This is a genomic window from Glutamicibacter sp. 2E12 (assembly GCF_050030965.1).
GTDB lineage: Bacteria > Actinomycetota > Actinomycetes > Actinomycetales > Micrococcaceae > Glutamicibacter.
The window spans coordinates 3,636,056-3,692,617 of record NZ_CP188297.1 but is presented as its reverse complement, the minus strand read 5'-3'; the positions used below and the strand labels follow the sequence as shown (position 1 = coordinate 3,692,617).

Below are 56,562 nucleotides of genomic sequence, written 5' to 3'. Positions count from 1 at the left end.
TAATCGTGATGGTGATCGTGATCGCGGTTCTCGGCGTGATCATGTCCTTCTACTTCGGTCCGCTGCCGGCGTTGCTCTCCAACCTCTTCCCGGCTGCCATCCGTGGTTCGGGCCTGTCGGTGGCCTACAACGTGGGCGTGACCCTATTGGGCGGAATCGCCCCGCTGGTACTGACTTGGCTGCTGGACCTGACCGGGTCGCTGGATGCACCGAGCCTGTACTACATGGCAATTGCCGTGATTTCGCTGATCGGCCTCGTGGTCGTGCGAAAGCGCTACGGCCAGCGCTAGTCCAGCCCCGGATTCAGCCAAAGATCGCCGCAAGCTTCCTCGTGGAGCTTGCGGCGATCTCTTTTTCCAGCGGGTTCGCGCGCTTACAGGGCCACCAGAAGCACAGCCGTCCAGTGGCACAGGAAGGCCATGACGGTGCAGGCATGGAAGAGCTCGTGGAATCCGAAAACGCTCGGCAGCGGATTTGGCCGTTTGGTGGCGTAGAAAACCGCGCCGATCGTATAGGCCAAGCCGCCAGCGAGAATCAGGATCATCACCGCGGGGTTCGCGGCCCAGAACGCTGGCAACTGCATCAATGCGCCCCACCCGAGCAGGATGTAGAGGCTGACTCCAACCCAGCGGGGTGCCGCGGGCCAGAATGACTTGATGGCAATTCCGGCCAGTGCACCGGCCCAGATGACGGACAGCACGATGATCGCCTGCGGACCGGGCAAGGTCAAGGCTGCTACCGGAGTGTAGGTGCCGGCAATGAGCAGGAAGATGTTCGCATGGTCGGCCCGGCGGAAGAGCCCCATCACCTTGTCGGTCCAGTTGCCACGATGGTAAAGCGCCGAGGTGCCGAAGAGCAGGATCGAGCAGAGCGCGAAGACCGCGGTGGTCCATTCCGCCAAGCGTCCGTTGGCCAGTACGACCAGCACCAGGCTCATGATGATAATGCCCGGGGTGGACCAGGCGTGGATCAGCCCGCGCCAGCGAGTGCGCTCGGTGCCGATGTGCGCGAAGGTTCGCCCGGCTCGGCCTTTGCCTGCAGATGGTAGCGGTGCGGTAGCCATGGGTCTCCTTAACGTCGTGCGCGGGCACTGGGCCCATCATCGAACTATACGATAATCGGCTGTCAGCGTGCTGTGGGGTCATCGCGATTAATCCCGATTAGGATTCGAATATGGCAGATGACCAAGAAATCACCGACCACCTGAAGACTATTGCTCAACTCAATGAGCCCGGAGAAGTGCTGGCCAATGATTCACCGTTCATCTCCGTGCGCAACCCTGACTGGTTCGAAGAAGTGGCCCCGGGCTCGTGGAAGGCGATCGGGGAACGCGACCAGTTGCATCGGCGGCTGATCGACCAGGAACTGCGGGCATCGGGCAGCGCCAAAGCGCAGCGCCAAGCTGTTGTGCTTGCCGGAGCTCCGGGAGCCGGCAAGAGCAGCCTGCTGCGCGAACTGCTTGGCGGTCATGAAGATGACTATGTGGTGATCGATGCCGATGAATTCAAGGCGCATCTGATGCGCGAAGCGCAAGAAGACGGAACCTACGAAGGATTTTTCAAGCCTCGGGAAGTCAAAGAGCGCGAGCAGCGCGGTGAGCAGTTCTTCCCGATGGACATGGCGAGCCTGGTGCATGAGGAATCTTCCATGCTCAGCGAGAACCTGCGTGCCGCATGCTTCGAGCAAGGGCTGAATGTCGTCATTGACAAGGTCCTTGCGTCCGAGGATTCAGCGCAGAAGCTGGCAGCTCAACTGCAGGAGGCCGGATACGAGATTCAGATCGTGGAGGCGTATGCGCCGCAGGATGTCTCGGAAGAACGGATCGTTGAACGCTGGGAAAAGCAGCAGGAAGCTTCCCTGGATGGCGACGACAACCTTGGTGCACGCTGGGTTCCCGAGGGATTTACCGATATGGTCTTCGACGCCCCGGGCCAGCGGTCCCGGCCAGCCGCCGTGGCCCAGATGTTCGCACGCAACTGCCCCGCGGTACTCAGCTTCAAGGTGTTCCATACCGCGCTTGGGGAAGCCGCGGACACTGAGGGGAGCCTTCTGCTTTTCGAATTGCGCAGGGAATCCGTGGGCTCTGAGCTGCTGCGGGTGAAGTAGCCAAGAAAAAAGAAGAACCCGCCGAGCAGCAGTTGGTACTGCTGCTCGGCGGGAATTCAAGATCCGCAGGACAATGGTCCCTCGGGAGGTGCGTTATGCCCGTCGTTTGGTGATGAAGCCCCAAATGACCAGGACGATCAGGGCGCCACCGATGGCAAGAAGCCAACTTGAGATCGAGAAGAACTCATCCACGCCCTCACCGAAGATAGCACTTCCGATCCAGCCTCCGAGTAGGGCGCCTACGACGCCGAGAATCAGGGTAGCGATCCAGCCGCCACCTTGCTTGCCGGGCAGAATGGCCTTTGCGATCGCTCCGGCAATCAAGCCCAAAACTATCCATCCAATGAATCCCATGATTCGCTCCAATGGTCAGACTGTGCAGTGGTCGGGTTCGATCCACTTAAAAACCGAGAGTACATGGCATTGAGCTGGGGTTCTACAACGACCTCGAAGAAATTCAGCATTTTCAAAGGCTAGGTTCAAGCCATGCTTGAACCTCGGGCCAATTGATCCGGGAATTCCCCATCTGGCCACATGTTTTGCAGAATCTTCCTGGTGAACCAGGTGCAACCTGTTGACAGCGTCCGCTGACGCTCCTACTCTAGTTAAATCATACTTTATGACTTTGGCTACAACATAAGTCATATATTAGGTTCACGTACGACGGAGTAAATGGATGAGTGAACAGGTCCCGCCCCTCGTTGTAATGGGTGTCTCGGGCAGCGGCAAGACCACCATCGGAAAGATGCTGGCTGATCAGCTGCATCATGAATTCATTGATGGCGACAACCTGCACCCCAAGGCCAACAAGGAAAAAATGGCCGGCGGACAGTCTCTGGATGACGCTGACCGCGAGCCGTGGCTGCAGCTGATCGGCGCCAAACTGGCCGAAAGCAATCGGCACCAAGCGCCGCTGGTTATTGCCTGTTCTGCACTCAAGCGAAGCTACCGGGATCTCATCCTCAGCTTGGAGCCAGCGACGATCTTCGTCCACCTCACCGGTGTTCCGACCCTGATTCGCGATCGGATGAACGCGCGCTCGCACGAGTACATGCCCACCAGCCTGCTCGACAGCCAGCTGGCCACGCTGGAGGCCCCAGATGCGGACGAGCCAGTGCTCAGCGCGGATATTGCCGATAGCCCCGAGGACATCGTTCGACAGCTGATCGCTAAACTGTCCTAGCGCAGTGCGCTGGCAGCAATCCACAGACCACCCATGGCATGAAGCCCCCCCATTGATCAAGGAAGACAATGACAACTGAGCTTGAACTGAACTGGACGTTAAGTACGCCCGGGCTCCTGATGCTGGCGGTCGGTGCGGTAGCGCTGCTGCTGGTGCTGATTATCCGCTTCCGCGTCCACGCGTTCCTCGCACTGGTGCTCACCAGCTTGCTGACCGCGGTCGCCTCCGGCATCCCTGCTGAATCGGTCATTACCACGCTGACCAGCGGCTTCGGATCCACCTTGGCCAGTGTGGCCTTGCTGGTCGGCCTTGGCGCAATGCTCGGACGCATGCTGGAAACCAGTGGCGGCGCCGATGTGATGACCAGCTGGCTGATCTCCAAGTTCGGCGAGAAGCGCGCACCGCTGGCGTTGTCGGTTGCGTCGCTGCTCTTCGGCTTCCCGATCTTCTTCGATGCCGGGCTGGTAGTCATGCTGCCGATCATCTTCACCGTGGCCCGCCGCTTGGGCGGCTCGCTGCTGCTCTACGCCATCCCATCGGCCACCGCATTCTCGGTGATGCACGTCTTCGTTCCGCCGCACCCGGGCCCAGTGGCCGCCTCCGGCCTGCTGGAAGCCAATGTCGGGCTCGTGCTGGTGCTCGGCCTGGTCGTCGCGATTCCAACGTGGTTCGTTGCGGGCCATCTCTTTGGAAAGTTTGTCGGCAAGAAGTTCAACATCCCGGTACCGAATATCCTGGATGCCGCACTGGGCAACGGCGCATCGAAGGACGAGTTCAAGTCCTCTCCTTCCGTGGGCACGGTGTTCAGCCTGCTGCTGCTCCCGCTGCTGCTGATCTTCATGAACACGGGTCTGAACATGCTCGGCTCCGCCGGCGTCGTGGACCCGGAAACCTCCTGGGTGCGCTGGCTGCGCCTGCTGGGTGAAACTCCGGTGGCCCTGCTGATCACCGTGCTGCTGGGAATGTTCCTTCTGGGCTTCCGCAAGGGCAAGGACAAGACCCTGACCGAGACCATCGTGGACTCCGCGCTGGGCCCGGTCTGCTCGATCATCCTGATCACCGGTGCTGGTGGCATGTTCGGCGGAGTGCTGCGTGCCAGCGGCATCGGCAACGCCATTGCCACCTCGCTTGAATCGGTGGGCATGCCGCTGATTGTCGCCGGCTTCCTGATCGCGGCCATCGTCCGACTGGCCCAGGGCTCGGCAACAGTAGCGCTGACCACCGCGGCCGCCATCGTCCAGCCGGCGGTGCTGGCGGATGCCTCGCTGACCGCTTTCCAGGTCGCCGCCATGGTGCTGGCGCTGGCAGCAGGCTCGGTCTTCGCCGGCCACGTCAACGACTCCGGCTTCTGGCTGATCTCGCGCTTCCTGGACATCGATGTGCCAACCACCTTGAAGGTCTGGACCGTTGGCCAGGCGCTGGTATCGGTGGTCGGCTTCGCCTGCGTCATGGTGCTCTACGGCCTGGCGACCGCGCTGGCCTAAAAAGGGGCAGCGAGAAGGACAAAAAATCCGCCGGGGCAGCGATGCAGATCGCTGCCCCGGCGGATTCGCATTTAACAAGGGAACGCCGGGTTACTGGGAGCTCTTGGCCGGGTCCACGAACAAGCGCGGCGCGCCGTCCCAGAGGCTGCAGATCTCGTTGTGCGTCCGGCGCATGATGCTTTCCATGTTCTTCCGCGCGCTGGCGGAGTCCGAATTGGAGATGGCATCGGCGACCGACTGGTGCCAGAGCAACGCTTCCTCGTGCGGGCGTTCAGGCATCAGGCCCAATTCGGTACGACCGCGCAAAATCGCACCGATCGGGGTGGAGAGGTTCGCAAACATCTCATTGCCGGAGGCGGCCAGCACCACAGCGTGGAATCGGACATCCAGTTCCAGGAAACGTCGCAAATCGCCTTGGCGCCCGTAATGGTTCATCTGCGCCGAGAGCATCATCAGCTCCTTGCGCATCGCTTCGGGGGCGAACTCGGCCGCCAGTTCCGCGGCCATCGGCTCTACGGAAATGCGCAGCTCGGTCAGCGAGCGCAGCTGTGCGCCCTTCTGGTCGCTGGCCAGCCGCCAGCGGATGACATGATCGTCGTAGGGGTTCCAGCGCTCCGCTCCCAGCACGCGGATGCCCACGCGCTTGGTGCTGGTGACTAAGCCGCATTGGGCCAGAACGCGGATCGCTTCACGGATCACCGAACGCGAGACCTGGAGCTTCTGCTCGAGGTCGGCGGCGAGGATAATGGAGCCGCGCGGAATTTGCCCGCTGATAATGCGAGAGCCGAGGTGCTCAACCACATGAGCGTGCAGACTAGTTGCCATGGGGTCAGTTTAGCCAATGACTTGCGCCAAATCAGACTATGGCGAGTCGATCCGCGAAATAAATATGCTTTAATTTACGCGATCCTCTGTAAAACACGGGCGTCGCCCTTGTAGGATGAAAAGGTCACGTGGCCGTGAACAGGGATCGTGACTCATCCGGTCTCTGCTTGGCGGTTCAACTCCCCGTAATCGATGGAGACTTATTTTTATGCCTGCACAGATTGGTGTCACAGGTCTGGCCGTCATGGGCGCAAACCTTGCCCGTAACTTCGCTCGCAACGGATACACCGTCGCCCTGCACAACCGCTCGGTCGGCAAGACCGATGCGCTGCTTGAAGCACATGGCGATGAGGGCGATTTCATTCGCACCGAAAGCCTGGAAGAGCTGGTAGCAAACCTCGAAACCCCGCGCCGCGTGCTGATCATGGTCAAAGCCGGTGGTCCAGTGGACTCGGTCATCGACCAGCTGGTGCCGCTGCTCGAAGAGGGCGACGTGGTCATCGACGCCGGCAACTCGCACTACACCGACACCCGCCGCCGCGAAGCTGCCCTGGCTGAAAAGGGCCTGCACTTCGTGGGCATCGGCGTTTCCGGTGGCGAAGAGGGCGCACTGCTCGGCCCATCGATCATGCCCGGCGGTTCCGCTGAATCCTACAAGTCGCTGGGCCCGATGCTGGAGAAGATCTCCGCCAAGGCCGACGACGGCGCACCGTGCTGCGCTTGGATCTCCACCGACGGTGCAGGCCACTTCGTGAAGATGGTCCACAACGGCATCGAATACGCCGACATGCAGGTCATTGGCGAAGCCTACGATCTGATGCGCAGCGCCGCCGGCATCGAGCCAGCCAAGCAGTCGGAGATCTTCAACGAATGGAACCAGGGCGAACTGTCCAGCTTCCTGATCGAGATCACCGCTGAGGTGCTCGGCCACGTCGATGCTTCCACCGGCAAGCCGCTGGTCGACGTTATCCAGGACTCCGCAGGCCAGAAGGGCACCGGCCGCTGGACCGTGCAGTCCGGCCTGGATATGGGCTCGCCTGTTTCGGCCATCGCCGAATCGGTCTTCGCCCGCTCCCTTTCCTCGCAGCGCGATATCCGCGCCGTGGGCCAGATGGTGCTGACCGGCGAAACCGCCGAGGTCACCTTGCCGGAGAACTTCGTCGAGGACGTGCGCCAGGCGCTGTTCGCTTCGAAGCTCGTCTCCTACGCGCAGGGCCTTGACATGCTCACTTCGGCTGCCGGCGAATACAACTGGGACCTGAAGCTCGACGAGATCGCTGGCCTGTGGCGTGAAGGCTGCATTATCCGTGCAGCCCTGCTCAAGGACATCACCGCTGCCTACTCGGCAGGCGACAAGCCTTCGAACCTGCTGTTCGCTCCGGCATTCGCTGAAGCGATCAACAAGGCAGTTCCAGCATGGCGCCGCGTGGTTTCCGTTGCTGTCCAGCTGGGCATCCCTGCACCAGTGTTCTCCTCGTCGCTGGCTTACTACGATGGCCTGCGCCGCGACCGTCTGCCGGCAGCCCTGACCCAGGGCCTGCGCGACTACTTCGGTGCGCACACCTACCGTCGCACCGACAAGGAAGGCACCTTCCACACGCAGTGGAGCGGTGACCGCACCGAAATCGCTGCCGAGGACACCCACTAAACGGCGAGACTTGGCGCTAGCAGCTGCTGGCTGATCCGAAGCCCACCAGTTCAATTCGATTGAACTGGTGGGCTTCTGCCATTTGAGCCCTGATGCACGCTGGCTTGCTTCGCTGGATCTGGCAGCTGTGGGGCGCGATCAGCAGAATGCTGGGTGGGACAGGCGCAGGTTCCGGCCGGTGCCATGCGTTCAGGGGAGTACGGATCCTAGCGGTGCGGAAAATCGGTGCGGCAGCCAAAGGCGGTTGGATTTTCCGTGGCGAGCGCGACGATTAATGCCTGCTGCGTGCGAACTGATCTGCCAAGCATGCGCCGGTGATTGGCTGCGGCCGTCGAAGCGCAGGAGCCGGACTATTTAATCGGATGAAAAGCAGGCGTTCCCGTATCCAGCACGCGGCAGAAAACTCGCTGATTGCAGAACGACCTGCCGCTGGCAGCAGTCGGCGGAGCCCCTGCGCATCGAGCCGGCAGCCCTCCGCGATGCATTCAAAGAATGGATCCGTGGATCAGTGCCTGGCTAGAAGCAATCCGGACAACAGGTGCCCCCGGGGCTTTGCGCCTTAATCCCGGAAAGGAATAGGGGCAGAAGACCGGTCCTAGTCTTCCAGCAAATTCTCGGCGCATTGCAACAAGCGAACAGCTTCGCTGGGGGAGATGCGCACCAGAGCGAAGGCCGCTACCACCAGACCGGTGATGGTGTCGCTCAGCAGGGCGTGGCGCTCGACTGAAAGATCCGGACGAAGGGCATGCAAGCCACGGCCCATGGCTTCATCAAGTTCTTCCCGGTACGCGGAAATGATGGCGGCGATTTCATTCTCTGCTGCAATCGGTGCGCTGGCGGTGTTGATCAGCAGGCACCCATGGGCTGCCGGCAGGGACTCCGGCTTCGCGAAAACGGCAGCAAGCCCACGCAGATAGTCTCCCAATGCCTGTGAAGGTACTGGGTCCTGGAGCAGCGGACGCAACCGCGGGCGGACAATTTCATTAAGGTAGCTGTCTACTGCGGCATCGAACAGGCCGCGCTTGGAGCCGAAGGAGTTGTAGATGCTTGAACGGCTCAGGCCGGTGGCATTTTCAAGTTCGGGAATGGACGTGGCCTCGAAGCCCTTGGACCAGAACACCGAACGGGCGTTCTGGATAGCCGCTTCCTTGTCGAATGCAGATGTACGCGCCATCACACCCACCTCCTCTTTTCGTAACGACCATTCCAGTATATATTGAAATGGTCGTTACAGAATAGTTGCCTTCCCAACACCAAGGACTAGCCATGATCATCGCCGCGCAGATCTTCGCAACCGCCGCTGCCCTGCTCCACATCTACATCTTCTCGATGGAGTCCATCACCTGGACCACTGGAAAAACCCGCGCCTTGTTCAAGACCAGCGAGGCTGAAGCAGAAGCAACGCGCGAAATGGCCTTCAACCAGGGGTTCTACAACCTCTTCTTGGCGGTTGCCGCACTTGCCGGGGTGATTGCCCTGGGCATGGGCCACTTGGCTGTGGGTTCCACGCTGGTCTTCGCCGGAGCCGGCTCCATGCTGGCCGCCGCATTGGTGCTGGCACTGGGGAGCCCGGGCAAAGCCAAGCTGGCCGTCAAGCAGGGGATTTTCCCGCTGCTGTCAGTTGCGCTGCTGGCCCTTGGCCTGGCGCTGGGCAACTAGAACGACACCGAGAGTTTCCAATATCACCGAGAATTGAAAGAACTGGTAACCATGACTGAAGCAACCAGCACGCAGATCCTGCTCGCCTCCCGTCCGTCCGGTTGGCCAACGCAGGAGAACTTCACCGTCCAGACCGTTGAGTTGCCGGAGCTGAAGACCGGTGAAATCCGGGTGCGCAACGAGTTCATTTCCGTGGACCCGTACATGCGCGGACGCATGAATGACACCCGTTCCTACATCCCGCCATTCAAGATTGGCGAGCAGATCCTCGGCGGCGCAATTGGCCGTGTCATCGAGACAGCGGACCAAGCGTTCCCGGCAGGCACCTTGGTCCAGCATCAGCTGGGCTGGTCTGACACCGTGCAGGATGACTCTGCGAACTTCAAGCCGGCACCTGATCTGCCCGGCGTTTCCTCGTCGCTGCGCCTGCACATCTTGGGCATGACCGGCTTGACCGCCTATGTAGGCCTGAGCGCAGTCGCCAATCTTGCCGAGGGCGAGACCGTCTTCGTCTCCGGCGCTGCAGGTGCCGTGGGCACGGCTGCCGGGCAGATCGCCAAGCTCATGGGTGCCAAGCGCGTCATCGGCTCGGCTGGCAGCGCAGAGAAGGTTGAACTGCTGACCAGCAAGTACGGCTACGATGCCGCCTTCAACTACAAGGATGGAGATGTCCGCGGGCAACTGGCCGCCGCAGCCCCGGAAGGCATCGATGTCTTCTTCGACAACGTGGGCGGGGACCACCTCGAAGCCGCCCTGGCAGCGTTCAACGATTCCGGTCGTGCTGCCCTGTGCGGCGCTATCGCCAGCTACAACACCACCGAGTCGACTCCGGGCCCGAAGAACATGGCCAACTTGATCACCCGCGGCCTGAAACTGCAGGGATTCACCCTCTCCAGCTACCTTGACCTCGCCCCGGAGTTCGGCGAGCGCATGGGCAAGTGGTTCTCCGAAGGCAAGATCGCCTACGACGAGACGATCGTTGACGGCATTGAGAATACCGTGGACGCCTTCCTTGGCATGATGCGTGGTGCGAACACCGGCAAGATGCTGGTGCGCATCTAATTCCGCCGACCCGAAGACTGCTCCGGCCCGACCCCCGATTCAGGGGCTAGGACCGGAGCAGGACCGGTTAAGGTGGTGGCTGGGGCGCGGGGCGGGGAATCCTGCTCTCGCTCGATGCTGGATACCCGCCAGGCAATGGTCGCTGTGCGTGTAGTACCCCATTGCCCGGCGGATGTCCCTTGGCATCACCGAGCAGAACGTCGGTACCTCGATGCTCGACTGGCTGCAAGGCCTCGGCGAGCTGCCCGAAGCCCGGGACAAATTGCGCCAACTCAGCTCCACGGGAATCCGTGCGACCCCCGATCCTGGCCCCGAATACGGCACGCTGATTCGCCAGGCGCAGCTGGTGCTGCAGATCGACGCGAAACTGGGTCGTGGGAGCGACCCGAAGATCGTCGGGATCTCTCCGCTTGCTAGCTACCGGATCATTCGTGCGTCGGTAATTTTCGGAGCAGCCGGGTCGTCCTCGCTCACGCCGTCGAAGGCGAATCCGTTGCGTTCGTAGAATCGGATGGCACGCGGATTCTGGGCCGCCACCCAGAGCACGGCCGGCTCATTGCCAAGGACTGCATCCAGCAGCGCCTGCCCTGTTCCGTCGCCATGGAAGTCTTCCAGCACATACAGGTTGTACAGCTGGCGAGAGACGTGCTCCGGTATCCCGTCGGTATTGCCGGTGGGAGGTGCGCTGAGGGCGAACCCGACAAGCTTCCCGTCCTCACTTTCCGCCACCGAAATCCTGAAGAGCGGATTCGGGTCATCCAGGACCCGAGTCCACATGCCCAGCCGCTGCTCACTGTGGGCAGGGTCGAAGAATCCATCCGGCAGCAGCTGCGTGTAGGTTTCTTTCCAGCATTCGACATGCAGCCTGGCAAGCTCCTGCGCGTCGGCAGGCAGCGGATTCCTGAGGTTCTGGGCCATGGCTATCCCTCGATGTAGTCGGACAGATGAACTCCGGTCAGGGTGCCGGAGGCGGCAAGGTCAGCCGGGGTCCCTTCGAAGACAATGCTTCCTCCTTCGTGCCCTGCCCCGGGACCCAAGTCAATGACCCAGTCGCAGTGGGCAACCACCGCCAGATGATGCTCGATGACCACGACGGTATTGCCTTCATCGACCATCTCGTCGAGCAGGCGCAGCAAGTTCTGCACATCAGCCATGTGCAATCCTGTGGTTGGCTCGTCAAGGATGTAGGTACCGGCGCCCTGGCCCAAATGGATAGCCAGCTTGATTCGCTGCCGTTCGCCGCCAGAAAGCGTGTTCAGCCGCTGTCCCAGTTTCAGGTATCCCAGCCCCACCTGATTCAGGCGTTCGAGCACGGCCTTCGCCTTGGGCACTTTGAGCTGCTCCAGCGCTTCTTCCATGCTCAAGTCCAGGACTTCGGCAATGTTCAACCCATCCAGGGTGTATTCCAGCACATCAGCGGTGAATCGCTTGCCGCCGCACTGCTCGCACGGCAAGGCCACCCCGGCCATTGAAGCCAAATCCGTATAGGTGTATCCGACACCGTTGCACCCCGGGCACGCTCCGGCCGAATTGGCGCTGAACAGGGCAGGCTTCACGCCGTTGGCTTTCGCAAATGCCGCACGGATCGGATCCATGATCCCGGTATAGGTGGCCGGGTTCGAACGCCGGGAGCCCCGGATGGCGGTTTGGTCCACCACCGCCACGTCATCACGTTTGGCGATTGTCGAATGGATCAGCGTGGATTTGCCGGAACCGGCGACACCGGTGATTGCGCACATCACGCCGGTAGGGATATCCACGGAAACATTCTTCAGGTTGTGCAAGGAAGCACCGCGCACTTGCATGGACCCCTGTGCCTCGCGCGGGTTCGCATTGAGCGCAGCACGCGTGGTGAAGTGCTTTCCGGTCAGCGTATCGCTGGACAGCAGGCCGTCCACTGGACCGCTGTAGCAAATGGTGCCGCCATGGGTACCAGCGCCCGGGCCCAAGTCGATCACGTGGTCCGCGATGCCGATGACCTCGGGCTTGTGCTCCACCACCAGCACGGTATTGCCCTTGTCCCGAAGGCCAGCCAACAACCCGTTCATCCGCTGGATGTCATGGGGATGCAATCCAACGGTGGGCTCGTCGAAGACATACGTGACATCACTGAGCGCTGATCCAAGATGCCGGATCATCTTCACGCGCTGGGCTTCGCCGCCCGAAAGGGTCCCCGCCGGACGGTCAAGGGACAGGTAGCCCAACCCCAAATCCACCATGGATTTGAGCACTGCCTTCAAATTGGCTATCAGCGGCGCGGCATCCGGAATCTGGATCTTCTCCAGGGTTTCGAGCAGCTCGGAAACCTGCAGGGCAGTCATGTCCGCGATTCCCAAGGAATTGATCTTCGAAGCGCGAGCGGCCTGGCCGAGTCGTGATCCGGTGCAGGCAGAGCACGGTGCGGTCGTGGAGATGCGTTCGATCCAGGCACGAATATGGGCTTGCTTGATCTCCCTGCCCGAATGGATGTAATTGGACTTGATGCGCGTGACCAAACCGGAGTAGCTCATGTTGGCCCCATTGAGCTTGACCTTGCCTGCTTCCTCGTGGAGCAAGCGGTCCAGCATGGCACTGGGCATGTCACTGAGCTTCATGTCCAGATCTGCTTGCGTGCCGGCAGTCAGTGTCTGCCACAGCCAGGAATCCGGGGCAAAGTTCGGTGCCTTGATGGCTCCCTCGTTCAGCGTCTTGTCCCAATCCAGCAGCTCATCAAGGTCGATGCTCGCCTCGGTGCCGAAACCCTCGCACACCGGGCACGCGCCCTGGCCGAGATTAAACGAGTACGCGCCAGCACCGCCGGCGCTCGGAGTGGAATAACGCGAATACAGAACGCGCAAGAGCGAGTAGGCGTCGGTCGCCGTGCCCACGGTAGAACGCGAATTCGCACCCATGCGTTCCTGGTCGACCACGATGGCCGTGGAGAGATTCTCCAGCACTTCTACATCAGGCCGGGGCATCGAGGGCATGAAGCTCTGGATGAAGGTCGTATACGTTTCATTGATCAGGCGCTGGGACTCTGCGGCAATCGTGCCGAACACCAGGGAGGACTTGCCCGAACCGGAAACACCGGTAAACGCGGTAATGCGTCGTTTTGGAATATCGACGTCAACACCTCGCAAGTTGTTTTCCCGGGCTTGGCGTACTCGAATGGTGTCATGGCTATCGGCAGGGTGCTGGCTCATGCCCCAAGCCTACTGAGAAATGCCCCAACCGACACCTGCCACAGGACAGCGGACTTGCAATCGCTGCCGATTCGCGTGGAGTATCGAACCCATAAGGAATCAGCGACCCCTTGCGAGAACGGAGAAAGCCATGCCGGATAGAACTACGAAACTACTCAAGTTCAGCTCGGTGGCGGCACTGGCCGGCTGCCTTGCGCTCGCCGGTTGCGGCAGCACTGCAGGTGGCACCGCAAGCCAGGAGCCGTCAACTCCTGAAGCCAGCCCGACGCAGTCCGCGTCGCCAACGGCATCCTCTCCCGGGGATGCCGGGGAGTCGGAGCAATCCGAAACTATCGGGGGCCAAGAGCTGGGCAAGCTCCCCTCGAGCGCCACCGGGTATGCAGATGCCCTGGTCGTTGCTTGGGGCAACGGAAATGAAGCCCAGATGCAGCAGCTGGCCACCGTTCAGGTGGTCGACTTGCTCACTGGGCATTCGGCGGCGGGCGGACCGAACTGGTCGCAAACTGGCAGCGATGCCGGAGCCGGGTCAGTCTTCGTGAGCTATGAAAATGCCGATGACGGATCCGTGCTCAACCTCCGCGTGCAAAGCCAGGTAGTGGGCCAGGGCCAGGAACAAGGCGTGGTCGAAGCGAACTTCGAATAATCAATGAATCCAAGCCAAGGCGGGACTGCTTAATGGGGCAGATCCGCCTTGCCGCCGTTAAATCGACGAATATTCAACTCCCGAACTCCCGTTGCACCAGGGATCGAACCTGATTGAGCGTGTTGCGATTTACGGTAGAGAATATTCGGCAGAAGGGCGTATTCTCGTAACACTCAATCCATTCACAGGATTTCGGTGTAACAAAAATTACGTCTATCATGATTGAGGCGTGCGCCACGACACACTTGTGGCCCGTCCAACAGTGCGCTCCGATCCCTAACCGTTTAAAGGACATTCATGAAGCTGCTGAAATCTATCCCACTGCTTGGCTGGGTGCTCGTTGCCATCCTGCTGGGTATTCTGCTTGGCCCGGTTGTGCCGGTGTGGCTAGGAAGCGTATTCCTGACCTACAACTCGATCTTCTCCGGATTCCTTGGGTTCATCGTGCCGTTGATCATCTTCGGCTTGGTGGCACCGGCTATTGCCGAACTCGGCAAGGGCGCAGGAAAGTGGTTGGGCATCACCGCGGTCATCGCCTACACCTCCACCCTGTGCGCGGGACTGCTCGCGTACTTCGTGAGCCGTTGGCTATTCACCAAGTCGCTTTCCGGCGGTGGCGTCGAGGAAGTTGGCGCAGGCGAAGGATCAGGTTTCGAACCGTATATTTCCCTGGTCGGCAGTGCGGGCGAATCGGCAACCGAAATCGTGCTGGAACCGCTGATGGGCGTCATGACTGCACTGGTTCTGGCATTCATGCTGGGCCTGGGCCTGACGGCCTTCCGATCCACCGTGATCTTCCGTGGGACAGTGGAGTTCCGCAGCATTATCGAGATGGTGATCCGCCGTGTGATTGTTCCAGCGTTGCCGCTGTTCATCTTCGGAATCTTCCTGGATCTGTCCGCCGCCGGGGACGCCGTCACCGTGGTGCAGAAGTTCCTCTTCGTCGCCGTGGTCTCCTTCGCGCTGACCCTGGTCGTCCTGCTGGTGCAGTACTCCATCGCTGGGGCGATGAACAAGCGCAACCCGCTGGCTGCACTGTGGGGCATGCGCAATGCCTACTTCACCGCCTTGGGTACCTCATCCTCGGCTGCAACCATTCCGGTGACGCTGGAATCAGCCAAGAAGAATGGTGTGTCCGACACGGTAGCCGGCTTCGTCGTCCCGCTGTGCGCCACCATCCACCTCTCAGGCTCGATGGTCAAGATCACCTGCTTCTCCATCGCAGTGCTCCTGCTGACCGGTGGCGACGTTTCCTTCGGCACCTACTTCCCATTCATCCTGATGCTCGGCGTCATGATGATTGCGGCACCAGGCGTGCCAGGTGGCGCTATCGCCGCCGCTGCCGGACTGCTCGCACAGATGCTGGGCTTCGGCGAGGTCGAAGTCGGCCTGATGTTCGCAGCCTACATTGCCCTGGATAGCTTCGGCACCGCAACCAATGTGACCGGTGACGGCGCGCTGGCCATGATCATGCACAAGCTGACCCGTGGCAAGCTCGGCGCCCAGCCCCAGGATCCTGAGGACGAGGTCGTAGAGCTGGCCGATGGCACCGAAGCTGCGGACCACAAGCTGGCCTAAGCGGCTTCCATCACTCGCAGAGGCATCGATGCCCGGTACCAGACTCGCAATGGTACCGGGCATCGATGTTTTGCTTTGCCGGCAAGGGTCGGGGCCAAAGCGAAAACCCGCCCAGCAGGCGGACCGTGGCCGGTCCGTGTGCTGGGCGGGTTTGTTCCGCGGCAGTGGCAGGAGGAATAGAACTAGATCCACATGGCCGGGTCGATGTACTCGGCCGGGTCTACAGCAGGCTTGCGCTCTTCGGGCCTGCGCGGACGGTTCTGTGCGGGGATTCCGGTGACAATCGAGCCTTCCGGAGCATCCTTGACGACCACGGCGTTCGCGCCGATGGCGGAATCGGCACCGATCACGATCGGGCCGAGCACCTTGGCTCCGGCACCGATGACCACGCGGTCACCGATGGTCGGGTGGCGCTTGACCTTGGCCAGTGAACGGCCGCCGAGGGTCACCCCGTGGTACAGCATGACGTCATCGCCGATTTCGGCAGTCTCGCCAATGACGATGCCCATGCCGTGGTCGATGAAGAAGCGGCGCCCAATGGTGGCGCCGGGATGGATCTCGATCCCGGTCAGGGCGCGGTTCGCCTGGGATAGCAAACGCGCTGGCCACTTCAGCGAGGGGTTCTGCCACATCTTGTGGGCCAACCGGTGCAGCCAGATCGCGTGCAGTCCGGAATACACGAAGAAGTTTTCCGGATCGCTTCGCGCTGCCGGATCGTGCTGGCGTGCGTTGGCCAAATCCTCACGCAGGCGGGAGAAAAAACTCATGAATACTACCTTAGGGGTTGCGGTTCGCTCGGGGACAATCCGCAGATGTCACACAGCAAATCGGCGCGAGCTGCACCGATACAGGTCTCTCTATAGACCCAACAGTGGCTCGCGCCGATTTATTCTGTTTCTGCAAATTTACTTAGCCGCGGATGTCGTCGAAGAGCAGGGTGGAGATGTAGCGTTCACCGAAGTCCGGGATGATCGCAACGATCTGCTTGCCGGCGTTCTCTTCACGCGCGGCGATCTGTACCGCACCCCAAACGGCTGCGCCAGCGGAGATGCCGCCGAGGATGCCTTCCTTGACGCCCAGCGCGCGAGCGGTCGATACCGAATCCTCGATGCTGGCATCAAGGACTTCGTCGTACAGCTCGGTGTCGAGCACCTCGGGGATGAAGTTCGCTCCCAGTCCCTGGATCTTGTGCGGGCCGGGCTTTCCGCCATTGAGGATCGGGGAATCCTTGGGCTCAACGGCCACGATCTTCAGGTTTGGATTCTTTTCCTTCAGGTAGCGGCCTGCACCGGTGATAGTGCCACCGGTACCGATGCCGGCAACCAGGATATCGATCTTGCCTTCGGTATCAGACCAGATCTCCGGACCGGTGGTCTCTGCGTGGACCTGCGGGTTGGCGGTGTTGGCGAACTGCTGCGCCCAGATAGCGTTCTCGGAAGTCGCAACAATTTCCTTGGCCTTCTCCACAGCACCGCGCATGCCGTCGGCGCCCGGGGTCAGTACGATCTCGGCGCCGAAAGCGCGCAGCATCACACGGCGCTCGGTGGACATGGTTTCAGGCATGGTCAAGATGACCTTGTAGCCGCGGGCTGCACCGACCATCGCCAGCGCGATGCCGGTGTTGCCCGAAGTGCCCTCAACGATGGTGCCGCCTGGCTTCAACGCACCAGAGGCCTCGGCTGCATCAACGATGGCCACGCCGATGCGGTCCTTGACGGAGTTCGCCGGGTTGTAGAATTCCAGCTTCACAGCGATGTTCCCTGGCAGGCCCTCGCCGACGCGGTTCAGCTTCACCAGCGGGGTGTTGCCGACGACTTCGGTGACGTTGTTGTAGATCTTGCCCATCTTGTATGCAATCCTTACGTGACTCTATGCGGCCGCAGTTTAGTTGCGGCGAAATAATTGCCGGAATCTGGCGTAACCGCCGGAGACCTATGAGGTTCACAACTAACCCTAGTAGGCCAAAAGCGCGACTAGGCTTCGTTTAGCCATTGAGCGTAATATTTCCTGACTTTCGCGATCTTTGGATCGATAATCACGCGGCAATAGCCGACTTCCTGGTTTTCGGAGTAATAATCCTGATGGATTTGCTCGGCAGGATAGAAATCTTTGGACTCTTCCAGCGTAGTGACGATCGGATTGGGGTATACGCGCGAGAACTTCTCGATGGCGTCCTGGAAGAGGCCGCGCTGCTGGTCATCGAGCGGGAACATCGCCGAGCGGTACTGCGTGCCCACATCGTAGCCTTGGCGGTTCAGCGTGGTGGGGTCGTGCACGGTAAAGAACATGTCCAAGATGACTTCGGCCGGAACCACTTGCGGGTCAAAGATCACGGCGACACCTTCGGCATGGCCAGTGGTGCCGCTGCAGACTTCGCGGTAGGCCGGATCCTTGGTGTGGCCGCCGATGTATCCGGAAATCACGGCGTGGACGCCACGGGTTCGCTGGTACACGGCATCCAAGCACCAGAAGCAGCCGCCGGCTAGTATGAAGGTGCTCAGCTTGGTGTCCTGGACTTCCAGGAACGGGCTGAATTGATGAGGGGACTGAAGGCTGGGAATACTCACACAGTTCACAACGTTGCGGCGTTGCATTCTGTTCCATCCCCATACTCACCGCGTAGGGTGGTGGGTATGCAGAGCAAGGCAGATAACTCGCAAGACCTGGGGAAGAGCAGTGATTCCCTGGACGCCTCGACGCTCAAGCCCGTTACCGGAGAAACACCAGAGCAACCGGTGGAAGACACCTCGGTTCCGCAGACCACCTTGGGTAACGTCCTTGAAGCAGCTGAGGAACTTTGGCCAAAATCATTGGCCGAAGATTGGGATGCCGTTGGCATGGTGACCGGACGTACCAGCCAGCAGATTTCCAAGATCGTGATGGCTGTTGATCCAACGCTGGAGGTGATCGAGGATGCAATCGAGCGTGGGGCCGATCTGCTGATCACTCACCACCCGTTGCTCCTGCGCGGAGTCACCCAGGTTGCCGGCACCAATTTCAAGGGCGAAGCCATTCACCGCCTGATCGAATCCGGAACCGCATTGCTTACGGCGCACACCAATGCCGACAGCGCCATCGGGGGAGTCAACGATGCTCTCGCCGATGCCTTCGGGCTGAAGGACTGCGTGCCGTTGATCGAGTCCAAGGACGGACTGCCAGAAGAAGGCTTGGGACGAGTTGGCTTCTTGGAGAAGCCGATGAAGCTCGAGGATTTCGCTGAACGCGTTTACACCGTGCTCCCAGCGGTGGCTGGCGGTGTACGTGTCGCCGGAGACCGAACGGGCATCATCCGGAAGGTCGCCCTCTGCGGCGGTGCCGGCGATTCCCTGTTTGACGCGGTGCGCTCGCACCAGGCCGATGTCTACGTGACTGCTGATCTGCGCCACCACCCGGCAAGCGAAGCACGCGAAGCTGCCAACGGCGGGTTCCCTTACCTGATCGATGTTTCCCACTTCGCTTCGGAATGGGTCTGGCTGTCGGCTGGTGCCCGCGCCTTGGGCAACGTGCTCAACGATCTTGGGCACACCGTGGAGATCGAGGTTTCCCAAGTGAATTCCGATCCATGGGACTTCGTGCTGACTCCTTAGTCAGTGAATTCCATGCTGCATCATCTGGAAATATGGGTTGAGGATTTGGCAGCCAGCACAGCTTCCCTGGGCTGGCTGCTCACTCGCCTTGGCTATGTGGTGGATTCCCAATGGGCTGACGGCATCAGCTATGCCCGCGACGGATTCTATATAGTCCTGGAATCCGGACCGGATGCCAAAAAGCAACGGCATGACCGCCTGGGTCCCGGGCTGAATCATTTGGCTTTCCATGCTGGCACCAGGCAGGCGGTGGAAACGTTGGCTTCCCAGGCGCTGGATCACGGATTCACCCTGATGTTCCCGGAGCTGCACCCGTACGCCGGGGGACCAAAGCACTACGCGGCGTATTTGGAAGATGCTGCCGGATTCGAGATTGAACTAGTCGCAGCGCTTTGACGAAGCCGCATTAGCCATGCCAGCACCCTTCATCGGCAGAGCACCAGCCGCCTTGGCGACTTGCCCAAGGACGTTAATTCACGGTGGTGAACTGGTGGTCTTCCGGCAACAGGATGTTCAGCGCCAAGCCCTTCTTGTCTTCGACGAGGGACGCTTCCCACTTGGTCTGGACCAGTTCGAGCAATTCTCCAGGGTTTTTCGGTGCGACCGGTTGCTGGACCAGGAAACCGGCGACCTCGCCACGGGTATGCTTGGCAAAGTGCGAGACCACCTTCGGGACCCCATTGCGCATCTGGAAGACGTTGACCGCAACGGTGTTGCCATTGGCCGGCTTGTAGGCGGCCGCATAGGTGCTCGATCGCGCGTCCACGATCAGCTGGTCGCCGGAGACCGCATCCAGCACCGGAGCCAGACGCTTCTTCCACCAGGTGGCCAGCTTGCCCAGCGGCTCGAGCTTGACCGACATCGACAAGCGGTAGGGCGGAATGCGATCGCCAAAACGCACGGCACCCCACAGGGCGGAGACCACGATGATGGATTCATCGGCGCGACGCTGCGCTGCTTCATCCAGGCTTGCGTAGTCCAGGGCCTCGAAGAGCACCCCCGAGTAGATATCGTGCGCCTTGGCTGCGGGCTCGGTGTGCAGATTGATATTCCGCGCTACTTCCTTGGCCAGCGAGGCTCCGACTCCCAGCAGGTCCATGGCATCTTCGCGGGCTGAGACTTCAGCAAGGGCGTCAAGCACCAGCCGGCGTTCCCCGGAAAGCTCCGGAAAAGACAGATCCTCGATTTCGAACGGAGAACCTTCGGCGTGGGCGGTTTTGCCTTCGGAAGGCGGCAACAAAATAAGCACGCGTTCCAGCTTATCGGAGTTCACCTGATCTTCTGCCCAGGGCATGTACCCGCAGCGCAGATCTGGCTAGGCTGAACCCACGACCCAGCAGCGCTTCACGCAGAGCAAGGACAGAGCATGCCCCAGCAGAACTCAAGAGCTAGCCAAACTGCCTCCGGGCAGCACTGCGACTTCGACGTGATCGTGATCGGCGCCGGGCCGGCCGGGGAGAACGCCGCCGACTATGCCACCCGGCAGGGCCTGAAAGCGGCCATCGTCGAATCCGAGCTGGTGGGCGGGGAATGCTCGTACTGGGCATGCATGCCTTCCAAGGCCCTGTTGCGCAGCGGCGATGCGCTGCGCGCGGCACGCCGGGTTCCCGGGGCCCGCGAAGCGGTGACTGGTGCGCTGGATCCCGAGGCGGTGCTCGCGCGGAGGGACGCCTTCACCAGCAACTGGGATGATGCCGGGCAGGAACGGTGGCTGCGTTCGGCCGGCATCGAGTTGATCCGCGGCCGGGCGCAGCTTTCCGGGCGCGGCCTGGTGCAGGTGGCGGATCGCGAGTACTCGGCCCGGGCCGTAGTCCTGGCCACCGGATCCACTCCGGTTCTGCCGGGGATCGAGGGATTGGCTGAAGCCAAGCCGTGGGGCACCCGGGAGGCCACTGCGGCCAAGGCGATCCCGCCAAGGCTGGCCATCATCGGTGGCGGAGTTGCCGGGGTGGAGCTGGCCTTCGCCTTCGCCACCCTCGGGTCCAAGGTCACCATCCTTGCCCGCGGGTCGCTGCTGGGCCGCGAAGAGCCGTTCGCCGGCGAGCTGGTGGCCCAGTCGCTGGCCGAGGCCGGGGTAGTAGTGCACCAGGACACCACGCCGTTGCAGGTCCACCGCGATGAGCACGGGATAGCCGGCCTCCAGCTGCCCGGAGGATCCCTCGTGGAAGCCGAGGAAGTGCTCGTCTCCACCGGGCGGCGGCCGGAGATCGGGAACATGGGACTCGAAGCACTCGGGGTGGACCCGTCCCGGCGGCTGCAGGTCGATGACACGATGCTCGTGGCGGGTACCGACTGGCTCTACGCCGTGGGAGATGCCAGCGGGCGCAGCCCGCTGACCCACCAGGGCAAGTACCAGGCCCGGGCCGCGGGCGAGGCCATTGCCGCGAGGATCAATGGAACCGGGGTTCTCGATGCGCCCTGGGGCAGGCATGCGGCCACGGCGGACCACCATGCGGTGCCGCGCGTGGTCTTCAGCGATCCGCAGATCGCCGCGGTCGGACTCACCGAACGCCAGGCCCGCGACGCCGGTCTGCAGATTTCGGTTATCGAGCACGAGCTGGGTGCGGTGGCCGGGGCGAGCCTGCACGCCGACGGGTATTCCGGGCGGGCCAAGCTGGTGATAGACCAGGCGCGTTCGGTGATCGTCGGCGCCACTTTCGCCGGCCAGGATGCCGCGGAACTGCTGCATGCGGCCACCATTGCGATCGTCGGCGAGGTCAGCCTGGACCGGTTGTGGCATGCGGTCCCCGCCTATCCGACGATCAGCGAAATCTGGTTGCGGCTGTTGGAAGCCGAGCGCTTCGGGTAGCGCCAGTGTGGCCAGTGGCTCACGGTGGTGGTCAGCGTCGGGAAACTCGCGGGGCTAGAATGGTTAATGAATGGGATGGCCAGACGGTCGCGTGGCAAGCAATTGCCCCGAGGAACGTCCGGGCTCCGCAGAACAGGGTGGTGGGTAACGCCCACTCGGGGTAACCCGCAGGCTAGTGCCACAGAAAATAGACCGCCAGGATTTCCTGGTAAGGGTGAAACGGTGGTGTAAGAGACCACCAGCACCCCAAGTGATTGGGGTGGCTAGGTAAACCCCACTCGGAGCAAGGTCAGACAGACTGCGTTATGAGGGCTGTTCGCCCCATGCAGTCGGGTGGACCGCTAGAGGCTGCCGGCAACGGCAGTCGTAGATAGATGACCGTCCCGCTTCGGCGCGACAAAACCCGGCGTATCGACCATCCCATTCACACTCTTCCTTCCTGCGATTGCGCCGGCATCAGCCCTTAGTGCGCTGGTGAGATGATTCACAGTCCCCGATCCTCAGTTTTTCTGCGCACGGTCTAGAATGGATCATGTACTTACGAGGATGATCCTGTTACCTCGTGCCACCGCAAAAGCAATGGTGCTTCCCACGGTGCCAACCGACTTTATGGATCTGCGAGTCGGCTGAATTGGAAGGATTTTCTGTGACCCAGCAGTCTGTCGTTGCCCAGCAAGAATGGAGCGGGCGCGAAGAGCTCGCCGAGGCCATGATCCCACTGATCGGACGTCTGTACCGCAAGAACAATGTGGTGACCTCCGTCTACGGCCGCAAGCTGATCAACCAGTCCGCCATCGACATCATCAAGGCCCACCGCGTAGTGCGCCGCATCGATGGCGAAGAGCTCGACCTGAACGACACCAAGGCCATCCTGGATGCCATCGAGGCCCTGAACGTCGGTTCGGTAGCAGTTGACCTCGGCCGCGTGAACAAGAAGTTCAAGGAATCCGGTTCCGCTGATCTGAACGCTTTCCTGGCCGATGAATTGGGCGAGAAGGTTGGCCAGGCCGGCGCAACCGACGCTGAACCCCAGGACGTTGTCCTCTACGGCTTCGGCCGCATCGGACGCCTGCTGGCCCGCATCCTGATCGAGCGTGGCGGCTACGGCCTGCGCCTGCGCGCCATCGTGGTCCGCAAGGGCTCGGATGACGACATCGTCAAGCGCGCTTCGCTGCTGCGCCGCGACTCGGTGCACGGCCGCTTCGAAGGCTCGATCACGGTCGACGAGGAAAACAGCACGATCCTCGCCAACGGCACCCTGATCAAGGTCATCTACTCGAATGACCCGACCACCGTCGACTACACCGAGCACGGCATCGACAACGCCATCGTGGTGGACAACACCGGCCGCTGGCGCGATGAGGCCGGACTGTCCCAGCACCTGGCCGCCAAGGGCGTTTCCCGCGTGCTGCTGACCGCACCGGGCAAGGGCGATCTGAAGAACATCGTCCACGGCATCAACGATTCGTGGATCACCGCAGAAGACAAGATCGTCACCGCTGCCTCGTGCACCACCAACGCCATCACCCCAGTGCTCAAGGCCCTGAACGACAAGTTCGGTGTCACCCACGGGCACGTCGAGACCGTTCACTCGTTCACCAACGACCAGAACCTGATCGACAACTTCCACAAGGGCGAGCGCCGCGGCCGTTCGGCAGCGCTGAACATGGTGATCACCGAAACCGGTGCCGCCAAGGCAGTGGCCAAGGCCCTGCCGGAGTTCGAAGGCAAGCTGACCGGCAACGCGATCCGCGTACCGACCCCGGATGTCTCCATGGCGATCTTGAACCTGAACCTGGAGAACGGGACCACCAAGGAAGAGCTCAACGCCTACCTGCGTGAAACCTCGCTGACCTCCAGCCTGCACAAGCAGATCGACTACATCGATTCGCCTGAGGTTGTCTCCACCGACTTCGTCGGCTCGCGCCGCGCCGGCATCGTTGACGGCCTGGCCACCATCGTGTCCGGCAAGAACGCTGTCGTCTACGTTTGGTACGACAACGAGTTCGGCTACTCCTGCCAGGTTGTCCGCGTCATCGAATCGATGGCCGGCACCCACCCGGCAGCAGTACCAGCGCTGAAGGCTGAAGCCGTCACCGCCTAGGACCTCGCTGCTTGCAGCTGAAGGGACCATCCCAACGCATTGCGCGCTGGGATGGTCCCTTTTGCTATTCCATCCGGGCGGCACGAAGCCCTCCAAAGGACCTTCCGGGTCCAGGGGGCCAACGAGAACCAGCACCTGGCCAGCACCTCTCCAGCAAAGTCCAGGCAGGTCTCGACCTTTGCGCGCATCCGGGCTTGGAGGTCCGCTTGAGCCTGCGACGCCCCTGCATCAATGGCGGCTGCAGGTGCGCCGCTTCGCGGGCATCTCTGTACCTCCGCACTGCTAGGCTTTAGGCCATCAAGCATTGGATCGAGGTTGGTTAGTGGACAGTACCCGGACGCTGGCGGCGCGCATGGCGAGCCAGCTGCTACTGGAGCCGGCAGAATCCGTACTGCAGGCCGCAGAACGAATGCTCGCGTTCCAGTCCCAGGACTTCGCTGCAGGACGCTACGCGCTGGCTCAGCGCTCCGCAGCGCAAGAATCCCGACAGCAAGTCGATGCGCTCTTCAGCGAAGGACGGCTCGTGCGGTCATGGACCATGCGGGGCACGCTGCATATCTGCTTGGCCGAAGATGCGCGCTGGATGACTCGCGCAACGCGTGAACGCACCTTGCGCTCATCGGCCACACGGATGCGGGGACTGCAGATCGGCACCCAGGACATTGACCAGGCAGCTGGCATCATCAGCGCGCATCTGCAGGAGCACGGGCAAGCCAGCCGCACCGCGCTCTTCAAGGCACTGAACCAGAATGGAATGGAGACCGGCCAGCAGCGAGGACTGGTTATCCTGCAGGTCCTCGTCCTGGACGGGTTGATCTGCCAGGGGCCCATTCCACAAGACGCGAAACTCATCGCGCAGGACTTCGTGCTCGTGGATGAATGGATTGCACGTCACCGGGAACCAGAAGATCCGTTGGCGGAACTCTTGCGCCGCTACCTGCACTCGCATGGGCCAGCTACCCTTCGCGACGCAGCCTGGTACACGGGGCAGACGCTGACCACCACGAGAACCGCCGCGGAAGCACTCGGCGGCTTGCTGTCCAGCGCAGGAAGCGATGAGCGCGGGGAGTGCTACTGGGTCATCGCCGGCAGCCGCGCCCACCGGGAGCTTGAAGCGATGGAGCCCGCCGGGCTGCCACTGCGCCTGCTCGGTCCCTTTGACGAGTACTACCTGGGCTACGCGAATCGCACGCTGGTAGCCGACGAGCAGATGGCTGCGCAGATCCTGCCCGGCAAGAACGGCATGTTCCTGCCCTTCTGGCTAGAACAAGGCAGGGCTTCGAAGGTCTGGAACGCAGAAACAGCGCCCACCGGCAAAATCGGTGCGGCGCTGCATCAGCGGTATCTGGACTTCAAGACTGCCCGGTAGGCGGCAGGAGGCCTAGTGGCCGAATGGATCCTCATCGGTACCCGGCAACCAGGTGTTGCCAGGCACGCCCCAACCCAGAGCCTTCTTGGCCTTCTTCCACTTCTTCTCCCAGCGTGGCTGCAACTTGTCCACGTAGAGGTAGCCATCAAGGTGGTCGTACTCGTGCTGCATGATGCGCGCGAACCAGCCGTGCGCTTCGAAAGAGATCGGATTGCCGAACTCGTCGAAACCCTCCACCTTCGCATAGTCGGCACGCTGCAGCGGGTAGTTCAACCCGGGCACGGACAAGCAGCCCTCGGAGTCGTCATCAGCATCCGCAGGAGCCTGCGACACCTTTGAAAGCGTCAGCTTGGGGTTGATCACTACGCCCCGCTCGGGAGCATCGTCCTGGTCCGCGAAGACGTAGGTGAACATGCGCAGGCCCAAACCGATCTGCGGAGCCGCCAGGCCCACGCCATGCGCTTCATCCATGGTGAGGTGCATATCGGCAACGAGCTCGCGCAAGGCGCCATCAAACTCGGTGACCTCCACCGCACGCTTGTGAAGTACAGGTTCTCCGTAAACAGTGATCTGCCGAATAGGCACGTGATCGGTTCCTTTCAAAAGTGCTTAGAGTGCTCGTCCAATAGTTTCACGCATGATCTCGCTTGTGCCACCGAAGATGGTCAGCAAGCGGGAGGCAGTGAAGAACTGGGCAATCGGGTACTCCATGATGTAGCCATAGCCGCCATGCAGCTGCAATGCCTGATCGGAAAGCTTTTTAGCGCTCTCACTAGCCCAAAGCTTGACCTCGGCAGCCTCGGAAGGATCCAGCTCGCCGTCGTTGAATGCCAGGACGGCCCGGTCCACGAAGCTTTGGGTGACATGCGCCTCAGTCTTCAGGTTAGCCAGTTCGAAACGGGTGTTCTGGTACTCGGTCAGCGCCTGGCCAAAGGTCGAGCGGTTCTTCGCATGTTCCAGCGCCTGCTCGAAGGACGCGGTGCAGATCGCCGAGGCAGCCACGGCAATAGCCAGACGGGCCTGGGGAAGCTGCGCCTTGACATGGGCCAGGCCCTGTCCAGCCTCGCCAACAAGATCTGCAGCTGAGACGCGGACATCGTCGAAGAACAGCTCAGCGGTATCAGAAGCCCGCAGCCCAATCTTGTCGAAGGGGCTGCCGTTGGTGTACCCCTCGGAACGCTCGACCATGAACAGCGAGAATGACTGCTCGCCCGCCCGTCCGCTTTCGCCATCGGTGCGCGCAAGCACCAGAGCGGCATCGCCAAACGCAGCATTGCCGATGAAAGTCTTCTGGCCGCTAATCAGCCAGTCATCGCCATCGCGGACCGCCTTGGTGCGCACCGCGCGCAGGTCAGACCCAGCGCCAGGCTCGGTAAACGCGCAGGAGGTAATGGTGGAGCCATCGACCATGCGTGGAAGCCACTTGGCCTTGAGCTCGGCAGAGCCGTAGGAGAGCAGGTACGGCAGCACCAGGTCGTCGTGCAGGTGGAAGGCCAAGGCTACGGACAGATGCCCCGAACGCACGAGCTGCTCATCAAGCACTACACGGAAGCGGTAATCATCGATGCCCATGCCACCGAACTGCTCAGGCACTGCAAGACCCAGCAGGCCGTTTTCACCGGCAGACTGCCACACCTCGCGGGGGATCTGATGATCCTTTTCCCACTGAGCGTATTTACCGGAAATCTCCCGGGCGTTGAATTCCGTAGCCAGTTCACGGAACTGCTCGTGGTCCTCTTCAAAGAGCGCGCGTTTCACAGGGGGAGTACCTTTCGGTGGATGGAACGAAGGCATAAAGCTCACTGGCTTGCCGAAGTACATCATCCATTATGGTCGCTCAGGCCAATGCGTGCCTATTCGCCAGGGCAAACAACGATTCAAGTCACTAGATAACGCAAAAAGTCTCGAAAAACACGGGGGTAGACCCCAAAACACAACGCATTCGAACATAGTTTCGAATCCGTGTTCCTAGCCACCGAAATATGACTTAACGCCGCATCCGGGCAGCACTGCGCTCGCCGGTAGGTTCGAACTGCCTGTTCAATCGGTCCTGTCGGCGACGAGTCTGCAGCTCGCATCCGCGCGTAATGGCGTTGGCTTCACCGGAGCCAACGATAATTCAGATCGGGCCCCGGGTAGACGAGTGGCTCGTTGTGCAGGGCGGGCAGTGCCAATAGTGCAGCCCTGGACTGTCCCGCGGGTTGCGGATCACTCCACGCGAAATCGACCCGGTTGTCGCTTGATGGAATCTGTTTGTTTCGAGACTGCTGGCAGGGTTGCGTGCGATCGCGTCGAGGCGCCCGACCTGTGCCATGGAAGCGATCTTTTCGGCGTCGGCAGGGTGCCTGGGCATCTGGTGGTTCCATGCGGTGGCCATTGCCGGCGGTGAAGGCGGGTTGGCGGCTAGCGGCGCGATGCTGAACGCCGTGTCGGATTCGCTGGCGGGGACTGGTGGCGAGTGCCTCTGGATTCCAGATGTTCGGTCTGGAATCAACGAGGCCCGGTGCCTTGCTGATTGCGCTTCAAGGCGTCGGAAACGAGAAAAGACCTGGTTCGGAATTTCCATTCCGAACCAGGTCTTTCGATCTGGGGTGAGTAACGGGGTTTGAACCCGCGACCTTCTGGACCACAACCAGACGCTCTACCGACTGAGCTATACCCACCATGTCTACTTCGTTACTAGTCAGAAGCTGTAGTGCTCATGATCTCGTACCGGGCAACGAGAAATACTATACACGTATCCAGGCCGGAAATACCAATTCGCATGGAGCCATTTCCGGGATTGTGACGGGATGCTCATTATTCATGGCCGTGGGGCTGTTGCTCGCCGCTGAACTGCCTCATGAGATGGATCCCCGTGCCGTGATCACGCCTTTGCCAGCAGTACTTGCGGGAAATGCTTTGCTGCAGGTGCAGGGCCCGACGATGCTAGGCATCGACGGTGGAAGCCGATATAGTTCGAGCCACCGTGAAGAATTGATGATGGGGGAATTCTTGGGCATCGACGATCTTCTGGAAGCCTTGAATGCTGGCCAGAGAATTACCGCCGGTTCGCCGCTGCATGCGCTCATGCATAGCACAAGCCAGGACGCGCTGCGCATTTGCGCGGAGCTGAACGACGGCTACCGCAGCCCAGGGCAAGTGCGGGATTTGCTGCGGCAGCTGACCGGAACGAACGTTGACGACTCGGTGGTGCTATTCCCGCCGTTCAACTCGGAGTTTGGCCGCAATATCGATCTGGGGAAAAACGTCTTCATCAATGCTGGCTGCAAATTCCAGGACCAGGGCGGGATCAGGATCGGGGATGAGTGCTTGATCGGGCACAACGTCGTTGTGGCGACACTCAATCACGATCTTGATCCTGCTCGGCGGGCGGATATGATTCCGGCTCCAGTGATCATTGGGCGCAACGTTTGGATTGGCGCGAACGCGACCATACTTTCCGGTGTCACGATCGGCGAGAACGCAGTTGTCGCTGCCGCCGCGGTCGTAACGAAAGACGTCCCTGCCGGCGCTGTTGTGGTTGGCTCGCCAGCCAGGGTGGTGCGCACGGTCTAATTCTGCGGCTCGTCAGCTGAGCGGCGGCGTTGCCAGGCGTGCGGGTAAAGCAAAAGACTCGATCCGGAACGTTCGTTCTGGATCGAGTCTTTGTCTCTGGGGTGAGTAACGGGGTTTGAACCCGCGACCTTCTGGACCACAACCAGACGCTCTACCGACTGAGCTATACCCACCATGTTTGCTTCGTTACTAGTCAGAACGCTTTTGCGAACCAATTCCGTATCTGGCAACGAGAAATACTATACACACAATTCCGCGCTTGATGCCAATCGGAAGGCCCCTGGGGCACTGTGCAGTGCATCACCAATGCGCCGGGGCCTTCGTTTAGCGGTTAGCCGGCGCTTTCGGTGATCCCGGCGGCGATCTTCCTGGCCTCATCGGAGGTTGGTCCCGGCGCCGGCACCATGATGGCGTCGCGGTAGTAGCGAAGCTCGTTGATCGAATCCTGGATGTCGCCCAGTGCGCGATGGTTGCCGGTCTTGGCTGGAGCGCCGTAGTGCGCCTTCGGGAACCAGCGGCGGCTCAGCTCCTTCAAGGTCGACACGTCGATAATGCGGTAGTGCAGGTGCTCAATGACCTCGGGCATATCGCGTGCCAAGAAGTTCTTGTCGGTGCCCACCGAGTTGCCGCCCAGCAACGCCTTGTTCGGCTCCGGAACGTGCTTCTTGATGTAGTCGACCACCAGGCGCTGGGCTTCCTCCATGGAAATGCCGTTCTCCAGCTCGGGCAGCAGGCCGCTAACCACATGCATATTGCGAACGAAATCATCCATCTGCGCCAGAGCTGCCGGCTCGGGCTTGATGACTACCTGGATGCCCTCGTCGACGATCTCCAGATCGGAGTCGGTAATGAGCACTGCTACTTCGATCAATGCGTCGTTAACCAGATCCAAGCCGGTCATTTCGCAATCGATCCATACAATTTTTTCTGAGTTACTAGCCACGTAACCAATCTACACTTCAAGCAGCGCTGTGGGGGAGCGCACCCTCGTCGCACGGCGGAAGGACAGTGTTTCAACCGGCCTGGACGCGTGCTCGATGCTAAAATCGTCTGAGATTTCCGGCTGTTGAATTGCCTGCTTGCAAGGGCGCGGCACATGCGACGCTGGCTTAATTACTCTCGAACTCATGTCCGTTACAGCCCGAGGTGTCAGTGTGTCAGCCAGCAAGCCAGCAGCAGTGAGCTCCCCGCCCTACGCTGGAGTGAATAGGACCCTTCTCAGCGGCGTCATCGGTTCCTCCCTGATCCTTTTCGGATCCTTCGGTACCGGGTGGCTGGCCAGCGTATCCCCGCTGAACCGCGACCCGTTCTTCATCATGCTGCGCACCGAACCCGCTGGCGTGATCGCCTGCGTGATCCTGCTGGCCCTGGGTTGCTGGGTCCTCTTCCGTTCCTGGTGGCGCCTGGGCCAGAAGCTCAAGGGCTGGGGCGAGGGTTCGCTGAAGGTGGTCCGCCGTGCGGTCTGGCTGTGGAGCATCCCGATGTTCGTCACGTTGCCGATCATGAGCCGGGACGTGTTCGCCTACATCGGCCAAGGCCGGCTGGTGGATGCCGGGCAGGATCCTTATGTTGACGGAATATCCTCGCTGAATAACTGGTTCCAGCTCGGTGCCGACACCATGTGGGCGCAGGACGGCACCCCCTACGGCCCGCTCTACCTGAGCATCGAATTCCTCGTGGTCAAGCTGACTGGCCCTTCGACCGACGCGGCGGTCCTGGCCTTCCGCGCCATTGCATTCATCGGCGTGCTGCTCTGCCTGCGCTACGTGCCCAAGCTTGCCGAACTGCACGGTGTCTCCGGGGCCAAAGCCGCCTGGATGACCGTGGCGAACCCGCTGTTCCTGGTGAACTTCGTGGCCAGTGCGCACAACGATGCCCTGATGACCGGCCTGTCGGTCTGGGCTGTCTACCTGGCATGCAAGCGCTACGGCTTCTGGGCCATCGTGGTGCTGGCGGCCTCGGTGGGGGTCAAACCGATTACCCTGGTACTGCTGCCGTTTATCGGCCTGCTCTGGGCAGGGCCTAATGCTGCCTGGCCGCGCCGCATCCTCTACTGGTTCTACACCGGCATGATCTTCCTGGCCCTGATGACCGTGGTTGGGTGGCTCAATGGCTACTGGTTCGGTTGGCTGAAGGTCATGCTCTTCACCGGTACCGGATACTCCATCTTCTCCCCGGTAGGCATTGCGGTCATCGCGCTGAGCGGGCTGGTCTCCGCCATCGGGCTGTCCACCGAGTGGATCCTGCCCGCGGCCAAGCTCTTCGGCCGCCTGGTCGGCGTAGCCATCGCCTTTGTCTTGATCTTCCGCGGAAAGCACTCGCACCTGGTGCAGCGCATGGCCATCGCCTTCGCGGCGATTGTCGTGCTCTCCCCGGTGATCCAGCCGTGGTACCTCCTGTGGCTGCTGCCGTTCTTCGCCGCGACCGGCCTGCGCGATGACTGGCAGATGCTCTGGCTGCACCTGACCACCATCTTCTTCCTGGCCTACCAGGCCGCTGACCAGATCTTCGTCTGGCAGTTCCTGCAGGACTCCCTGGTGCCACGCGTCCAATTGATTTCCTGGGGCATCTCCATCGCCTGCGCCTTGTACCTTGTCTTCTTCGATCCGAAGACCAAGAACATCTGCGCTGATCTGCTCAGCTCGACCAACTGGCTGAAGAAGAGCAAGAAAGCCTAGTGGCAGTGGAGCAGCCGAAGCTGGCACCGCAGCGCGCAAGCCTGCGGTCACTATCATGGCAAGGGTTCACCGCCTCGGCCATGATCACCGTCGCCTCCTGGGGGATCGGCTGGTTCCCGCGCAACCAGCTGTCCCCGCTGGCACGCAGCGGCTTCTTCATAGAATTCCGAACCGAAGTGCCAGGTGTCATCAGCTGCATCGTGCTGATGGCCGTGGGAATTGTCTGGTTGACCCGAACCTGGATCCTGGCCCGGCCATGGGTCCAGGCTGCCGGTGAGATCACCGGGCGGGGACTGGCCCGCGTGCTGGCCATGTGGTCTGCTCCGCTGATGCTCAGCTTCCCGATCCTCAGCCGCGACGTCTACTCCTACCTGGCCCAGGGCCGCATGCTGCACGCCGGCAAATCCCCGTATGCCGAAGGCGTGTCCGCGCTTCCGGGCTGGTTCGATGGCGGATCCGACAGCCTGTGGGCGCAATCGCCCTCGCCCTATGGCCCGTTCTTCCTCGTGCTCGCCCGCATCATCTACTTCGCCTCCAACGGCATTCCCGAAATCGGCGTGGGCCTGCTGCGCATCATTGCCGTGCTCGGTGTTTGGGGCTGCTATCACTTCACTGCGAAGCTGGCGCAGAAAATGGGGCAGAGCGCCAACTGGGCCAACTGGGCCATCGTGGGCAATCCGCTGTTCCTGCTGACCATGATCGGCGGCGTCCACAACGACGCGTTGATGATCGCCGGTGTCTTCAGCGCCTTCGCCTATGCCTACGACCGCCGTCCCATGGCCGCCACGATGGCGCTGGCCATAGCCGTGTCGGTCAAGCCGATCGTGCTGCTGGCGCTGCCTTTTATCGGCTTGGTCCTGCTGGGCAGGAGCCCGTCGATGCGCGAGAGGTGGAAAATCTGGGCCAAGGTCGCGGCCCTCTCCCTGACCTGGCTGCTTTTGATCGGTGCGGTCACCAACCTCTGGTTCGGCTGGCTGCTTGCCATGTTCACCGCGGGCGATGCGGCGTTCCCGTACGCTCCCGTGGGACTGATCGGCTGGTCCCTGAGCAATCTCGCTGGCATATTCGGCGCCGATATCTCCTTGGTGAATGCGATCGTGGTGGGCGTCTTCCAGGTCATCGCGCTGGCCATTGTGGCGCGCCTGGCGCTGGCCAAGGAGATCTCCAGCCCGGTGCGCCTAGCGGCGTGGGCGCTCTCGGCGGTGGTGCTGCTGGCTCCGATTATCCAGCCGTGGTACATCCTGTGGCTGATGGCGCTGTTCGCCATTTCGCACAAGGTGTCCTGGGGATCTGAAAAGCTGATGATCTATGCATCCAGCCTGATCCTGGTGGCGGTTTTCGTCGACCAGCTCTCCATCGAGCAGTGGCACTCGGCCTGGGTGATGAAGACCCTGGCTGGCGTGCTCGTAGCGGGCTTGTTCATCGGCCTCTTCACTGCCGATGCCAGAACCAGGCAAGTGCTGCGCGGGCCGAAAGCATAGCCAAGGTCACATTCTGCAGCCCAGCTTTCTCCCGGAAAATTCCGCTTAGATAGAAATATGCAAACAATGTTCTGGCCAGCGGCAATCGCCATTCTCGGCGGCGCCCTCTTCTTGGCGTCCGCCGGCGTTTTCCTGCTGGCCGTGCAATACCGCCGGCATGGACGGTTGTCCTGGCGCCGCACCATCACCACCACAACCGCAGCCGTCTACGGATTCGGCCTGTTCAGCTACACCATGCTTCCGCTGCCGTCCACGCGCGACGAATTCTGCCGTCCCGGGGTGGCCATCCCGCAACTGGTGCCCGGCCGTTTCGTCGATGACTTCAGGCTGGCCATCGTGGAACGCGGACTGAGCGGATTCGCCACCAGCTTCACCCTGTGGCAGGTGCTGTTCAACATCATCTTGTTCATGCCCCTGGGCATCTTGGCCGTGCGCTGGCTGCGCGGCAACATTTTCACCGGTGTCCTGCTCGGCTTCGCGGCCTCGCTGGCCATCGAGCTGACCCAGTACACCGCTATTTGGGGGTTGTACACCTGCGCCTACCGCGTGGCCGACGTCGATGACCTGATCACTAACACTGCCGGCGCGCTGCTGGGCGCGATGATCGCCTACCTGCCGATGTTCCGCTTCCTGTCCGGCCCGGTGGAAGCGGACGCGGCCAATGCGCCGGCGCGGCCGGTGACCCGCGCCCGCCGTGCACTGGCCAACATCTTCGATGCAGGCTTCACCGCCGGCGCGCTCCTTGTCATCGGTGCTGCCCTTGAACTGCTGGAGCGCTTGGGTGCCCCGGAGTTCGGCCAACAGTGGATGAACTTCTGGCTTCCGCTGATCGTGGTCTTCTGCGTCTTCTGGCTGCCGAGCCTGGCGCCGGGACGGGCTACCCTCGGCCAGCGCTGTGCCTGGCTGATGCTCACCGACGGGCAGGGGCAACCGGCTCCGGCCGGCCGGGCCTTGCTGCGCAGCCTGCTCGGATTCGGCGGGATTAACTTCCTCTTCCAGATTTCCACCAGCATGGTCGACTTCACGCCCTACCCGCTGCTGAACATGCTCGTTGTGATCTATATCGCGATCAGCGCCTTCTACTTCATCTTCGAGGCGAATCACCGGGGACTGGCCGGAAAAATCAGCGGTACCGGTTTCATCGACCGTCGCGCCCTTTGAGCCAAGGCACCCCAGCACCGCAAGGCGCACGCTAAAATGGAACGCGGTGGTCTGCGCCTCGGGTGCGGTCCAGCAAACTCGCGTTTGAAGACATACCGATAATTCCCAAAAAGTTAGGTCTGCTCAGCAGCATGGAAGATAACAAACCAGAGGTCCCGGCCGAACCGCACCGCGCCGTCCTAGGCACGGCCGTAGGCGCGACGGTCCTCATTGCCATCGGCGCATTCGTGCTCTCGTTCGCTGCATTGACCGACCTGGCCGAACGCTCGGGCATCAGCCCGCGGCTGGCCTGGATCTGGCCAATCATCATCGACGGCATGATCGTGGCCGCCACCGTGGCCATCGTGGCCCTGAACGGCTTCCATCGCAAGGCCATGATCTACCCGTGGTCGCTGCTGTTCTTCGGTGCGATCGTTTCCACCGCGGCGAACTCCACCCACGCAATCTTGACCGTGGACTCGATCGAAAACGGAGTGCCGCCGCTGGTTTCCGCGCTGGTTGCCGCCATGCCGCCAATCGTCTTGCTGGCCATCACCCACCTGACCGTGCACATGTACCAGAAGAAGTCCGAAGCCGCGAAGCTGCGCGCTGAGCTGGAATACAACGAAGAGCAGGAAAACGCCGAGAAGTACGGCGTCGCTTATGATGATGGCTACAACGCTGCGCTGACCGACACCAAGACCGCCGAGGAAGAACGCCTATCGGTCCTGGAACAGGATCACCAGGACGCGCTGGCCCGAGCCCGCGCCGAAGGCATCGCGGCAGGCCGATCGGACTCGAAGGTCACCCCGATCAAGCAGAACGCGCAGCCAGCCAAGGAAACCAAGCCTGCAGCGCAGAAGAAGACCGAGGACAAGGCGCCATTGTTCGACGACATGGCTAAGCGCCTTTCCCGCCCATAAGGGCCGTCGCCGCACCCGGCTGGCGCCAGGGCATGAGCATGAGGACAGCATTTTCAGGAACGCTTTAGCATCCAGGAGGCATCAATGATGGATCCGGCGCAGGGCCAGGCGAACGACGAGTTCTCCGAACAGATTGCGGCCGCCGTTGAGCAGTACAAGTCTGTGACCGGCGAACTCAATACCGTCATGTCGGCCATGAAGGCGAAGATCCGCCGGTTGTTCGCGAATTCCGAGGTGCAACCGCTGTTCATTACCGGCCGGGTGAAATCGCCGCAGTCCTTCGCGGCCAAGGCCTCGCGCCGGCTGCAGGAAAGTTCCGAGACCGCCCCGGTGCTGGAATTCCCCAACCCGCTGCGCGAAATCCACGACATGGTGGGCATCCGCATCATCGTGATGCTGCCCCATGAAATCCAGCAGGTGGCCAGCCTGATCAAGTCGCACCGCGACTCCTTCGACTGCCGCAGCGACCGGGAGAAGGACATCGGCTCGGTGGAGTCCGGCACCTACGGCTACTCCTCGCGCCACCTGCTGCTCAAGACCCGCAGCGAGCCGATCGTGCGCAAATTCCAGGAGGCCTTGGGCAAGCCGGTGGTAGCCAGCGGCAACTTCGTCTTCGAAGTGCAGATCCGCACCGTGCTGCAGCATGCCTGGTCCGAAATGGAGCACGACATCCGCTTCAAGCATCCCGGCGAGGCCGCCTGGAATCCGCAGATCGACCGCCACTTCACCGCCACCGCGGCGATGCTGGAAACCGTGGAGGACTACTTCACGGACATCGACGAGCTGTACCACCGCCTGAACGGCTACCACGACCAGCAGGGCGCCGGATCCGAGCCGTTGACCGGCGAGAAGATCGGCGAAATATGGCAGACGCTGTTGCCGCACGTGGACCGCAAGCGCGATGACGATTGGTCCTGGGCCGCCGAGCTGCTCGGCTCCCACGGCATCGACCAGACCTGGCAGCTGGCGCAGCTGCTGGATGCGAATGTGGTCACCGATGTGCGTGCGGCGCTGGACCACCGGTACTCGCCGGGCCCGGACCGCTTGCTGGACGACGTGCTGCTCTGGCGCTTCGGCAAGGACCACATCGACAAGACCAGCGGCGGGGACCTGCGCCGCGAAGCCTCCTTGCGCCGCCGCCTGATCCAGATGATGGATTACCGATCGCAACCCAGCGACAAGGAATAATTTCGATTCGAAGCCCGGATTTCCACTGCGGTGGAAGTGCGGGCTTCGATTCTTTAGCCAGCTCAACCCCAAACTGTTAGTTTGTGCACGTTCCGCAGGCCACGGCGTGGTTGGCCGGTAGAATAGTCAAGTTGCCCAATTTGTGGGCCGCACAATTCTTGTACCCGCATGAAAGGGCCACACCATATGATTTCCGTAGCCAACCTTGAGCTACGCGTCGGCGCCCGCTTGCTGATGGACGAAGTGAACTTCCGCATCGACAAGGGCGACAAGATCGGACTGGTGGGACGCAACGGTGCCGGCAAGACGACGATGACCAAGGTCCTCGCCGGCGAGACCCAGCCAGCCTCGGGTGAGGTCACCTTCAAGGGCTCCATCGGCTACCTGCCGCAGGACCCCAAGACCCCTGACATGGAGCAGCTGGCGCGCAATCGCATCCTTGGCGCCCGCGGCCTGGACGTGGTGGTCACCAAGCTGGCCCAGAACCGCGAGGACATGGCCAGCGAGGACGCTGCCGTCTCCGCCAAGGCCATGCGCCAGTACGACCGGTTGGAAGCAGAATTCATCGCTGCCGGTGGCTACGCTGCCGAATCCGAAGCGGCCGCCATCTGCGCCAACCTGGATTTGCCGGACCGCATCCTGGACCAGCCGCTGCGCACCCTGTCCGGTGGACAGCGCCGCCGCGTCGAGCTGGCACGCATCCTCTACTCGGACGCCGAGACCTTGCTGCTCGATGAGCCGACCAACCACCTGGACGTCGACTCGATCATGTGGCTGCGCGACTTCATCAAGAACTACCCCGGCGGCGTGCTGATGATCAGCCACGATACCGGCCTGATGGAATCCACCGTGAACAAGGTGCTGAACCTTGACGCGAACCGCGGCGTGGTGGATGTCTACAACATGAACTGGAAGCGCTACAAGATCCAGCGCGAAACCGATGAGCGTGCCCGCAAGCGCGAGCGCGCCAACATCGAGAAGAAGGCTTCGGTCCTGCTGACCCAGGCGAACAAGATGAAGGCCCGCGCCTCCGGCGCCTCGGCGGCGCAGTCCATGCTCAAGCGCGTGGATCGCATGCTTTCCGGGCTGCAGGAAGAGCGTGCCTCCGACAAGGTTGCAGCCCTGCGCTTCCCGGATCCGGCTCCCTGCGGCAAGACCCCGCTCATGGCCGAAGGCCTGTCCAAGGCCTATGGCTCGCTGGAGATCTTCAACGATGTCTCGCTGGCCATCGACCGCGGCTCGAAGGTTGTCATCCTGGGCCTGAACGGTGCCGGCAAGACCACCTTGCTGCGCATGCTCGCCGGTGTCTCCGAACCCGATACCGGAAAGATCATTCCGGGCCACGGCCTGAAGATCGGCTACTTCGCCCAGGAGCATGACACCTTGGATCCGGAAGCCAGCGTGCTGGAGAACATGCGCCGCAACGCGCCTGACCACCTGAACGATGCCGACGTCCGCTCGATCCTCGGCTCGTTCCTGTTCGTCGGCGACGACGTGACCAAGCCGGCCGGCGTGCTCTCCGGCGGCGAGAAGACCCGTCTGGCCCTGGCCACCATCGTGGCTTCCAGCGCCAATGTGCTGCTGCTTGATGAGCCGACCAACAACCTCGACCCTGCCTCGCGCGCCGAGGTGCTGGGCGCGCTGTCCACCTTCCCGGGTGCCGTGGTCATGGTGTCCCACGATGAGGGCGCAGTGATGTCGTTGCAGCCTGAGCGCGTGGTCATTCTGCCTGATGGCGATGAGGACCTCTTCAACGAGGATTACCTGGAATTGGTTTCGCTGACTTAAATCCTGACAACGCGCAATAGCTCTCGTAGGCTTGGCAGATCACCATCTTCAAAGGGAGCTGCCAAGCCATGAGTGTTTTTGGACGCAAATTACCGCGGATCGCAGGCGCTGGGCTGCTGCTTGCCAGCGCGCTGGCCGGCTGCGCCGCACAGGTTTCCGATGAGATCAACGCCCAGTGGACGCTGCTGGACCCTGCCGGGGTGAATGCGTCGAGCACCAGCCTCGACCTCGGGGTCATGCGGCTTGCCTGTTCCTCCGGGGTGACCGGCGAGGTGACCTCCACCCAGGTGGAGCTGTCCAATGACCAGATTGCCATCGGGATCGTGGTTGAACCGCTGGAAGGCGAAGCGCATGCCTGCCAGGGCAACGAGACCGCGCCCTACACGCTGGAACTGCAGGAGCCGGTGGGGGACCGCACCCTCATCGATGCCTCCTGCCTCGAAGGCGAGTGGCACAAGACTCCTGGGTGCAGCGACAGCGGGATCCGCTGGACGCCGCCGGCCAACGGCAGCTGAAAGAAAACTGCATTAAGCAGAGAACCGCGCGGCAACTGGAATATTCCAGCTGCCGCGCGGTTCCCTTGTTTCCCGCAGCTACTTCGGGAGGCCCCCTGGCGTGTGGTCGGCCTGGTCGAGCAACGCATCCTCGATGGCTTCATCGGTCGGCGTGCCGTCACGGCGGAACTTCTTATCCGGCTTGGCGCGAATCTTGCGCACCTTGTGCAGCGGCTCGTCCAGGCCCAGCGCCTCGGCTTCGGCTTGCTCGGCGGCATCCTCGGCGTTCAGCTTCTTCTGCTGGCGAGCGGCATACCAGAAGCCGATGAAGGCCAGCACGCCAAAGATGTACCACTGGATCTCGTAGGAAAGATGCGGACCTTCATCCATATCCGGAGCGTCCAGCTGCAGTGGCGCAGTGGCCGGGGCCGGATCCTCTTCATACATCAGGCCGTAGGCGCCCTGGGCGATCTCGTAGTCCAGGAGCTTGGCGTAGTCTTCGAGCTGGATCGAAGCCAATTGGCCCTCCGGGGCGCCGCGGTCCAAGCGGATTTCCGATGGTTTCAAGCGCACATCCACGGTGACTTCTCCGGCAGGCGGCGCTGGAACCGCGTCCGGGTGGCCGTCTTCCTGGTTGCCGATCGGCAGGTAGCCGCGGTTCACGACGACAGTTCCGCCCTCGTTGGTCCTGAACGGCACCAGCACCTCGTAGCCGGGGCTGCCGGCCTTGATGCGGTTGCGCACGATTATGGTATCCGCGGGCAGATATTGGCCGGTGAGCTGCGCGGTCATCCAGGTCTTGTCCTCGTCCAGGTCCTGGAAATTCTCCAGGGCCTGCGTGCCGGTGACCGGCTCTGCGAAGTAGTTGCGGTTGACCCGTTCGATGCCCTCGAGGACTTCGGCACGGCGGTCGGCTTGCCAATTGCCCAAGCCAATGCAGGCGGCGGCGAAGATCGCCACCAGAATGAGCCAGCCGACCCACCGGGTACTGGCCAGAAAACGATACATCTACTTGCTTTCTCCTTCATTGCCCGGCATCGGCAGCGTTTCCTTGTAGAGCAGGCGTTCCTTCAGATACGTTTCGAGCCAGTCGCGGTGCTCTTCGCAGGCCAGCCAGATTTTGCGCCGGTCCGGGGTGTGGATCTTCGGATTATTCCACAGCAGCTGGTGGCTGGCGGCGTTGCGGCAGCCCTTTCGCGAGCACTGGATTTCGGCGGCGGCAGGGGAGCCGCCGAGCGAACCTAGCAGATCCACTAGTCCTCCTTGGGAGCAGTTGTTGGCTGTTGCACCGGTTCAGCTTCTTCGGCGAAGCTTCCGTCGATCACTTCTGGTTCCGGTGCCTGCTGCGCGGCCGGCGCGGTTTCGTCCGGTGCGGCGATAGCCTCGGCGCCGGGAGCCTTGTAGAACTCGGCGGGCGGTTCGCGTTTGGTCAGATCCGCACCGCCGTTGGCGATCACCACTGCGATATAGGGAAGGATAATTGCGCCCGCGAGCAAGACCCAGCGCAGCCAGCCATCGAAGAAGAAAGCGAGAACGAAGCAGATCAGGCGCACGGTCATGGAAATCGTGTATTTGCGCACACGTGAATCGCGCTCGGTGGTATGGGACTCGCGCGCTTCGGTAATGCGGTGAACTTCCGGTTGGCTGGAACCGTGATTCGTGGGCTGTGGGGACATGTAAAAGACTTCGCTTCGCAGTACGGGATCTGCTCCCATTGTCTCACCTGCGGCACGAAGAGTGTAATTTCTACGCGCTGTCGAAGCGGTAAAACTGGGTAGTAACTAATAGGATTGTTCACGGAGTAGCTACTTAACTAGGCAAAGTGCGCTTTTCGGCTGGCCCTTGGAGAGATTTACCATGCCAGGACAGCGAGCGCATGAACGGAGAAATACATTGACTACGGAACCAACCACTGGCCGCAGTGTCCTCGTGACCGGCGGCAACCGCGGCATCGGACTTGCTATTGCGCGCGCATTCGAAGCCAACGGCGACAAAGTGGCCATTACCTACCGCAGCGGCGAGGTTCCCGCCGGACTGCTCGGCGTCAAGGCCGATGTCACCGACGGCGAATCGATCGACGCGGCCTTCAAGGAAGTTGAAGCGGCCCACGGTCCGGTAGAAGTCCTCGTCGCCAATGCGGGGGTCACCAAGGACACCCTGCTGCTGCGCATGAGCGAAGACGACTTCACCTCGGTGATCGACACCAACCTCACCGGCGCCTTCCGCGTGATCAAGCGCGCGTCCAAGGGCATGATCCGGCTCAAGCGCGGCCGTGTCGTGCTGATTTCCTCGGTCGTCGGCCTTTACGGCTCGCCAGGGCAGATCAACTACGCGGCGTCCAAGGCCGGCCTGGTGGGCATCGCCCGCTCGCTGACCCGTGAACTGGGCTCACGCGGCATCACCGCCAACGTTGTGGCTCCGGGCTTCATCAACACCGAGATGACCGCTGTTCTGCCAGAGGACACCCAGAAGGAATACCTCTCCAGCATCCCGGCCAACCGCTTTGCTGAGCCTGAAGAGGTTGCCAACGTGGTCCGCTGGATCGCCAGCGACGAAGCAGGCTACATCTCCGGTGCCGTGATCCCGGTTGATGGCGGCCTGGGCATGGGCCACTAGAAGATTTAAGCAAGAAATCCAAAGGAGTACCACCATGAGTGAATTCAAAGGTGCCGTTGTAACCGGTTCCTCGCGCGGCATCGGTGCGGTGACCGCGCAGCTGCTGGCCGAGCAGGGCGTTGGCGTAGTGGTCAACTACCGCGCCAAGGCCCCGCGCGCCAACAAGATTGTTGCCGCTATTGAAGAAAAGGGCGGCAAGGCCGTTGCCGTGGGCGCCGACCTGACCACCGTTGAGGGTCCGCAGGCTCTGGTTGACGCGGCTGTTGAGAACTTCGGCTCGCTGGATGTCGTCGTGCTCAACGCTTCGGGCGGCATGGAAACCTCCATGGGCGAAAACTATGCGCTGCGCCTGAACCGCGACGCGCAGGTGGCCATGCTGGAAGCCGCGCTGCCCCAGCTGAGCGAGGGCGGCCGCGTGGTCTTCGTTACCAGCCACCAGGCGCACTTCATCAACGAAGTAACCACCATGGATGCCTACGACGCTGTGGCCAAGTCGAAGCGCGCCGGCGAAGATGCACTGCGTGAAATGATCCCGAAGCTGGCCGAGAAGAACATCACCTTCGTGGTGGTCTCCGGTGACATGATCGAAGGCACCATCACCGCAACCCTGCTCAACCGCATGGAGCCAGGTGCTATCGACGCCCGCCGCGAAGCTGCCGGCAAGCTGTACTCCGTCGAGGAGTTCGGCGCCGAGGTAGCCAAGATGGTCTTCGCCGACGTCGAGACCGGCCACACCGAGCTGGTTGGCGGCGCAGGCGACTTCCTGGAGCAGTCGGGCAAGTAAGCCCCCGCAGCAGCGCGCATCAGCTGGCGGCAGTTACCCCGTGCAGGGGTTCCGACCGCCAGCTTTTCCGTGCCTGGGGCAAAATGCGCAGGGTTAAGCGAAATCGCCGGGCACCTCCGAAAGGGAGGCGCCCGGCGATTTCGCTTGGATCAGTCCTTGGGCTTGTCGCCGCAGACGATCTTGTGCCATGGGCTGTAGGTCCAGCTCTTGGTTTCAGCTGGCAGCTTCTTGGATCCATCGAAGGCTTCCCGGTAGCGGGTGATATCGATGCTGAAGCCCTTCTTGCCACCAGATTCCGAGACGCACTTTTCGGCCGGGTTGTACTTGGTTTCGGGGTTGGTCTGGTTGTACTTGCCCGAGCTCTTCTGCGAGACATCCCAGTACTTGGTGGACCACAGGCGGGTATTGACCTTGTCGCCCGAAACCCAGGCCTGGATCATCACGCCGTAGGGGGTGTTGTTCTCCCAGATCATGTCGATCTGGCCTTCCCACAAGGTGGCTTCGCGTCCCGCGGGGTAGCGCTCGAACCAGCGAGAATGCGGCTTGTGGGTGATGTCGTCGTATCCGGCCAGGAAGCCGACGTTGTACATCTGGGTGGAGATCTGCGAGAGTCCGCCGCCTACGGCTTCGGTGCTGAAGCCGCTTTCCACGACCCCGGAGCTGTAGTAGCCGTTGGCCACGGTGATCGGGCCCAAGGCCTGCAGCAGCGAGAAGCGTTCGCCGGGCTTGATGATATCGCCGTTGACGCGCGCCGAACCGGCATGCAGGTTCTTGGTGCGTACGGTATCGGAAGCCGGGTAGGGAGTGGAGAAGGTGACGATCGGTTCCTTGATGCCGAGCTTCTTCGCATCTGCGGTGGTGAAGTCGGCTTCCTTCTCGGTCATCTCAACTTCGGCAGTGCGGTTCTTGGCAGCGGTGGCGGCCAGGACCTTGGCGCCCAGGCCCTTGGTCTCCAGCGAGATGCCCTTGGAGGACTTGATGATGGACGGCTTGCCGTCCTTCAAGACGATCTGCGCATCCTTGGCAGTGCTGGAAAGATCTGAATTCTTCGTCGCAGCCTTGTAGAGCTTCTCGTCATCCAATGCGATCGCTGGGGCGCCATCCTTGGGCGCGTACTTTGCCGCCGCGGCAATAGACGCGGCCGAGATGGACGCCTTCTTGTCATCCGATGCCAGGATGACCTCGTCCTTCAGCAGCGCCTTGACGTCCTTGTCGTAGAACGCCTGCAGGGCGTCGGCAGAGATCGCCGGCTTGCTGACTTCGGCAGGAAGGTCGATCGCCGCGCCGGCAATTTCCCATTCCTCGCTGATCAGTGTGGCGGCTTCTTCGGTCTTCAGCGCTACGCCGTCAACGGGCTTGGTCAGCTTCGAGGTGCCATCCTTGAAGTCGATAGTTCCTTCGGCGACCTCGGCATTGGCCTTCTTGGCCAGCGCTTCAAGCTGCGCGCCCAGTTTTTCCTGATCTACGTCGACCGCTGGGGTGACGTGGAATTCGCCGGTGAGCCGCTCGTAGAGCTTGGCCGGGTTGATTTCGTAGGAAGTCAGTTCGTTGATGGTTTCATCAACGTTCAGTTCCAGGCCGGCCTTGGCCGGATCCAGGGTGTACTTTTCACCGTTGACGGTGACATCCATTGGCTTTTCAGCCAAGGGGAGTACCTCGCGTTCCAATTCGGCGCGAGCCTGGTCCTTGTTCATGGATCCGATGTTCACGCCCGCAATTGACGCGTTGGCTGGAACCTGGGAACTGACATAGGCGGCTCCGCCGAAATATGCTGCGGCTACGGCTGCAACACAAGAACCGGTAATGATCCAAGGCTTGGCCTTGCTCTTCGGCTTCTTCTTGTCTTGTGCGGAGTGCGTAGGCGTAGTTGAGGAACTGTCCGGGGAGGGGGTCTGCACTGGTCTGGTAGCTCTTTCGAAAGCGATAGGGGCTACGCGCGCGGCTAGGACTTATTCCGCCAGCCGTTAAACGCGTCAATAGAAATACTAACCGCTGGAACAACCGATCAAGTTACCGAAAGCCGCTATCGGCAGAATTGTTATGCAGTTGTTGGATTCCGCTAAGCCAAATCATTGAGTACTAGGTCGGCGATGACGTCCAGGCGCGAGAAGTCCAGGCGCACGTCCGCCTCATCGCGCAGGGCAGGCTTCGCATTGAAAGCCACGCCCAAACCCGCGGCAGCAACCATGGCCAGATCATTGGCGCCATCACCGGCGGCGACGGTTGCCGTCATCGGGATGTGATGTTCCTCGGCCCAGGCGCGCAGCATCGTTTCCTTTATGCCGCGATCGACGATCTGGCCGTGAACGGTTCCGTCAAGAATTCCCTCGGAAATGCCCAAGGTGTTAGCCAGCGCATGGTCCAGGCCCAGATGGGCAGCCAACGGATCCAGGATCTGCTGGAACCCGCCGGAAACTACCCCGACCTTGTGCCCAGCAGCGTGGAACCGCTTGACCAGGGCTTCGGCGCCGTCCGAGAGGACAATGCGCTGGCCTACCTCGGCAAGGACAGTATCTGGCAGATCCTTCAAGGTAGCTACGCGCTGGATCAAGGACTGGGCGAAATCCAGTTCACCGCGCATCGCGGCTTCGGTCACCGCAGCCACTTCTTCTTCCCGTCCAGCGTGAGCGGCGAGCAGTTCGATGACTTCCTGCTTGATCAAGGTGGAATCGACATCCATCAGCAAGAGCAGCTGCGGAGCATCGACGAGTTCGGCCGGTACCACCGCTACGCACATGTCCGCGTATTCCAGTGCGCCGTCGGCGACCTGCGCATCGACGAATGCCGCAGCGGCCTGCTGCAGCTTCGCCTGATCGGCCTGTTCAAGGCGAAACTTGGCGACCAGCCGCTCTTCGCTGGCTTTGATCTGACTCTCGTCCGCGGCGGGAATGAGCCCGGCGGCGGCCGCTTGCTGCAATACAGCGTTGAAGTCTGTGCGGGAGAAAGCGGGGCGGGATGCGAAAACCAATGATGAAGCCATGCAACCATTTTTCATTGCTTCGGTGTTTACGACCAAACATGACGTGTTGGCGCAGAAGCTGCTGACCAGGCCCAGGGGAGCGAACTAGTATTGCCGTTGGACGCAATACAGGTCAATCCGGCGATCTCAGGCCCCGTCCGGCATTTCCAATTAGTGAAACAGGGGCGAAAAGTCTAATCTTGAATACCATGAGCGAAGTGCTAACTTTCAAAGATGTCAGCGTTGTACGCGGGCGAAAAGACCTACTCAAGGACGTGTCCTGGGAAGTCAAAGAAGGACAGCGGTGGATTGTGATCGGCCCCAATGGCGCCGGCAAGTCGACCTTGATGAACATTGCGGCCACCCGGCTGCACCCAACCCGCGGTACCGCGGATATCCTTGGCGAACGTTTGGGCAAGGTGTCGGTCTTCGATCTGCGTCCGTTGATCGGCCTGAGCTCAGCCCTGGTTGCCAACTCCATTCCAGCCAACGAAACCGCGCTTAACGTAGTACTCACCGCGGCTTACGGCATGACCGGTCGCTGGCGCGAGAAGTACGAGAAGCTCGATGAGCGCCGTGCTTTCCATCTGCTGCACAACTGGGGCATGTCCACCTTCATGAACCAGCCTTTCGGCAAGCTTTCCGAAGGCGAGCGCAAGCGCGTGCTGATCGCCCGTGCCTTGATGACCGATCCCGAACTGCTGATCCTCGATGAGCCTGCAGCAGGCTTGGACCTTGCCGGGCGCGAAGACCTGGTTGGCAAGCTGGCGGAACTGGCAGCCGACGAGGATGCCCCGGCCCTGGTTCTGGTAACCCACCACCTTGAAGAGGTGCCAGCGGGATTCACCCACATCTTGATGATGCGCAACGGCGAAGTTGTCGCTGCCGGCGAGATCGAATCCACGCTGAACGAAGCGAACCTGGAAGCAACCTACGGCATGCCGCTGAGCCTGCGCCGTGAAGGTGGACGCTACTCTGCTTTTGCACGCAGCTAACAGCAATAACTAAAGGGGAAAATTCCACGTGATCGAATTTTGGCGCGAAGCCCTGGTCTTCATTGGCGGACTGTGGGCCGGAACTATCAACACCGTCGTCGGTTCGGGCACGTTGGTCACTTTCCCCATTCTCGTGGCGTTGGGCATGGCTCCGGTGAATGCCGTCGTCTCCAACGCCATGGGTCTGGTTGCTGGTGGCTTCTCCGGTGCCTGGGGGTACCGTCGAGAAGCTGCCAGCGTCAAGAAGACGCTGCTCAAACTCGTGCCGGTTTCACTGGTCGGCGGGTTGATCGGTTCCTTGCTCCTCCTGAACCTGCCGGAGTCCGTCTTCGGCATCGTTGCGCCGGTGCTGCTGGTTTGCGCGCTGGTGCTGGTGATCTTCCAGCCCCGTCTTGCGAAGTGGGCGAAGACCCGGCAGGCCGCTTCCGGCGGCACCGACCCGGATGATGCAGATCGCGCCCAGATTCCAATGGTCCTCTACATCCTGGTGTTCATCATCGGTGTCTACGGCGGCTACTTCACCGCCGCGCAGGGAGTCCTGCTGATGGCGGTATTCGGCGTGTTCTTGCAAGCATCCCTGCAGCAGTCCAATGCAATCAAGGTCATCCTCTCCCTGATCGTGAATCTCGTGGCGGCCGCGATGTACCTGATCATTGCGCCGGAACGCATCAATTGGCTCGTCGTCCTGCTTATCGCTGTCGGCTCGCTGATCGGCGGATTTGCCGGCGCCAAGATTGGCCGCAAGCTCTCGCCTGGGCTGCTGCGCCTGGTCATCGTCATCCTGGGCCTGGTTGCCCTGGGCAACATGCTCTACAAGTTGGTGTAGCTCGTGGTTGAAATTCTCAACCCTGAACGGATCCTGCCGGTCGCGGATCTGGCTGATTCCCGCCTCGACGAGTACCTCCGGCTCTCCGAAGCGAACCTGCGTATGCGTAGCGATGTGGAAAACGGCCTCTACATTGCCGAGAGCACCAAAGTGGTTCAGCGTGCGATCAACGCGGGACACGTGCCGCGCAGCTTCTTGCTCGCCGAAAAGCATCTGGACCAGCTAACCGAGGAGTTCAACCGTTTCCCGGACGCGCCGATTTTCATTGGGGATGATCGGCAGCTCCAGGATCTGGTCGGCTTCCACTTGCACCGCGGCGCCATGGCAGCGATGAATCGTCCCGAACCGCTGGATCTGGACGAAGTGCTTGAAGCCAGTTCGCGCGTTGCCATCTTGGAAGACATCGCCGACCATACTAACCTCGGCGCAATTATCCGTTCGGCTTCAGGGCTCGGCGTTGACGCCGTGCTGCTCACCCCCAAATGCGTGGACCCCTGGTACCGTCGCAGCGCCCGCGTCTCAATGGGGACGGTCTTCGACCTTCCTTGGGTACGCATGCTGTCGTGGCCAGAGGACATCCAGACCTTGAAGAGGCATGGCTACGAGATGCTCGCCATGGAACTGACCGAGGACGCGATCCCGCTAAACGAAGTAGAGATCAAGTCTGGCCAGAAGGTCGCCATGATCTTGGGCAACGAAGGCAGGGGAGTTACCGATGAAGCTCTGGCCGCCGTTGACCGGACCGTGATCATCCCTATGTACCGCGAAGTGGATTCCCTGAATGTTGGTGCCGCTAGCGCAATTGCATTCTGGCATTTGTGCTCCGCGCCACGCTAAGAAGGTTTCTGCCGCCGCCGCTTTTGCGATAGGATGGACTGTCTGTGCATTGAGGTCTCTTCATGGAGCCCTGAATGCGGGACACAATTTCCGAGTAAGTAGCTACTGGCAAAATCCAGTGGCCATAAACAAAAAAGGTGTATAGCTATGAAGGCTGATATCCATCCACAGTACGGCCCAGTTGTCTTCAACGACCTGGCATCCGGCGAGAAGATCCTGACCCGTTCGACCGCTAAGTCGGACAAGACCATCGAATGGGAAGATGGCAACACCTACCCAGTAATCGACGTCGAAATCTCGGCAGCTTCGCACCCGTTCTACACCGGCAAGCAGCGCATCATGGACACCGCTGGTCGTGTCGAGCGCTTCAACGCCCGCTTCAAGGGCTTCGGCGGCAAGAAGTAATACTTCGCCCCTAGCAAGCTTTCGCGGCGTGTTTCCAGTATTTGGAAACACGCCGCTGCTGCTTTAACAGCACACCTGTCCATCAGTGACTGAAAAATGTTTTCACGGAACCGTCTAAGAGGATTCGTTTTTCGCGCCACGATGCGCATCGCGGCATCTTGGCAGTTTCCTGGATGCGCCAGTGACTGAAAAATATTGTCAGCAGCGTCCGCCCCAGCGTCTTCCGGCTCAATAGCCGTCGGGGCGGCAGGAGATGACTGAAAAATGCTCTCACTTAACTGACTAGGAGGATTCCTTTTTCGCGCCGCGATGCGCTAGTGGCATTTTGGTAGTCGTCTCGATGCGCCAGTGACTGAAAAATATTGTCAGCAGCGTTCGCCCCAGCGTCGTTCGGCGCAATAGCCGTCGGGGCAGCCGGGGATGACTGAAAAATGTTTTCACGGAACTGTCGTAGAGGTCCCGTTTTTGGCACAGCGGTGCGCATCGGGCATTTTGGCAGTTGCCTGGAGGCGCCATTGACTGAAAAATATTGTCAGGAGCGATTGCCCAGAGCTTTTCGGTGCTATAGCCGTCGGGGTTTCCAGTGGCGGCTTAATAAGGATTCGCTGACTCGTCGAAGCCGACGTCTTGGCCGCACTGCTCCGAGCAACTGGCTCCATCGCCGTTGCGTGAATGGTGTTATTGGTGGTGTGGAGGTGCTGGTGACTGAAAAATTCTGTCACCCAAAAACCGGTCAATCGGGATAGCGTCCTCAGCCTGTTTCCTTCTGGCCGTCATCTGGCGGCGATTCAGGACCGGGATCCTCGTCTGGAATGTCGACGCGAGGCTTGAGCCCAAGTACCCTGCGTACTTCTGCCGTGAGTCGAATATGCGGCAAAGGAATGACCTTAGGGCGCTCTGGGCAATGATCATTTACATGATCGAATTGGTCCACACGCTTGACGCTTTCCGGAATAACGAGTGCGCTCAGCCCGTGTGGAGTCACCCACATCTTGGATCCGTCAGGACGCGGAACGACTTTCCAACCCAATGCATGCTTGAACATTTGATGCTGCTTGCACAGCAGATGCGTATTGTCCCTGGTCGTATGCCCTCCGTGAGCCCAGCCATTTATATGGTCAATCTCGGAGCGGTCAGCTGGACGGCGACAGCCGGGGAAGCAGCAATGCTCATCGCGGTGCCGTAACAGATCCTTGAGACTCTGCGAAGGCCGGTAGCGCCTGCGCTCGACATCTATCGCGGCGCCAGTCCATGGATCGGTCAGCACGCGCTGGAACGAAGGCGCATCCTTTGCCAACACCAATGCGACCCCCAGTGGGATGGGGCCGTAGCCTTCCAGGTCAGCCACGGTCCTTGTAGGATCCGCCAGCATTTCCACCGCGGGAATCGTGATGGATACCCGTGGCTTGAGGGGCGTGCCTTCCCGGTCCGGCCAGCCGTTGAGGATGATGTCTGCAAAGGCGTCCGCTTCTATTTGCTCCCGGGTGCGGGGATCCTGCGGATCGTTATGCCGATCAGCTAGCCACTTCACGGAGTTCTTGATGGAGTGAATCACTGCGGCACTGTTGTAGTACTTGAGGGTGGACATGCCATTTTCGTTATCCCATAGCGTGAGCTTGCGATTCTTTTCAGACTTCTTGTGCCTTTGTTCGGCGGCCTCCGGGCACATCCTGTCATGGAACCGGCGTGCGCGTTGGTATATCGCGTCATCAGACGCAGTCTTCGCCATGGGCAACAGCACGCGTTGCATCTGCATGATTTGTTCGGGGAGCAAGTCCTGCGAATACTTCACGATGTCATGCGCTGCCTTGGGCGTGATCTCTCCTGCAGCCAGAGCCGTGAGGGTTTCCTTGCAGGCGTAGCGAAGACCCTTGGCATAGAACATCCGCTTGCCTACCATGCGAGGGGTCTCACGCAGCGCGACAGCCGCTTCTGCGATGAAGTTGGAGTTGATGACCTGGTCACTTCCGCGGTCAACGCCATAGTATTGAGCACTTTTCCGAGCCTCGCGTTCCTCCTCCTCGGTAGTGGTCCCCGCGGTGGCGATCATATCGGCAAATGATTCACTGACTTGTTCTACTGAATCGGCCAGCAGCACAGATGTCATTGCATCGAGGGTGCTCTGAATGCGTTGGATCTTCTTCAGCCGTTCGAGGGCGTCGTCGGGGCCATTGAGCGGGCCCGCGTCGTAGAGCTCATCTGCCAATTGCTTCAGCGGACCATGGAACAGGTGATGTTCGAGATGGTCGCTGAATAACGAATCCTTGTGGGATTCTGTGCGAGTGCCAGCTGGGGGCAACGGTAGACGATGTTCATCATCGTCGTCATGGATGAAATCGGGTATAGCCATAGTTAATCATCCTGCCGGCAACAGACAGTTTGGCCCGGAAAACCGCGGAATGTGGAAGTATTCTCGAATATTTATTCGATTGTTATCCGGCGTCGAATGTTGCCACTGCGAACCACCGAATCCGGGGGCGCGTGGATTCGACTAGTGGGCAGCCGGGGATAGAATGAAACCATGAAGTATCATGGTGAATACAAGGTAGTCGGTGGCAAATTAGTCGTTGTAGATCTGGATACTTCCGATGGCGTGATCACCGAAGTGTCATTGAATGGCGACTTCTTCCTGGAACCAGATGATGCACTGGATGACTTGAATGATGCGCTACGCGGTTTGCCAGCGAACGCCAGCCACAGCACCATACGCAATGCGGTAACCGACAATCTGCGTGAAGGCGCAGTGATGTTCGGTTTTGACGAAGACGCCATCGCGCGCGTCGTCCGCCGCGCGCTGGGACACGCCACCAAGTGGGAAGACCACGAGTGGGAAGTCCTGGGCCCGGAGATCATTCCAATCACCGAGCAAGTGGCGCTGGATGAGGTGCTGACCCGGCAAATCGCCAAGGGGACCCGCAAGCCGACCATCCGCTTCTGGGACTGGAGCGAAGGCGCCGTCGTGATCGGCTCCTTCCAGTCGCTGAAGAACGAAGTGGACATGGAGCAAGCCGAAAAGCACGGCATCCAGGTGGTTCGCCGCATTTCCGGAGGCGGCGCGATGTTCATGGAAGCTGGCAACTGCATTACCTACTCGCTCTACGCTCCTGAATCCCTGGTGGATGGCATGAGTTTTGCCGATTCCTACCCGTACCTGGACGCCTGGGTGATGGAAGCGCTGGAAAGCATCGGCCTGGAAGCGTACTACAAGCCGCTGAACGACATCGCGACCCCTGCCGGCAAGATCGGCGGCGCAGCGCAAAAGCGCCTGGCCAACGGTGCGATGCTGCACCACGTCACGATGAGCTACGACATCGACGCGGAGAAGATGACCCAGGTGCTGCGCATTGGCCGGGAGAAGATCTCCGACAAGGGGATCACCTCAGCGGTCAAGCGTGTGGATCCGCTGAAGTCGCAGACAAAGCTGGATCGCATGGAGATCATCGACGTCATGATGGACACCTTCGCCAAGCGCACCGGGGCCAAGCCGGCACAGCTGGATGCCGAATCCCGTCTGGCGGCGAAGGAATTGGCCGCGACCAAATTCGCTACCGCGCAATGGACCGCGCGGGTTCCGTAGGGAGCCAAGATCCAAGGGCCTGTTCTCGATCAAGTTCGAGGCCAGACCCTTGTTTTGCTTAAAGTCATGGTGCTGTGGCCCTGCCATCTCCGCTGCGCCGGCAGCGTGTAGCGGCACGGAAAAGCCGGCCCGCTGCGTGGATAAGCAGCGGGCCGGCCTTCGGAGGGCCAGCGGCTAGCGGCTGGTGCGGCTGTAGGCCTGGGCCTTCAGCGAGCGTTCCAGTTCTGCGCGTTCCTCAAGCAGGATGCGCTTGAGGGCGGCCGGTGCGCTCTCATGGCGTTCCAGCCAGCTGGTCGCGGTAGCCAGTGCATGGTTCTGCTCGATGGCGCCCTGGAGATCCTGGTGCCCTGGATACAGCCCCTCGATCACGCGCGTGGCGAATTCCATGCCCATGGTCTCGAAGACCGGCAGGATCGCGGCCCAGTAGCGTTCCTCGAACGGTGCCAGCAGGGCGGAGGAACCCATGGTGAAGCCCAGTGCGGTGGCCGAGAGTGCATCGTTGGACAGCTCTCCGTGTTCATCGCGCGCCATCAGCACGGTGTCGAAAGCGGTGTCCTTGGCCTGCGGATCCGGGCGCGCCGCCAGCGCGGTGCGAACCGAATTCTGCGCCACGCTGGTGGGGTTGGCCTTGGCCGCTTCGTGCATGGATGCCTCGGCGGCCTCGTCGAGCCGGCCGGAGGCGGCCAGCGCGATGTAGGAACCCCACAGCAGCTGCTCATCGACGGTGACCTGGTAGGCATTGGGCTGCTCGCCCAGGAAGGCGTCGAGCACCTCCGGAGCCACACCGGCACGGGCCAGGCGAACCAAGGTGCGCGCGGTGGTGGTCTGCTGGTCTCCGCCGGCCTCGAACCGGGTGAGCCACCCGGTGAGGGTTGCGGCGGCCTTCTGGCGCAGCTCCGCGCGCAGCTCGGGGGCAACGTACTTGGAAATCGAGGTGGCCAGCTGGTCGGTAAGCACCCCGAAGACGCCCGCGTCGGTGACGGCGTGCGCGTGATCGAGGATCGCCTGCACGTAGCTTTGCGCATCCAAGGTAGCCGATCGCACCGCATCCCACAGCGACGCCCAGCAGGTGGCGCGGGGCAGCGAGTCGGCCAGGCCCGAGAGGTGGCCGAGCAAGGTGGCACGCGAAACCGGGTCGAATTCGATCAGCGCATAGGTCTCATCGCCGTCGTTGGGCAGCAGCAGATCCGGGATCCGGCGTCCGACCAGGAAGTCCAGGGCCGCCGATTCGCCGGAGAGCTCCACGTCCACCGAGTCGGTGCGCACCAGCTGGCTCCCGTCCAGCTGGTAGGCGCCGACCGAAAGCACATGCGGGCGGGCGATCTTCTGCCCGGTGACCGGATCGGTGCCCGACTGGATCAGCGATGCCGCGGTGATGGTGCCGCCGGCATCGGTGGTGTACTCGACGTGCAGCTTCGGCACGCCGCTGGTCTTCAGCCAGGCATCCGCCCACTGGCCCATATCGCGGCCGCTGGCCGCTTCGAGCGCTTCGAGGAAGTCATCCAGCGAGGTATTGCCGTAGGCGTGCTTGCGGAAGTAGGCGCGCGCGGCGTCGCGGAAGGCCTCGGCGCCGACAAAGGCGGCCAGCTGCTTGAGCACGCTGGCGCCCTTGGCATAGGTGATGCCATCGAAATTCTGGTCCGCGGCCAGCAGGTCCGGGATGTCGGCCACGATGGGGTGGGTGGTGGGCATCTGGTCGGCCACGTAGGCCCAGGCCTTGCGGCGCGCCGCGAAGGTGGTCCACGCGGTGGTGAAATCGCTGGCTTCGTCGTTGGCCAGGGTGCCGATGTAGTCGGCGAAGGATTCCTTGAGCCACAGGTCATCCCACCACTTCATGGTGACCAGGTCGCCGAACCACATGTGCGCCATTTCGTGCATCAGGGTGTTGCCGCGTTGCTCGTACTGGCCTTCGGTGGCATGCGAGGTGAAGACGTAGCGTTCGGTGAAGGTAACCAGGCCCGGGTTTTCCATGGCGCCGAGGTTGTACTCCGGCACGAACGCCGAGTCGTACTTGCCCCACGGGTAGGGGTAGTCGAACAGCTGGTGGTAGTAGTCCAGGCCCTGGCTGGTCAGCTTGATGATCTCGTCGCCGTCGAAGTGCCCGGCCAGCGAGGCACGGCAGGTGGCGGCCATCTCGATGCTCAGCTCTTCGCCGTCATCCAGCCGCTGGAGGTGCTCGCCGCGCACCACGTGGTACGGTCCGGCCAGCACCGCGGTGATGTAGCTGGAGATCGGGGGAGTCGGGGCGCAGGCCACGGTCTTGGTGCCGTCATCGTGCAGTACCTCATCGACGATCGGCTGGTTGCTGGCCAGGTGCCAGGCTGCCGGGCCGGTGAGGGTGAAGCGGTAGCTGGTCTTCAGGTCGGGCTGCTCGAAGCAGGCGAAGACCCGGCGCGCCTCGGAAGGCTCGAACTGGGTGTAGAGGTAGGTTTGCCCATCCTGCGGATCCACGAAGCGGTGCAGCCCCTCGCCGGAGCGCGAGTAGATCGCCCGCCCGGTGATCTTCACGGTGTTCGGCACGTCGGTGCGCAGCTGGTCGAGGTAGATGCGTGCATCGAGCACTGCGGATTCCAGGTCGATCGCGGTGCCGTTGACCAGTACCTCGTCCACGGATTCGTGGATGAAGTCGATGAAGGCCGCCGGATCCTTGGAGCTGAAGTTCAGCGTGGTGATCGAGCTGAAGCTGGTGGCTGTGCGATCGGTGGCATTGGAAAGATCGAGCTGGACCTCGGCGAAGTGCCATTCGATATTCCGTGCGCGCCAGGCCGCTTCGTCGCGCCTGAGGTTTTCATTGGGTGCATAGCGTTGAAGTGTGTCCACCACCCCAGCTTAGCTGTGAAAGGAATGCTTTAGGGTTCTTTTTGCTAAACTTCCCGGCTCGCCAGCAGGGCGCGAATGCCGTGGAAGTGCTCGGAGATCAGCTGCCGGGCGGTTTCCACGTCCTTGGCGCGTACCGCGTCGAGGATATCGCGGTGGTCCTGGGCGGTCTTGGCCGGCTGGGTGATTTCCAGATCGGAGTCGATTGCATCGTAGATGGTGCGGTAGACATCCCAGAACACTCCGAGCAGGTTGGTCAGCAGCTGGTTGCCCAGCGGCTCGAAGAGGATGCGGTGGAAGGCCTTGTCCTGCTCGACGAAGGTCTCCTCGCGCGCCGCGTGCTGCTCCATCTGGCTTACGCACTGCTCCAAGGCCTCCAGGTGCTCGTCGGTGACCGCGCGGATGGCCAGGCCGATCAGGCCGGTTTCCAGTGCCTGGCGGACATCGACCAGCTCGCTGGCCTCATGGCCATGGTGGCGCAGCGACATCTGCCCGCGGAAGGCGAGGGAGTCATGCAGGGCGTTGAGGTTTTCCTGGGCCACGAACATGCCGAAACCGTGGCGGGTGTCGATGATGCCCAGGGCCTGGAGCACCTTGATCGCCTCGCGCAGGGAGTTGCGCCCCACACCCAGCTCGGCCATGAGTTCCTGCTCGGTGGGCAGCGGGTCCCCGGGCAGCAATCCGCGTTCCAGGATCAGCGCGGTGATGTCATTGGTCAGCGCGCGCAGGCGGGCACGGGCATCTGATCGGCGGGCTGGCATCGTGCTCAACGGATCCTGCTTTCCTCGGCGGGCGGAGAAGTTCATGTGACGCAGTTGACCATGCGGCGTGACGTCCACTACAGTCTAGACCATAGATCGGACATCCTACGTCCTACAACACTCACTCATTTTCCTGGAGGTGGCAAGAATGGCTTTGAACGAAGTAGCCAACAAGCCCTTTGCACGACGAGATTTCCTGAAAATCACCGGCATGGTTGGCGCTGCTGCGGCATTCTCGGCCAGCCTGGCCGCCTGCTCCCCAGGAGCCAGCGGTGGCGCGGGCAGCACCGCAGCTGCCGGCACGGGCACCATCGAGGCAGGCATTTCCTACGCCCTGTCCACCGGTTTCGACCCGATGACCTCCTCCGGCGCGACCCCGTTCGCCGCCAACATGCACATCTTCGAAGGCCTGGTGGACCTGCACCCGGCCACCCGTGAACCGTACCTGGCGCTGGCAGCGGCGGAGCCGAAGCAGATTGACGACACCAGCTGGGAAATCACCCTGCGCGACGGGGCCACCTTCCACAACGGGGAAGCGGTCACCATCCAGGACGTCGTCTACTCCTTCGAGCGGGTGCTGGACACCGGCAACGCCTCGTTGTTCGCCCAGTTCATCCCCTTCATCAAGTCGGTGAAGGCCAAGGACGAGAAGACCGTGGCGTTCACGCTGAACTACGCCTTCCCGCTGTTCCCGACCCGCATCTCGGTGGTCAAGATCGTGCCGAAGGCCGTGGCTTCCAAGGACCAGGCCGCCTTCGACGCCGCACCGATCGGCACCGGCCCGTACAAGCTGGTCTCGGCCACCAAGGACGACAAGATCGTCTTCGAGAAGTTCGAGGACTACAACGGCAAGTACCCGGCGACCGCCAGCGGCATGACCTGGTTCCTGCTCTCCGACGCGGCCGCCCGCGTGACCGCCATGGAATCGGGCCGCGTGCAGGCCATCGAGGACGTGCCGTACCTGGATATGAACCGCCTGGCTTCGAAGGCCACGGTGAAGAGCGCCGATTCCTTCGGCCTGCTGTTCCTGATGTTCAACTGCGCCAAGAAGCCATTCGACAACGCGCTGGTCCGCCAGGCACTGCACTACGGCCTGGACACCGAGTCGATCATCAGCACCGCGCTGCTGGGCAACGCCAAGGCTGCCAGCTCCTATGTGCAAGAAAGCCACCCGCAGTACATCAAGGCGGATACGGTCTACGGCTACGACGCGGCGAAGGCCGCGGCGCTGCTGGCCGAAGCCGGCGTGGACAAGCTGGAATTCGAGCTGCTGACCACCGACACCTCGTGGGTCAAGGACATCGCCCCGCTGATCCTCGAATCCTGGAACAAGATCCCGGGCGTGAAGGTCACCATGAAGAACCTGCAGTCCGGCGCGCTGTACACCGACAACGTGGACAGCGGCACCTTCTCGGTGGTGGCCGCCCCGGGCGACCCATCGGTCTTCGGCAACGACCTGGACCTGCTGATGAGCTGGTTCTACCGAGGCGATGTCT

The 56,562-nt window shown here is 61.4% G+C and carries 51 protein-coding genes, 2 tRNA genes and 1 other RNA gene (2 of these 54 only partly in view); 31 read left to right on the top strand and 23 right to left on the bottom strand.

Features of this window, described 5'->3' with window-relative positions; all coding sequences use genetic code 11:
- Positions 1–290 carry the 3' end of an MFS transporter gene (locus ACP3TE_RS17530; protein WP_133833424.1) on the top strand. The gene continues 985 nt to the left of window position 1, outside the view, so 290 of the gene's 1,275 nt are visible here — the last part of the coding sequence; the start codon falls outside the window, past its left edge; the stop codon is at positions 288–290.
- Between the two features lie 83 nt (positions 291–373).
- Here ACP3TE_RS17530 and trhA read toward each other — a convergent pair whose 3' ends face one another.
- Positions 374–1,063 carry a PAQR family membrane homeostasis protein TrhA gene (gene trhA, locus ACP3TE_RS17525; protein WP_181148987.1) on the bottom strand — a complete coding sequence of 230 codons (690 nt, stop codon included), beginning with the start codon at positions 1,061–1,063 and terminating at the stop codon, positions 374–376.
- 110 nt (positions 1,064–1,173) lie between these two features.
- On the opposite strand from trhA, the gene ACP3TE_RS17520 reads away from it, so the two are divergent.
- A complete protein-coding gene (locus ACP3TE_RS17520) occupies positions 1,174–2,106 on the top strand; it encodes a zeta toxin family protein (protein ID WP_426734528.1) in 933 nt (310 codons plus the stop codon).
- 93 nt (positions 2,107–2,199) lie between these two features.
- Here the strand turns inward: ACP3TE_RS17520 and ACP3TE_RS17515 are convergent, their stop codons facing one another.
- Positions 2,200–2,460 (bottom strand): GlsB/YeaQ/YmgE family stress response membrane protein, encoded by a 261-nt coding sequence (locus ACP3TE_RS17515; protein WP_105657761.1) that lies wholly within the window; start codon positions 2,458–2,460, stop codon positions 2,200–2,202.
- 322 nt (positions 2,461–2,782) lie between these two features.
- Here ACP3TE_RS17515 and ACP3TE_RS17510 point away from each other — a divergent pair, with 322 nt between their 5' ends.
- Positions 2,783–3,289 carry a gluconokinase gene (locus tag ACP3TE_RS17510; RefSeq protein ID WP_332728400.1) on the top strand — a complete coding sequence of 169 codons (507 nt, stop codon included), beginning with the start codon at positions 2,783–2,785 and terminating at the stop codon, positions 3,287–3,289.
- A 68-nt stretch (positions 3,290–3,357) separates the two neighbouring features.
- Entirely contained in the window at positions 3,358–4,773 is a 1,416-nt protein-coding gene (locus ACP3TE_RS17505) for a GntP family permease (protein WP_332504551.1), read from the top strand.
- A gap of 90 nt (positions 4,774–4,863) precedes the next feature.
- On the opposite strand, the gene ACP3TE_RS17500 is transcribed toward ACP3TE_RS17505, so the two are convergent.
- Positions 4,864–5,598: a FadR/GntR family transcriptional regulator gene (locus tag ACP3TE_RS17500; protein ID WP_133833421.1), complete on the bottom strand. Its 735-nt coding sequence runs from the start codon at positions 5,596–5,598 to the stop codon at positions 4,864–4,866.
- A 208-nt stretch (positions 5,599–5,806) separates the two neighbouring features.
- Between ACP3TE_RS17500 and gndA the strand changes: the two genes are divergently transcribed.
- Positions 5,807–7,246, top strand: coding sequence for an NADP-dependent phosphogluconate dehydrogenase (gene gndA, locus ACP3TE_RS17495; protein ID WP_426734525.1), 1,440 nt, complete (start codon positions 5,807–5,809; stop codon positions 7,244–7,246).
- A 595-nt stretch (positions 7,247–7,841) separates the two neighbouring features.
- On the opposite strand, the gene ACP3TE_RS17490 is transcribed toward gndA, so the two are convergent.
- Entirely contained in the window at positions 7,842–8,420 is a 579-nt protein-coding gene (locus ACP3TE_RS17490; protein WP_426734523.1) for a TetR/AcrR family transcriptional regulator, read from the bottom strand.
- 92 nt (positions 8,421–8,512) lie between these two features.
- On the opposite strand from ACP3TE_RS17490, the gene ACP3TE_RS17485 reads away from it, so the two are divergent.
- Together ACP3TE_RS17485 and ACP3TE_RS17480 are read left to right on the top strand one after the other, a co-directional pair.
- On the top strand, positions 8,513–8,905 hold the full coding sequence (locus ACP3TE_RS17485) for a DUF1304 domain-containing protein (protein WP_426734522.1): 393 nt from the start codon (positions 8,513–8,515) through the stop codon (positions 8,903–8,905).
- 51 nt (positions 8,906–8,956) lie between these two features.
- Positions 8,957–9,967 carry an NADP-dependent oxidoreductase gene (locus tag ACP3TE_RS17480; protein WP_426734520.1) on the top strand — a complete coding sequence of 337 codons (1,011 nt, stop codon included), beginning with the start codon at positions 8,957–8,959 and terminating at the stop codon, positions 9,965–9,967.
- 417 nt (positions 9,968–10,384) lie between these two features.
- Here the strand turns inward: ACP3TE_RS17480 and ACP3TE_RS17475 are convergent, their stop codons facing one another.
- Both ACP3TE_RS17475 and ACP3TE_RS17470 read right to left on the bottom strand, forming a co-directional pair.
- Entirely contained in the window at positions 10,385–10,885 is a 501-nt protein-coding gene (locus ACP3TE_RS17475) for a GNAT family N-acetyltransferase (RefSeq protein ID WP_332489250.1), read from the bottom strand.
- 2 nt (positions 10,886–10,887) lie between these two features.
- The gene (locus tag ACP3TE_RS17470) at positions 10,888–13,149 is read right to left on the bottom strand and encodes an ATP-binding cassette domain-containing protein (RefSeq protein ID WP_426734518.1); all 2,262 of its coding nucleotides are present in this window, start codon (positions 13,147–13,149) and stop codon (positions 10,888–10,890) included.
- A 130-nt stretch (positions 13,150–13,279) separates the two neighbouring features.
- Between ACP3TE_RS17470 and ACP3TE_RS17465 the strand changes: the two genes are divergently transcribed.
- Together ACP3TE_RS17465 and ACP3TE_RS17460 are read left to right on the top strand one after the other, a co-directional pair.
- Entirely contained in the window at positions 13,280–13,792 is a 513-nt protein-coding gene (locus ACP3TE_RS17465; RefSeq protein ID WP_426734516.1) for a hypothetical protein, read from the top strand.
- A gap of 297 nt (positions 13,793–14,089) precedes the next feature.
- The gene (locus ACP3TE_RS17460) at positions 14,090–15,370 is read left to right on the top strand and encodes a dicarboxylate/amino acid:cation symporter (protein ID WP_332489253.1); all 1,281 of its coding nucleotides are present in this window, start codon (positions 14,090–14,092) and stop codon (positions 15,368–15,370) included.
- A gap of 182 nt (positions 15,371–15,552) precedes the next feature.
- Here ACP3TE_RS17460 and epsC read toward each other — a convergent pair whose 3' ends face one another.
- The 3 genes from epsC to msrA form a co-directional block, all read right to left on the bottom strand.
- The gene (epsC, locus tag ACP3TE_RS17455) at positions 15,553–16,137 is read right to left on the bottom strand and encodes a serine O-acetyltransferase EpsC (protein WP_105657773.1); all 585 of its coding nucleotides are present in this window, start codon (positions 16,135–16,137) and stop codon (positions 15,553–15,555) included.
- Positions 16,138–16,279: 142 nt separating this feature from the next.
- Positions 16,280–17,215: a cysteine synthase A gene (cysK, locus tag ACP3TE_RS17450; RefSeq protein WP_332489254.1), complete on the bottom strand. Its 936-nt coding sequence runs from the start codon at positions 17,213–17,215 to the stop codon at positions 16,280–16,282.
- A gap of 128 nt (positions 17,216–17,343) precedes the next feature.
- Positions 17,344–17,871 (bottom strand): peptide-methionine (S)-S-oxide reductase MsrA, encoded by a 528-nt coding sequence (gene msrA, locus ACP3TE_RS17445; protein WP_332499300.1) that lies wholly within the window; start codon positions 17,869–17,871, stop codon positions 17,344–17,346.
- A gap of 132 nt (positions 17,872–18,003) precedes the next feature.
- On the opposite strand from msrA, the gene ACP3TE_RS17440 reads away from it, so the two are divergent.
- Together ACP3TE_RS17440 and ACP3TE_RS17435 are read left to right on the top strand one after the other, a co-directional pair.
- Positions 18,004–18,957 carry a Nif3-like dinuclear metal center hexameric protein gene (locus ACP3TE_RS17440; RefSeq protein ID WP_332499298.1) on the top strand — a complete coding sequence of 318 codons (954 nt, stop codon included), beginning with the start codon at positions 18,004–18,006 and terminating at the stop codon, positions 18,955–18,957.
- A gap of 12 nt (positions 18,958–18,969) precedes the next feature.
- A complete protein-coding gene (locus ACP3TE_RS17435) occupies positions 18,970–19,353 on the top strand; it encodes a VOC family protein (protein ID WP_332489260.1) in 384 nt (127 codons plus the stop codon).
- A gap of 73 nt (positions 19,354–19,426) precedes the next feature.
- Here the strand turns inward: ACP3TE_RS17435 and ACP3TE_RS17430 are convergent, their stop codons facing one another.
- A complete protein-coding gene (locus tag ACP3TE_RS17430) occupies positions 19,427–20,206 on the bottom strand; it encodes a peroxide stress protein YaaA (protein WP_332489261.1) in 780 nt (259 codons plus the stop codon).
- Between the two features lie 117 nt (positions 20,207–20,323).
- On the opposite strand from ACP3TE_RS17430, the gene ACP3TE_RS17425 reads away from it, so the two are divergent.
- The 4 genes from ACP3TE_RS17425 (at position 20,324) to ACP3TE_RS17410 (ending at position 25,239) form a co-directional block, all read left to right on the top strand.
- A complete protein-coding gene (locus ACP3TE_RS17425; RefSeq protein ID WP_332489256.1) occupies positions 20,324–21,766 on the top strand; it encodes an NAD(P)/FAD-dependent oxidoreductase in 1,443 nt (480 codons plus the stop codon).
- 71 nt (positions 21,767–21,837) lie between these two features.
- An RNA gene (gene rnpB, locus ACP3TE_RS17420) (RNase P RNA component class A) lies at positions 21,838–22,193 on the top strand.
- Between the two features lie 219 nt (positions 22,194–22,412).
- Positions 22,413–23,870, top strand: coding sequence for a glyceraldehyde-3-phosphate dehydrogenase (locus tag ACP3TE_RS17415; protein ID WP_332489257.1), 1,458 nt, complete (start codon positions 22,413–22,415; stop codon positions 23,868–23,870).
- Positions 23,871–24,192: 322 nt separating this feature from the next.
- Positions 24,193–25,239 (top strand): winged helix DNA-binding domain-containing protein, encoded by a 1,047-nt coding sequence (locus ACP3TE_RS17410; protein ID WP_332728637.1) that lies wholly within the window; start codon positions 24,193–24,195, stop codon positions 25,237–25,239.
- Positions 25,240–25,251: 12 nt separating this feature from the next.
- Here ACP3TE_RS17410 and def read toward each other — a convergent pair whose 3' ends face one another.
- From def to ACP3TE_RS17395, 3 genes are all read right to left on the bottom strand, one after another.
- Positions 25,252–25,824 (bottom strand): peptide deformylase, encoded by a 573-nt coding sequence (def, locus tag ACP3TE_RS17405; protein ID WP_105657783.1) that lies wholly within the window; start codon positions 25,822–25,824, stop codon positions 25,252–25,254.
- A 24-nt stretch (positions 25,825–25,848) separates the two neighbouring features.
- Positions 25,849–26,997 (bottom strand): acyl-CoA dehydrogenase family protein, encoded by a 1,149-nt coding sequence (locus ACP3TE_RS17400; RefSeq protein ID WP_426734512.1) that lies wholly within the window; start codon positions 26,995–26,997, stop codon positions 25,849–25,851.
- An 829-nt stretch (positions 26,998–27,826) separates the two neighbouring features.
- A tRNA-His gene (locus tag ACP3TE_RS17395) sits at positions 27,827–27,902 on the bottom strand.
- 1 nt (position 27,903) lies between these two features.
- Between ACP3TE_RS17395 and ACP3TE_RS17390 the strand changes: the two genes are divergently transcribed.
- A complete protein-coding gene (locus ACP3TE_RS17390; RefSeq protein ID WP_426734511.1) occupies positions 27,904–28,797 on the top strand; it encodes a DapH/DapD/GlmU-related protein in 894 nt (297 codons plus the stop codon).
- A 97-nt stretch (positions 28,798–28,894) separates the two neighbouring features.
- Here ACP3TE_RS17390 and ACP3TE_RS17385 read toward each other — a convergent pair.
- Both ACP3TE_RS17385 and orn read right to left on the bottom strand, forming a co-directional pair.
- Positions 28,895–28,970: transfer RNA gene (locus ACP3TE_RS17385), tRNA-His, on the bottom strand.
- Between the two features lie 158 nt (positions 28,971–29,128).
- The gene (gene orn, locus ACP3TE_RS17380) at positions 29,129–29,740 is read right to left on the bottom strand and encodes an oligoribonuclease (RefSeq protein ID WP_332488932.1); all 612 of its coding nucleotides are present in this window, start codon (positions 29,738–29,740) and stop codon (positions 29,129–29,131) included.
- Between the two features lie 235 nt (positions 29,741–29,975).
- On the opposite strand from orn, the gene mptB (ACP3TE_RS17375) reads away from it, so the two are divergent.
- The 7 genes from mptB (ACP3TE_RS17375) (at position 29,976) to ACP3TE_RS17345 (ending at position 38,510) form a co-directional block, all read left to right on the top strand.
- Positions 29,976–31,475, top strand: coding sequence for a polyprenol phosphomannose-dependent alpha 1,6 mannosyltransferase MptB (mptB, locus tag ACP3TE_RS17375; RefSeq protein WP_332488930.1), 1,500 nt, complete (start codon positions 29,976–29,978; stop codon positions 31,473–31,475).
- Positions 31,475–32,956 carry a polyprenol phosphomannose-dependent alpha 1,6 mannosyltransferase MptB gene (mptB, locus tag ACP3TE_RS17370; protein WP_426734509.1) on the top strand — a complete coding sequence of 494 codons (1,482 nt, stop codon included), beginning with the start codon at positions 31,475–31,477 and terminating at the stop codon, positions 32,954–32,956. Before mptB (ACP3TE_RS17375) ends, mptB (ACP3TE_RS17370) begins: the two co-directional genes overlap by 1 nt.
- Before the next feature lie 57 nt (positions 32,957–33,013).
- Positions 33,014–34,117 carry a VanZ family protein gene (locus ACP3TE_RS17365; protein ID WP_332488926.1) on the top strand — a complete coding sequence of 368 codons (1,104 nt, stop codon included), beginning with the start codon at positions 33,014–33,016 and terminating at the stop codon, positions 34,115–34,117.
- 131 nt (positions 34,118–34,248) lie between these two features.
- A complete protein-coding gene (locus ACP3TE_RS17360) occupies positions 34,249–35,019 on the top strand; it encodes a DUF2637 domain-containing protein (protein ID WP_105657789.1) in 771 nt (256 codons plus the stop codon).
- 84 nt (positions 35,020–35,103) lie between these two features.
- Positions 35,104–36,207 (top strand): GTP pyrophosphokinase, encoded by a 1,104-nt coding sequence (locus ACP3TE_RS17355; protein WP_105657790.1) that lies wholly within the window; start codon positions 35,104–35,106, stop codon positions 36,205–36,207.
- Positions 36,208–36,393: 186 nt separating this feature from the next.
- Positions 36,394–37,995, top strand: a complete 1,602-nt coding sequence (locus tag ACP3TE_RS17350) for an ABC-F family ATP-binding cassette domain-containing protein (RefSeq protein ID WP_105657791.1) — start codon at positions 36,394–36,396, stop codon at positions 37,993–37,995.
- 68 nt (positions 37,996–38,063) lie between these two features.
- A complete protein-coding gene (locus tag ACP3TE_RS17345) occupies positions 38,064–38,510 on the top strand; it encodes a hypothetical protein (RefSeq protein WP_426734506.1) in 447 nt (148 codons plus the stop codon).
- A gap of 78 nt (positions 38,511–38,588) precedes the next feature.
- On the opposite strand, the gene ACP3TE_RS17340 is transcribed toward ACP3TE_RS17345, so the two are convergent.
- Genes ACP3TE_RS17340 through ACP3TE_RS17330 form a run of 3 tightly spaced genes read right to left on the bottom strand, consistent with a single transcriptional unit; the run spans position 38,589 to position 40,165 of the window.
- Positions 38,589–39,497 (bottom strand): SURF1 family cytochrome oxidase biogenesis protein, encoded by a 909-nt coding sequence (locus ACP3TE_RS17340; RefSeq protein ID WP_400342356.1) that lies wholly within the window; start codon positions 39,495–39,497, stop codon positions 38,589–38,591.
- Positions 39,498–39,743, bottom strand: coding sequence for an acetone carboxylase (locus ACP3TE_RS17335; protein WP_105657794.1), 246 nt, complete (start codon positions 39,741–39,743; stop codon positions 39,498–39,500).
- Complete coding sequence (locus ACP3TE_RS17330) at positions 39,743–40,165, bottom strand: DUF3099 domain-containing protein (RefSeq protein WP_105657862.1); 423 nt, start codon at positions 40,163–40,165, stop codon at positions 39,743–39,745. The genes ACP3TE_RS17335 and ACP3TE_RS17330 overlap by 1 nt, the downstream gene beginning before the upstream one ends.
- Positions 40,166–40,382: 217 nt before the next feature.
- On the opposite strand from ACP3TE_RS17330, the gene ACP3TE_RS17325 reads away from it, so the two are divergent.
- Both ACP3TE_RS17325 and ACP3TE_RS17320 read left to right on the top strand, forming a co-directional pair.
- A complete protein-coding gene (locus tag ACP3TE_RS17325) occupies positions 40,383–41,105 on the top strand; it encodes a beta-ketoacyl-ACP reductase (protein WP_105657795.1) in 723 nt (240 codons plus the stop codon).
- A 34-nt stretch (positions 41,106–41,139) separates the two neighbouring features.
- Positions 41,140–41,889 carry an SDR family oxidoreductase gene (locus tag ACP3TE_RS17320; RefSeq protein WP_105661240.1) on the top strand — a complete coding sequence of 250 codons (750 nt, stop codon included), beginning with the start codon at positions 41,140–41,142 and terminating at the stop codon, positions 41,887–41,889.
- 149 nt (positions 41,890–42,038) lie between these two features.
- Here the strand turns inward: ACP3TE_RS17320 and ACP3TE_RS17315 are convergent, their stop codons facing one another.
- Positions 42,039–43,787 carry a VanW family protein gene (locus ACP3TE_RS17315; RefSeq protein ID WP_105657797.1) on the bottom strand — a complete coding sequence of 583 codons (1,749 nt, stop codon included), beginning with the start codon at positions 43,785–43,787 and terminating at the stop codon, positions 42,039–42,041.
- A 161-nt stretch (positions 43,788–43,948) separates the two neighbouring features.
- Positions 43,949–44,869 carry a phosphoserine phosphatase SerB gene (gene serB, locus ACP3TE_RS17310; RefSeq protein ID WP_332728408.1) on the bottom strand — a complete coding sequence of 307 codons (921 nt, stop codon included), beginning with the start codon at positions 44,867–44,869 and terminating at the stop codon, positions 43,949–43,951.
- A 188-nt stretch (positions 44,870–45,057) separates the two neighbouring features.
- On the opposite strand from serB, the gene ACP3TE_RS17305 reads away from it, so the two are divergent.
- From ACP3TE_RS17305 to ACP3TE_RS17290, 4 genes are all read left to right on the top strand, one after another.
- Entirely contained in the window at positions 45,058–45,843 is a 786-nt protein-coding gene (locus ACP3TE_RS17305) for an ABC transporter ATP-binding protein (protein WP_332728407.1), read from the top strand.
- 28 nt (positions 45,844–45,871) lie between these two features.
- Positions 45,872–46,669, top strand: coding sequence for a sulfite exporter TauE/SafE family protein (locus ACP3TE_RS17300; protein ID WP_133833401.1), 798 nt, complete (start codon positions 45,872–45,874; stop codon positions 46,667–46,669).
- 3 nt (positions 46,670–46,672) lie between these two features.
- Positions 46,673–47,506, top strand: coding sequence for a TrmH family RNA methyltransferase (locus tag ACP3TE_RS17295; protein WP_426734502.1), 834 nt, complete (start codon positions 46,673–46,675; stop codon positions 47,504–47,506).
- A gap of 147 nt (positions 47,507–47,653) precedes the next feature.
- Complete coding sequence (locus ACP3TE_RS17290; protein WP_013348950.1) at positions 47,654–47,911, top strand: type B 50S ribosomal protein L31; 258 nt, start codon at positions 47,654–47,656, stop codon at positions 47,909–47,911.
- A 751-nt stretch (positions 47,912–48,662) separates the two neighbouring features.
- Here the strand turns inward: ACP3TE_RS17290 and ACP3TE_RS17285 are convergent.
- Complete coding sequence (locus ACP3TE_RS17285; protein WP_426734500.1) at positions 48,663–50,261, bottom strand: DUF222 domain-containing protein; 1,599 nt, start codon at positions 50,259–50,261, stop codon at positions 48,663–48,665.
- 171 nt (positions 50,262–50,432) lie between these two features.
- On the opposite strand from ACP3TE_RS17285, the gene ACP3TE_RS17280 reads away from it, so the two are divergent.
- The gene (locus ACP3TE_RS17280) at positions 50,433–51,488 is read left to right on the top strand and encodes a lipoate--protein ligase family protein (RefSeq protein ID WP_426734498.1); all 1,056 of its coding nucleotides are present in this window, start codon (positions 50,433–50,435) and stop codon (positions 51,486–51,488) included.
- Between the two features lie 174 nt (positions 51,489–51,662).
- Here ACP3TE_RS17280 and pepN read toward each other — a convergent pair whose 3' ends face one another.
- The gene (gene pepN, locus ACP3TE_RS17275; protein ID WP_426734496.1) at positions 51,663–54,308 is read right to left on the bottom strand and encodes an aminopeptidase N; all 2,646 of its coding nucleotides are present in this window, start codon (positions 54,306–54,308) and stop codon (positions 51,663–51,665) included.
- 44 nt (positions 54,309–54,352) lie between these two features.
- The gene (locus ACP3TE_RS17270) at positions 54,353–55,111 is read right to left on the bottom strand and encodes a FadR/GntR family transcriptional regulator (protein WP_286172099.1); all 759 of its coding nucleotides are present in this window, start codon (positions 55,109–55,111) and stop codon (positions 54,353–54,355) included.
- A gap of 103 nt (positions 55,112–55,214) precedes the next feature.
- Between ACP3TE_RS17270 and ACP3TE_RS17265 the strand changes: the two genes are divergently transcribed.
- Positions 55,215–56,562: the 5' portion of an ABC transporter substrate-binding protein gene (locus ACP3TE_RS17265; protein ID WP_426734494.1), read on the top strand. 263 nt of this gene lie beyond the right edge of the window; only the first 1,348 of its 1,611 coding nucleotides appear in the window; it begins with the start codon at positions 55,215–55,217; its stop codon lies beyond the right edge, outside the window.

What these genes read in the sequence shown, in the direction of transcription:
- trhA (WP_181148987.1), bottom strand. Translation starts at nt 1,063, where the DNA reads ATGGCTACCGCACCGCTACCATCTGCAGGCAAAGGCCGAGCCGGGCGA.
- ACP3TE_RS17520 (WP_426734528.1), top strand. Translation starts at nt 1,174, where the DNA reads ATGGCAGATGACCAAGAAATCACCGACCACCTGAAGACTATTGCTCAA.
- ACP3TE_RS17515 (WP_105657761.1), bottom strand. Translation starts at nt 2,460, where the DNA reads ATGGGATTCATTGGATGGATAGTTTTGGGCTTGATTGCCGGAGCGATC.
- ACP3TE_RS17510 (WP_332728400.1), top strand. Translation starts at nt 2,783, where the DNA reads ATGAGTGAACAGGTCCCGCCCCTCGTTGTAATGGGTGTCTCGGGCAGC.
- ACP3TE_RS17505 (WP_332504551.1), top strand. Translation starts at nt 3,358, where the DNA reads ATGACAACTGAGCTTGAACTGAACTGGACGTTAAGTACGCCCGGGCTC.
- ACP3TE_RS17500 (WP_133833421.1), bottom strand. Translation starts at nt 5,598, where the DNA reads ATGGCAACTAGTCTGCACGCTCATGTGGTTGAGCACCTCGGCTCTCGC.
- gndA (WP_426734525.1), top strand. Translation starts at nt 5,807, where the DNA reads ATGCCTGCACAGATTGGTGTCACAGGTCTGGCCGTCATGGGCGCAAAC.
- ACP3TE_RS17490 (WP_426734523.1), bottom strand. Translation starts at nt 8,420, where the DNA reads ATGGCGCGTACATCTGCATTCGACAAGGAAGCGGCTATCCAGAACGCC.
- ACP3TE_RS17485 (WP_426734522.1), top strand. Translation starts at nt 8,513, where the DNA reads ATGATCATCGCCGCGCAGATCTTCGCAACCGCCGCTGCCCTGCTCCAC.
- ACP3TE_RS17480 (WP_426734520.1), top strand. Translation starts at nt 8,957, where the DNA reads ATGACTGAAGCAACCAGCACGCAGATCCTGCTCGCCTCCCGTCCGTCC.
- ACP3TE_RS17475 (WP_332489250.1), bottom strand. Translation starts at nt 10,885, where the DNA reads ATGGCCCAGAACCTCAGGAATCCGCTGCCTGCCGACGCGCAGGAGCTT.
- ACP3TE_RS17470 (WP_426734518.1), bottom strand. Translation starts at nt 13,149, where the DNA reads ATGAGCCAGCACCCTGCCGATAGCCATGACACCATTCGAGTACGCCAA.
- ACP3TE_RS17465 (WP_426734516.1), top strand. Translation starts at nt 13,280, where the DNA reads ATGCCGGATAGAACTACGAAACTACTCAAGTTCAGCTCGGTGGCGGCA.
- ACP3TE_RS17460 (WP_332489253.1), top strand. Translation starts at nt 14,090, where the DNA reads ATGAAGCTGCTGAAATCTATCCCACTGCTTGGCTGGGTGCTCGTTGCC.
- epsC (WP_105657773.1), bottom strand. Translation starts at nt 16,137, where the DNA reads ATGAGTTTTTTCTCCCGCCTGCGTGAGGATTTGGCCAACGCACGCCAG.
- cysK (WP_332489254.1), bottom strand. Translation starts at nt 17,215, where the DNA reads ATGGGCAAGATCTACAACAACGTCACCGAAGTCGTCGGCAACACCCCG.
- ACP3TE_RS17440 (WP_332499298.1), top strand. Translation starts at nt 18,004, where the DNA reads ATGCAGAGCAAGGCAGATAACTCGCAAGACCTGGGGAAGAGCAGTGAT.
- ACP3TE_RS17435 (WP_332489260.1), top strand. Translation starts at nt 18,970, where the DNA reads ATGCTGCATCATCTGGAAATATGGGTTGAGGATTTGGCAGCCAGCACA.
- ACP3TE_RS17425 (WP_332489256.1), top strand. Translation starts at nt 20,324, where the DNA reads ATGCCCCAGCAGAACTCAAGAGCTAGCCAAACTGCCTCCGGGCAGCAC.
- ACP3TE_RS17390 (WP_426734511.1), top strand. Translation starts at nt 27,904, where the DNA reads ATGTCTACTTCGTTACTAGTCAGAAGCTGTAGTGCTCATGATCTCGTA.
- ACP3TE_RS17365 (WP_332488926.1), top strand. Translation starts at nt 33,014, where the DNA reads ATGCAAACAATGTTCTGGCCAGCGGCAATCGCCATTCTCGGCGGCGCC.
- ACP3TE_RS17360 (WP_105657789.1), top strand. Translation starts at nt 34,249, where the DNA reads ATGGAAGATAACAAACCAGAGGTCCCGGCCGAACCGCACCGCGCCGTC.
- ACP3TE_RS17355 (WP_105657790.1), top strand. Translation starts at nt 35,104, where the DNA reads ATGATGGATCCGGCGCAGGGCCAGGCGAACGACGAGTTCTCCGAACAG.
- ACP3TE_RS17350 (WP_105657791.1), top strand. Translation starts at nt 36,394, where the DNA reads ATGATTTCCGTAGCCAACCTTGAGCTACGCGTCGGCGCCCGCTTGCTG.
- ACP3TE_RS17345 (WP_426734506.1), top strand. Translation starts at nt 38,064, where the DNA reads ATGAGTGTTTTTGGACGCAAATTACCGCGGATCGCAGGCGCTGGGCTG.
- ACP3TE_RS17340 (WP_400342356.1), bottom strand. Translation starts at nt 39,497, where the DNA reads ATGTATCGTTTTCTGGCCAGTACCCGGTGGGTCGGCTGGCTCATTCTG.
- ACP3TE_RS17330 (WP_105657862.1), bottom strand. Translation starts at nt 40,165, where the DNA reads ATGTCCCCACAGCCCACGAATCACGGTTCCAGCCAACCGGAAGTTCAC.
- ACP3TE_RS17320 (WP_105661240.1), top strand. Translation starts at nt 41,140, where the DNA reads ATGAGTGAATTCAAAGGTGCCGTTGTAACCGGTTCCTCGCGCGGCATC.
- serB (WP_332728408.1), bottom strand. Translation starts at nt 44,869, where the DNA reads ATGGCTTCATCATTGGTTTTCGCATCCCGCCCCGCTTTCTCCCGCACA.
- ACP3TE_RS17305 (WP_332728407.1), top strand. Translation starts at nt 45,058, where the DNA reads ATGAGCGAAGTGCTAACTTTCAAAGATGTCAGCGTTGTACGCGGGCGA.
- ACP3TE_RS17290 (WP_013348950.1), top strand. Translation starts at nt 47,654, where the DNA reads ATGAAGGCTGATATCCATCCACAGTACGGCCCAGTTGTCTTCAACGAC.
- ACP3TE_RS17285 (WP_426734500.1), bottom strand. Translation starts at nt 50,261, where the DNA reads ATGGCTATACCCGATTTCATCCATGACGACGATGATGAACATCGTCTA.
- ACP3TE_RS17280 (WP_426734498.1), top strand. Translation starts at nt 50,433, where the DNA reads ATGAAGTATCATGGTGAATACAAGGTAGTCGGTGGCAAATTAGTCGTT.
- ACP3TE_RS17270 (WP_286172099.1), bottom strand. Translation starts at nt 55,111, where the DNA reads ATGAACTTCTCCGCCCGCCGAGGAAAGCAGGATCCGTTGAGCACGATG.